This window comes from Salinarimonas chemoclinalis (assembly GCF_041514305.1).
GTDB lineage: Bacteria > Pseudomonadota > Alphaproteobacteria > Rhizobiales > Beijerinckiaceae > Salinarimonas > Salinarimonas chemoclinalis.
Map to the genome: position 1 here is coordinate 1 of NZ_JBGMWH010000014.1, position 52891 is coordinate 52891.

Below are 52891 nucleotides of genomic sequence, written 5' to 3' on the forward strand. Positions count from 1 at the left end.
CTCGAGAGAGCATGAGGACGCGGCCGCGATCGTCGCGGCCGCGTTTCTGGTCCCGCGGCGGCAGAGCCGCCGGCGGGTCGGGTGAGGAAGACGGGGCAACCCATGAACGGTCAGAATATCCGCATTCGCCTCAAGGCGTTCGATCACCGCGTGCTCGACGCGTCGACCCGCGAGATCGTGTCGACCGCCAAGCGCACGGGCGCGCAGGTTCGTGGGCCCATCCCGCTGCCGACGCGCCTGGAGCGGTTCACGGTGTTGCGCTCGCCGCACATCGACAAGAAGTCGCGCGAGCAGTTCGAGATGCGCACGCACAAGCGTGTCCTCGACATCGTGGACCCCACCCCGCAGACGGTCGACGCGCTCATGAAGCTCGACCTCGCCGCGGGCGTGGACGTGGAGATCAAGCTCTGAGGCCCTCCGGGCTCTCAGGGACAGGCATCAACGCCGAGAGGGAACGCACATGCGCTCAGGCGTCATCGCGCAAAAGATCGGCATGACCCGCGTCTTCACGGACGCCGGAGAGCATGTCCCGGTCACCGTCCTCAAGCTCGACCAGTGCCAGGTCGTGGCTCATCGGACGAAGGACAAGAACGGCTACGTCGCGCTGCAGGTCGGCGCCGGACTCGCCAAGGTTAAGAACGTCTCGAAGGCCGAGCGTGGCCGCTTCGCGGTCGCCAAGGTCGAGCCGAAGCGCAAGCTCGCCGAGTTCCGCGTGTCCGAGGACGCGCTGATCCCGGTCGGCGCCGAGATCACGGCGGACCACTTCGTCCCCGGGCAGTTCGTCGACGTGACGGGCACCTCGAAGGGCAAGGGCTTCGCCGGCGGCATGAAGCGCTGGAACTTCGCGGGCCTGCGCGCCTCGCACGGCGTGTCGGTGTCGCATCGCTCGATCGGGTCGACCGGTGGCCGCCAGGACCCCGGCAAGACGTTCAAGGGCAAGAAGATGCCCGGCCATCTCGGCGTGGAGCGCGTCACGACGCAGAACCTGCGCGTGGTGCAGACCGATCCGGAGCGCGGCCTGATCCTCGTCGAGGGCGCGGTCCCCGGCGGCGACGGCGGCTGGATCTTCGTGCGGGACGCCGTCAAGCGCGCGCTCCCGGCCGACGTGCCGATGCCGGGCAAGTACCGTGAGAACGGGGCCGGCGAGGCGCCGGCCGAGGCCGGCGCCGCACCCGAGGCCCCCGTGGCCCAGACCGAGGAGAACGCGTGATGAAGCTCGCGATCACCACCCTGGACGGCGCCAGCGCCGGCGAGGTCGAGCTCGACGACGCGATCTTCGGTCTCGAGCCCCGCGCCGACATCCTGCAGCGCATGGTCCGCTGGCAGCTCGCCAAGCGCCAGGCGGGGACCCACAAGGTCAAGAACCGCGGCGAGATCGCCCGCACGACCAAGAAGGTCTACCGCCAGAAGGGCACCGGCAACGCCCGCCACGGCTCGGCCCGCGTGGGCCAGTTCCGCGGCGGCGGACGCGCCTTCGGGCCGCTCGTGCGCTCGCACGCCCACGACCTGCCCAAGAAGGTCCGCGCGCTGGCCCTGCGCCACGCGCTGTCCTCGAAGGCGCGCACGGACGCGCTCATCGTCGTCGACGAGATCGTCGCGGCCGAGCCCAAGACGAAGGCGCTCGTCGCGCGCTTCGCCAAGCTCGACCTGACGAACGCGCTGATCATCGGCGGCACGGAGCTCGACGCGAACTTCAAGCTCGCCTCGCGCGCCATCCCCAACATCGACGTTCTGCCGATCCAGGGCATCAACGTCTACGACATCCTGCGCCGCGAGAAGCTCGTGCTGACCAAGGCGGCCGTCTACGCGCTGGAGGAGCGGTTCAAATGAGCATGGATCCACGCCATTACGACGTGATCATCGCTCCCGTGATCACGGAGAAGTCGACCAACCTGTCCGAGCTCAACAAGGTCGTCTTCAAGGTCGCCATGGACGCGACCAAGCCGCAGATCAAGACGGCCGTCGAGAAGCTCTTCGACGTCAAGGTCAAGGCCGTGAACACCTCGGTGCTCAAGGGCAAGACCAAGGTCTTCCGCGGCATCCGCGGCCGCCGCTCGGACGTCAAGAAGGCGATCGTGACCCTCGAGGAGGGGCACTCCATCGACGTCACCACGGGCCTGTGAGGAAGGGATCTCCACAATGGCTTTGAAGCATTTCAAGCCCATCACGCCCGGCCTCCGGCAGCTCGTCATCGTCGACCGGAAGGGCCTCTACAAGGGCAAGCCGGTCAAGGCGCTCACCGAGGGCCTGTCGCAGAAGGGTGGGCGCAACAACACCGGCCGGATCACCGTCCGCTTCCGCGGCGGTGGCCACAAGCGCACGTACCGCGTCGTCGACTTCAAGCGCCGCGCGCGGCTCGGCGAGACGGCCACGGTGGAGCGGATCGAGTACGATCCCAACCGCTCGGCCTACATCGCGCTGATCCGCTACGAGGACGGGACCCAGTCCTACATCCTCGCGCCGCAGCGCCTCTCGGCGGGCGACACGGTCACCGCCGGCGAGAAGGCCGACATCAAGCCGGGCAACGCCCTGCCGCTCGCGTCGATCCCGGTCGGCACGATCGTGCACAACATCGAGCTGAAGATCGGCAAGGGCGGCGCGATGGCGCGCTCGGCGGGCTCCTATGGGCAGATCGTCGGCCGCGACCAGGGCTACGTCTCGATCCGCCTGACCTCGGGCGAGCAGCGTCTCGTTCACGGCCAGTGCTTCGCGACGGTGGGTGCGGTGTCGAACCCGGACCACATGAACACGTCGATGGGCAAGGCCGGCCGCAACCGCTGGCTCGGCCGTCGGCCGCACAACCGCGGCGTCTCGATGAACCCGATCGACCACCCGCACGGCGGCGGCGAAGGCCGCACCTCGGGCGGCCGTCACCCGGTCACCCCGTGGGGCAAGCCCACCAAGGGCCGCAAGACGCGGTCCAACAAGCGGACGGACAAGTTCATCGTCTCGAGCCGCCACGCCCGCAAGAAGAGGTGAGGACAGAGCCATGGCGCGTTCCATCTGGAAGGGCCCGTTCATCGACGGCTACCTTCTCAAGAAGGCCGAGGCGGCCCGCTCGTCCGGCCGAAGCGAGGTGATCAAGATCTGGAGCCGTCGCTCCACGATCCTGCCTCAGTTCGTCGGCCTCACCTTCGGGGTCTACAACGGTCAGAAGCACATTCCCGTCTACGTGACGGAGGAGATGGTGGGCCACAAGTTCGGCGAGTTCTCGCCGACGCGCACCTTCTCCGGCCACGCGGCGGACAAGAAGGCGAGGAGGCGCTGACATGGGCAAGCCCGCTCAAACCCGCTCGCTGCCCGAGAACGAGGCGAAGGCCGTGCTGCGCATGGTCCGCATCAGCCCTCAGAAGCTGAACCTCGTCGCGCAGCTCATCCGGGGCAAGAAGGTCGGCGTCGCGCTCGCGGATCTGGAATTCTCCAAGAAGCGCATCGCGCGCGACGTGAAGAAGTGCCTCGAGAGCGCCATCGCCAACGCCGAGAACAACCACGACCTCGACGTCGACGATCTCGTCGTCAAGGAGGCGTTCGTCGGCAAGGCGCTGGTGATGAAGCGCTTCCACGCCCGCGCCCGCGGCCGTGGCGCGCGCATCATGAAGCCCTTCTCGAACCTGACGATCGTGGTTCGCGAAGACACGGCGCAGGCCTGAGGAGGATACGATGGGTCACAAGGTCAACCCGATCGGGCTGCGTCTGGGCATCAACCGCACCTGGGACAGCCGCTGGTTCGCCGGCAAGGGCGAGTACGCCAAGCTGCTGCACGAGGACATCGCGATCCGCGACGCCCTGATGAAGCAGCTCAAGCAGGCCGCCGTCTCGCGCATCGTCATCGAGCGCCCGCACCGCAAGTGCCGCGTCACCATCCATTCCGCCCGTCCGGGCGTGGTGATCGGCAAGAAGGGCGCGGACATCGAGAAGCTGCGCAAGCTCGTCGGCAAGATGACCAAGGCCGAGGTGACGATCAACATCGTCGAGGTGCGCAAGCCGGAGACGGACGCGACGCTCATCGCCGATTCGATCGCGCAGCAGCTCGAGCGCCGCGTGGCGTTCCGCCGCGCCATGAAGCGCGCCGTGCAGTCGGCCATGCGGCTCGGCGCCGAGGGCATCCGCATCAACTGCGCCGGCCGTCTCGGCGGCGCCGAGATCGCGCGCCTGGAGTGGTACCGCGAGGGCCGCGTCCCGCTGCACACGCTGCGCGCCGACGTCGACTACGGCATCGGCACGGCGTTCACCACCTACGGCACGTGCGGCATCAAGGTCTGGGTGTTCAAGGGCGAGATCCTCGAGCACGACCCGATGGCGCAGGAGCGCCGGATGACCGAGGAAGGCGGCCGCTCCGGCGGCGACCGTGATCGCGATCGTGACCGCGGCCCGCGCCGCGACCGTGACCGTGACCGCGAGCGCGAGAGCGCCTGAGGCGAAGGCAGTTCTGGAGGCACGCCATGTTGCAACCCAAGAAGACCAAGTTCCGCAAGCAGTTCAAGGGGCGCATCCACGGCGTCGCCAAGGGCGGCACGGAGCTGAACTTCGGCCAGTACGGCCTCAAGGCCGTGGAGCCGGAGCGCATCACCGCGCGCCAGATCGAGGCCGCCCGCCGCGCCATCACCCGTCAGATGAAGCGCCAGGGCCGCGTCTGGATCCGCGTGTTCCCGGACGTCCCGGTCACGGCCAAGCCCACCGAGGTGCGCATGGGCAAGGGCAAGGGCTCGCCGGAATACTGGGCGGCCCGGGTCAAGCCCGGCCGCATCATGTTCGAGATCGACGGCGTGCCGGAGGACATCGCGCGCGAGGCCATGCGCCTCGCCGCGGCCAAGCTGCCGATCCGTACGCGCTTCGTCCAGCGCATCGCCGATTGAGGAGGGACGAGATGAAGTCGAGCCAGCGTCTGTCCGACCTGAAGGCGATGACCGGAGATCAGCTGCAGGACGAGCTCCTGAAGCTGAAGAAGGAGCAGTTCAACCTGCGCTTCCAGAAGGCCACGGGACAGCTCGAGAACACCGCGCGCGTGGCGCAGGTCCGCAGGGACATCGCCCGGGTCAAGACGATCCAGCGCCACAAGCAGGCCGCCGCGGCCACCGCCTGAGGATACCAGATCATGCCGAAGCGCGTTTTGCAGGGCGTCGTCGTCAGCGACAAGCAGGACAAGACCATCGTCGTGAAGGTCGAGCGACGCTTCACGCACCCGCTGCTGAAGAAGACCGTCCGCCGCACGAAGAACTACCACGCCCACGACGAGAACAACGTCGCCAAGGTCGGCGACGTGGTCCAGATCGAGGAGACGCGGCCGCTGTCGCGGCTGAAGTGCTGGGCGCTGGTGTCCGAGGGCGCCCAGGGCGAGGCCTCGCAGGGCTGAGTCCCTCTCTTCGAGGCTTGTGCGAGACGGGCGCTTCCTGTATGGGAGCGCCCTTCTCGCGATCATGAGCAGGGGGCGCGAGACCCCCGTCAGAAGTAGTCCGTCCGGGCAATCCCGCCCGTGCCGGAAACCTTTTGAGACAAGGAAAGGATCAAGGCCATGATCCAGATGCAGACGAACCTCGACGTCGCCGACAATTCCGGCGCCCGTCGCGTGATGTGCATCAAGGTCCTGGGCGGCTCGAAGCGGAAGTACGCCTCCGTGGGCGACATCATCGTCGTCTCGGTGAAGGAGGCGATCCCGCGCGGGCGCGTCAAGAAGGGCGACGTGATGAAGGCGGTCGTGGTGCGCACCGCCAAGGACATCCGCCGCGCCGACGGCTCGGTCATCCGCTTCGACAAGAACGCGGCCGTGCTCGTCAACAACAACAAGGAGCCGGTCGGCACGCGCATCTTCGGACCGGTGCCGCGCGAGCTGCGCGCGAAGAACCACATGAAGATCATCTCCCTGGCTCCGGAGGTGCTGTGATGGCGGCGAAGATCAAGAAGGGCGACCAGGTGATCGTTCTCACCGGTCGCGACAAGGGCAAGAGCGGCGAGGTCGTGCGCGTCATGCCCAAGGAGACGCGGGCGCTCGTGCGCGGCATCAATCTCGTCAAGCGCCACCAGCGCCAGACGGCGAGCCAGGAAGGCGGCATCGTCACCAAGGAGGCGCCGCTCCACCTGTCGAACATCGCGGTCAAGGACCCGAAGGACGGCAAGCCCACGCGCGTCGGCTTCAAGTTTCTGGACGACGGGCGCAAGGTCCGCTTCGCCAAGCGCTCGGGAGATCTGATCGATGGCTGAGATGAACGGCTACACGCCCCGGATGAAGGCGCACTACGAAGAGGTGGTGCGCCCGGGCATGATCGAGAAGTTCGGCTACAAGAACCCCATGGAAGTGCCGAGGATCGAGAAGATCGTCATCAACATGGGCGTGGGCGAGTCGACCGCCGATTCGAAGAAGGCGACCACCGCCGCGGCGGACCTCGCGATGATCGCCGGCCAGGCGCCGGTCATCACCCGCGCCCGCAAGGCGATCGCGAGCTTCAAGGTCCGCGAGAACATGCCGCTGGGCTGCAAGGTCACCCTGCGCAAGACGCGGATGTACGAGTTCCTCGACCGCATGGTCACGATCGCGCTGCCGCGCGTGCGCGACTTCCGCGGCCTGAACCCGAAGTCGTTCGACGGCAACGGCAACTTCGCGATGGGCATCAAGGAGCACATCGTGTTCCCCGAGATCAACTACGACCGTGTCGAGCAGATCTGGGGCATGGACGTCATCGTCACGACGACGGCCAAGACCGACGAGGAAGCGCGCGAGCTGCTGCGTTTCTTCAATTTCCCGTTCCGGCAGTGAGGCTGCAGGGCCTCAGACGCGGAAACCGGAGAGGAATTCATGGCTAAGAAGTCCCATATCGAGAAGAACAAGCGCCGCCAGCGGATGGTCAAGCAGTGGGCCGGCCGCCGCGAGCGCCTGAAGGCGATCGCCAACGACGAGTCGGTGTCGATGGAGGAGCGCTTCGAGGCGCGCCTCAAGCTCGCCGAGATCCCCCGCAACGCCAACCCGACGCGCGTCCGCAATCGGTGCGAGGTCACCGGTCGGCCGCGGGCCTACTACCGCAAGCTGGGCATGTCGCGCATCGCGCTCCGCGAGCTCGGCTCGCGGGGCCTGATCCCCGGCCTGGTCAAGTCGAGCTGGTAAGGAGGACGCATCATGGCGATCAACGATCCGCTCGGCGACATGCTGACCCGCATCCGCAATGCGCAGCTGCGCCGGCGTCCCACCGTGGGCACCCCCGGCTCGAAGCTGCGCGCGCGGGTTCTCGACGTGCTCAAGTCCGAGGGCTACATCCGCGACTACTCGGTGGCGGAGTTCGGCAACGGCCGGACCGAGTTCTCGATCGAGCTCAAGTATTACGACGGCGCGCCGGTCATCAAGACCATCGAGCGCGTGTCGAAGCCCGGCCGCCGGGTGTACATGTCCATCGACACGATGCCGCGCTACGCCGACGGCCTCGGGACGGTGATCCTGTCCACCTCGCGCGGCGTGATGGCCGACCACGAGGCCCGCGAGGCCAACGTGGGCGGCGAAGTGCTCTGCCGCGTCTTCTGACGCGCGGGCGATCTCGGAACCGAAGGAGAGCGACATGTCTCGCGTAGGCAAGAAGCCGGTCCCGGTCCCGCAGGGCGTCACCGCGTCCGTGGACGGTCAGACCGTGAAGATGAAGGGGTCGAAGGGCGAGCTCGCCTTCGTCGTCCCCGAGGAAGTGTCGGTCGCGATGCAGGACGGCTCGGTCGCCGTCCAGCCCCGCGACACGACGAAGGACGCGCGCTCCAAGTGGGGTCTCTCGCGCGCCATGATCGCGAACATCGCGACGGGCGTGTCGAAGGGCTTCGAGCGCAAGCTCGAGATCAACGGCGTCGGCTACCGTGCCGCGGTGCAGGGCAAGACGCTCAAGCTCGCGCTCGGCTACAGCCACGACGTCGATTTCGACATCCCGGCCGACATCACCATCGTGACGCCCAAGCCCACCGAGATCGTGATCTCGGGGATCGACAAGCAGCGCGTCGGCCAGGTGGCGGCGGTCATTCGCGGCTATCGCGGCCCCGAGCCCTACAAGGGCAAGGGCGTGAAGTACGCCGACGAGACGATCTTCCGCAAGGAAGGCAAGAAGAAGTAAGGACGCGAGCCATGGCGAAGAACCTCGATGCCGTCGCGCGCCGCAAGGCCCGCGTCCGCAAGGCCATCAAGTCGGTGGCCAACGGGCGTCCGCGCCTGTCGGTCTTCCGCTCGTCGAAGCAGATCTACGCTCAGATCATCGACGATGCGAAGGGCCACACGCTGGCGTCCGCGTCCTCCCTCGAGAAGGACATGCGCGAGAAGCTGAAGACCGGCGCGGACCGCGCCGCGGCGGCGGAGATCGGCAAGCTCGTCGCCGAGCGCGCCAAGGCGGCCGGCGTGACCAAGGTCGTCTTCGACCGCTCGGGCTACATCTACCACGGCCGGGTCAAGGCGCTGGCGGACGCCGCGCGCGAGGGCGGGCTGGAATTCTGATCGCGATGGGCGTATAGCCCGGCGATCGATCGAGACGGCGCGCGCGGGAGGGCCTCCGGCCCGGCCCGCGCGGAGCCATGACGGCGGCAAGCAACAAGGGGAGGGGGCGCGTGCGCGCTCCCGGGCGGGCGGGTATCCTCCCGGCGCCGATCCCCGGCAGCGAGCGGGAGCCGCCGCCCGCGTCAGTGAGAGAGACATGGCGAGAGAGAGAGACAGGCAGGATCGCGAGGAGCGCGACAGCGAGTTCGTCGACCGCCTCGTGCACATCAACCGCGTCGCCAAGGTGGTGAAGGGCGGCCGGCGCTTCGGCTTCGCCGCCCTCGTCGTCGTCGGCGACCAGAAGGGCCGCGTCGGCTTCGGCCACGGCAAGGCCCGCGAGGTGCCGGAGGCGATCCGCAAGGCGACCGAGGCCGCCAAGCGCGGGCTCGTGCGCGTGCCGCTGCGCGAGGGCCGCACGCTCCACCACGACGTCGCGGGCCGCCACGGCGCCGGCAAGGTCGTGATGCGCGCGGCGCCCGCGGGTACCGGCATCATCGCCGGCGGCCCGATGCGCGCGGTGTTCGAGGCGCTCGGCGTCCAGGACGTGGTGTCGAAGTCGCTGGGGTCGTCGAACCCCTACAACCTCGTGCGCGCGACCTTCGACGCGCTCAAGTCCGAGGACAGCCCGCGCTCCGTCGCGGCGCGCCGCGGAATCAAGGTCTCGGCCCTGCAGGCCCGCCGTCCCGGCGGCGGCGCCGACGTCGGCGCCGAAGGCTGAGGGAGGGCGACATGGCTGACAAGACCATCACCGTCGAGCAGATCGGCTCGCCCATCCGCCGCGAGGCCCGCCAGCGCCAGACGCTGATCGGGCTCGGGCTCAACAAGCTGCACCGGAAGCGCACCCTTCCCGACACCCCCGAGGTCCAGGGGATGATCACGAAGGTCAAGCATCTCGTGCGCGTCGTCGACGAGACCTGAGGAGGCGCGCGTCATGAAGCTGAACGAACTTCGCGACAATCCGGGAGCGGTCAAGGAGCGCATGCGCGTCGGCCGCGGCATCGGGTCGGGCAAGGGCAAGACCGCCGGGCGCGGCGTCAAGGGCCAGAAGGCCCGCTCCGGCGTCCGCATCAAGGGCTTCGAGGGCGGCCAGATGCCGATCTATCGGCGCCTGCCCAAGCGGGGCTTCAACAACCCCAACGCCCGCGACCTGAACGAGGTCAACCTCGGTCGCATCCAGCAGGCCGTCGACGCGGGCAGGCTCGCGACCGACGCGCCCGTGACGGTCGAGGCGCTCGTCGCCGCGGGCGTCTGCTCGCGGGTGCGCGACGGTGTGAAGATCCTCGGCGTCGGCGATCTCACCGCCAAGCTCGCCTTCGAGGTGACCGGCGCGTCCAAGTCGGCGCGCGAGGCCATCGAGAAGGCCGGCGGCAGCGTGAAGATCCTCGACGAGGCCGTTGCGCAGGCATGAGCCTGATCCCATCTTGACGACTGCGAGCGGCGGCCCGTGCGCGCGAGCGTGCGTGGCCGCCGTTTCGTCTCGACCAACCGAAGACGACGACCGACGGCGCGCCTCGAGGAGGGGACGATGGCCTCAGCAGCCGAGCAGCTTGCTGCGAATTTGAATTTCGGGGCGCTGGCGCGCGCCGAGGAACTGAAGAAGCGTATCTGGTTCACGCTGGGCGCGCTGATCATCTATCGGCTGGGCACCTACATCCCCCTGCCGGGCATCGACCCGGAAGCGCTGGCGCAGTCCTTCGAGGCGGCGGCCGGCGGCGTCTTGGGCATGTTCAACATGTTCGCGGGCGGCGCGGTGGAGCGCATGGCGATCTTCGCGCTCAACATCATGCCCTACATCTCGGCCTCGATCATCATCCAGCTGCTCACCGCGGTGAGCCCGACGCTGGAGGCCCTCAAGAAGGAGGGCGAGAGCGGCCGCAAGGTCATCAACCAGTACACGCGCTACCTCACCCTCGTCCTCGCCGTGTTCCAGTCCTGGGGCATCGCCGTCGGGCTTTCGGCGTCGGGGGGCATCGTGGTGAATCCCGGGCCGTTCTTCATCGTCACGACGGTGATCACGCTCACCGGCGGCACCATGTTCCTGATGTGGCTGGGCGAGCAGATCACCTCGCGCGGCATCGGCAACGGCATCTCGCTGATCATCTTCGCGGGCATCGTCGCGCACCTGCCGCAGGCGACCGCGGGGCTGCTCGAGCTCGGGCGCCAGGGGGCGATCTCGACCGCCTTCATCATCGGCGTCATCGTCATGGCGGCGGGCATCATCTACTTCGTCGTGTTCATGGAGCGCGCCCAGCGCCGGCTGCTGATCAGCTACCCGAAGCGCCAGGTCGGCAACCGGATGTACGACGGGCAGACCTCGTTCCTGCCGCTCAAGCTCAACACCGCCGGCGTGATCCCGCCGATCTTCGCCTCCTCGCTGCTGCTCCTGCCGACCACGGTGGCGAGCTTCTCGGCGGCGCAGGGCGGGGACGGGATCCTCAACACGATCGCGATCTATCTCGGTCACGGCCGCCCGGCCTTCATGATCCTCTACGCCTCGCTGATCATCTTCTTCGCCTTCTTCTACACGGCCATCGTGTTCAACCCGGCGGAGACGGCGGACAATCTCAAGAAGCACGGCGGCTTCATCCCCGGCATCCGCCCGGGCGAGCGGACGGCGGACCATATCGACTACGTGCTCACCCGGATCACCGTGATCGGGGCGCTCTACCTCACCGTGGTTTGCCTGATACCCGAATTTCTCATTTCCTACGCGGCGTTGCCGTTCTATCTCGGTGGAACGTCGCTGCTCATCGTGGTGACGGTGACGATGGATACGGTCGCGCAGGTGCACGGGCATCTGCTCGCCCACCAATACGAAGGCCTCGTCAAGAAGGCGAAGCTCAAGGGCGCGCGGCGCGGCCGCTGAGGCCGCACGGCCAGCGCGCACGGTGCCGGCCACGGCGCCGCGGATCGAGGGAACGCGGAGGGGGACAGGGATGAGGCTGATCTTCTTGGGACCGCCGGGCGCCGGCAAGGGCACGCAGGCCGCACGCGTCTCCGAGCGTTGGGGCATCCCCCAGCTCTCGACGGGCGACATGCTGCGCGCCGCGGTCGCGGCGGGCACGCCCGTGGGGCGCGAGGCCAAGGCGATCATGGATTCGGGCGCCCTCGTCCCCGACGCGGTCGTGGTCGGCATCGTCGCCGATCGGATCGAGGAGCCCGACGCCCGCAACGGCTTCATCCTCGACGGCTTCCCGCGCACGGTGGCGCAGGCCGACGCGCTCGACGCGATGCTCGCCTCCAAGGGCATGGCGCTCGACACCGTGGTCGAGTTCGTGGTCGACGAGGCGATCCTCGTCGAGCGCATCGCCACCCGCGCCCGGGAGACCGAGGCGCGCGGCGAGCCGGTGCGCAAGGACGACAATCCCGAGGTCTTCAAGACGCGGCTCGAGGCCTACCGCCAGCAGACGGCGCCGCTCTCGGCGCACTACGCGGGCAAGGGCATGCTCGACCGCATCGACGGCATGCAGCCGATCGACGCGGTGGCCGAGCAGCTCGTGGCGCTGCTGAGGACGTACGAGAGCTGATTTCGCGAGGGACGCCTTGACGCGCCGCACGCGGCCGTGTATGCGCGCCTCTTCCCAGGTCGACGGGCGGTCCCGGCGGGCTTCGCGAGAAGCCGTCCGGGGCTTTGCGCGCTTCGACCGTCGGCCCGCGAGGGCCCACACCGCGCAGGGGCCGGACTCCACCGGACGCGCGACACGACAACCCGCCGCCGCCCTCCCGGGCGCGCGGCCGACATGGAGACGAGACGTGGCCCGTATCGCAGGCGTCAACATTCCGACCAACAAGCGCGTCGTCATCGCGCTGCAGTACATTCACGGCATCGGGGCCAAGAAGGCTCAGGAGATCTGCGACAAGGTCTCGATCCCGGCCGAGCGCCGCGTGAACGAGCTCACCGACGCGGAGGTCCTCCAGGTCCGCGAGGCCATCGACCGCGACTACGTGGTCGAGGGCGACCTGCGCCGCGAGGTGTCGATGAACATCAAGCGCCTGATGGATCTGGGCGTCTATCGCGGCCTGCGCCATCGCCGGAACCTGCCGGTCCGCGGCCAGCGCACGCACACCAACGCCCGCACCCGCAAGGGCAAGTCGAAGCCGATCGCCGGCAAGAAGAAGTGATCTCGGGCGGCGCCCGTCGCCGCCCCCATCCCGAGCGCCTGGCATTACGGGCGCGCCAGAAGGACACGATAAGAGATGGCAAAGGACACCACCCGCGTTCGTCGCCGCGAGCGCAAGAACATCGTCTCGGGCGTCGCGCACGTGAACGCGTCGTTCAACAACACGATGATCACCATCACCGACGCGCAGGGCAACACGATCTCGTGGTCGTCGGCGGGCATGATGGGCTTCAAGGGCTCGCGCAAGTCGACCCCCTACGCGGCCCAGGTCGCCGCCGAGGATGCCGCCCGCAAGGCCGCCGAGCACGGCATGCGCACCCTCGAGGTCGAGGTTTCCGGCCCCGGCTCGGGCCGCGAGTCGGCGCTGCGCGCCCTCCAGGCGGCGGGCTTCACCGTCACCTCCATCCGCGACGTCACGCCGATCCCGCACAACGGCTGCCGTCCGCGCAAGCGTCGCCGCGTCTGACGCCGCACCGCCCGCGCGCCGCGCGTGCCACGCCCCGCTCGCGGGCCGGCGCGGCGCGCATCGATCGGTTCGGCGCGCCGCGCGCCTTTCCGCCATGCCCGTCTCACGAGAGGTGAGGTCGTGATCCAGAAGAATTGGCAAGAGCTGATCAAGCCGAACAAGCTGCAGGTCAGTGCCGGCGACGATCCCAAGCGCGTCGCCACCGTCGTCGCCGAGCCCCTCGAGCGCGGCTTCGGCACCACCTTCGGCAACGCGCTGCGGCGCGTGCTCCTGTCCTCGCTCCAGGGCGCCGCGGTCACCGCCGTCCAGATCGACGGCGTGCTGCACGAGTTCTCGTCGATCCCGGGCGTCCGCGAGGACGTGACGGACATCGTCCTGAACATCAAGGCGATCGCCATCCGCATGCAGGGCGACGGCCCCAAGCGCATGACGCTGCGCAAGACGGGCCCCGGCCTCGTCACCGCGGGCGACATCAACACGGTGGGCGACGTCGAGATCCTCAACCCGGACCTCGTCCTGTGCACCCTCGACGAGGGCGCCGAGATCCGGATGGAGTTCACGGTCAACACCGGCAAGGGCTACGTCTCCGCGGACCGCAACCGTCCCGAGGACGCGCCGATCGGCCTCATCCCGGTCGATGCGCTGTACTCGCCGGTGCGCAAGGTCTCCTATCGCGTCGAGAACACCCGCGAGGGCCAGATCCTCGACTACGACAAGCTCACGATGACGGTCGAGACCGACGGCTCGCTGACTCCGGACGACGCGCTCGCCTATGCGGCGCGCATCATCCAGGACCAGCTCGCCATCTTCGTGAACTTCGAGGAGCCGCGCAAGGACGAGCCTGCCTCCGTCTCGCCGCAGCTGCCCTTCCCGCCGGGCCTGCTCAAGAAGGTGGACGAGCTCGAGCTCTCGGTGCGCTCGGCGAACTGCCTGAAGAACGACAACATCGTGTACATCGGCGATCTGATCCAGAAGACGGAAGCCGAGATGCTGCGCACGCCGAACTTCGGCCGCAAGTCCTTGAACGAGATCAAGGAAGTGCTCGCCGGCATGGGCCTGCACCTGGGCATGGAAGTGCCGGGCTGGCCGCCGGAGAACATCGACGATCTCGCCAAGCGCTTCGAGGAGCACTACTGAGATCGCCGCCTGAGAGACCCGTGCTCCCGCCGGCCGGCGGGGGCGCCTTCACGAACGAACACGATCGGCCGTTCCTTGGCACGGCGGCCGGCAACGAAGGAGAGCCACCATGCGTCACGGATTCCGCGGTCGTCGCTTCAACCGCACCCCCGAGCATCGCAAGGCGATGTTCAAGAACCTCGCCCAGGCCCTGATCAAGCACGAGCAGATCGTCACGACGCTGCCGAAGGCGAAGGACCTGCGTCCCGTCGTCGAGAAGCTGATCACGCTCGGCAAGCGCGGCGACCTGCACGCCCGCCGCCAGGCGATCGCCCGCATCCAGGACGAGACGCTCGTCAAGAAGCTCTTCGACGTGCTCGGGCCCCGCTACAAGGACCGCCAGGGCGGCTACACCCGCGTCCTCAAGGCCGGCTTCCGTTACGGCGACAACGCCCCGATGGCGGTGATCGAGTTCGTCGATCGCGATCCGGACGCGAAGGGCAAGGATTCGGGTCCCTCCGCCGAGGCGGACGAGGCCGAGGCCGCCTGAGGCCGATCCGGCGCCGTATTCGGCGCCACTCCATCGAATCGCGAAAGGGCGGTCCCAGCGGGGCCGCCCTTTCGCATGTCCGGCCGCGATGCGCGGGCGGCAACGTCCGTGGCGCGGATATGAGACTGCTGTCCGGGTCGACCCGGACAGCGGTCCTCGCACGCCGCGACGAGACACTCCAGCCGGCCGTGCCGTCGATCGCGGCGCACTCCTTCGCCGGGTCGGGCTCGCGCGCGCCGTGGGCGCCTCGTCAAGGGACCGGATGGTAGAAGCACGGCCGCGCGCGGGCCTGCCAGGTCGTGCCGCCGCGGGCGGTCGGCACCACGGACTTGTCGGCGGCGCCGGCCCAGATCGACCAGTTCGCGCCGTGGACGGCGCTCACCTGGCTCGCCCAGACCGCCTGCGCGGCGGCGGCGCTCGGGCCCTGCGCCGTCATGGGAGCGGTCTTGCAGGTGCCGGGCTGAGTGGCGGGGGCGCGCAGCTGGAGCTGCGCGTCGGACGGGCTCGTGCCGATGCCCACGAGGGCACCGAGCGAGAGGGCGGCGAGGGCGGCGATGACGAAGGTCTTGCGCATGGTCGTAGGTCTCCCGTGTGTCGAGGCCGAGCCGCGCTCTCGCGGCCGGCGGGGCGCCGATCGCGCCCTTGCACGAGGTTCGTCGCGGGAGGCGCGCGAGAGGTTCGATGGAAGCGGGAGGTTTCTGCACGAGCCGGCTCGCCGTGCCGGCGGGCTCCGAGCGCGGTCGGACGCGGACGAATCCGGACGGGGGTGCGCAGGCGATCGCCACCAGTCTGATCGTGAAGCAAGTCGCGTGATCTGCGCGGCAAGACATACGTAGTAAAACATATTAATCGGTTCAATCTTGGATGTAAATTTTGAATTAGCTCCGAATTCATGCAGTTTAAGCATCTGTCAACAGGCCTGCCGCAGCATCATTCGACAACGAGAATTTGGGTTCTGGTAGCGCGGAGAAGAATGATGCTCGGACGTATTTCGGTAGGCGCAAAGATCGCGCTCGTGATCACATCGATGGCAGCCGCGACGATCTGTATCGCCACGGTCGCTTACACCAGCCTGGAATCCGTGGCGCGTGCGACGGCGCGCCTCGAGGCGACGACCCAGCAGATCAAGCTCGTCGCGGGCATCAACCAGGATGCCCTCGACATCTCGCGCAGCGAGTACAGGATCCTGGCGGAGCCGTCGAAGCTGGACGCCTCCCGCGCCGACATCGTCGAGCGGCGCCGCAGCTTCGAGGACCGCATGGTCCAGCTCGAGGCGCAGATCGACGATGGTGAGCGCCGTGCGATGCTGCGCGACATCGCGCGCCTGTCGCAGACGTTCTTCGCCGACCTCGACCTGGTCATCGCCGAAGGCGAGCGGCAGCGGGGGCGGGCAGTCGACGCGGCCCAGGCCCAGCTCGCCGACCTCGTCGCCAAGAGCCGCGAGGACGTCGAGCACCTGACGGCGACGCTCGACCGCTTGACGGAGGCGAGCGAAGCGCTGGCCGTCCAGGTCGCGACCGACGCGCGAGAGATGGCGCGCAGCAGCGAGATCCTGCTGATCACCATAGCAACCCTCGGCACCCTCGTCGGCATCGCGCTGGGTTTCGCGGTCTCCCGGTTCGGCGTCACCGGCCCGCTGCAGGGAATCGTCGCCTGCATTCGAGCGCTCGCCGGCGGCAATCTGGCCGTCGAGGTGACGGGCGCATCCCGTCGGGACGAGATCGGTACCCTCGCCACCGCCGCGATCGACCTGCGCGAGAGCCTGCGCCGCGGCGTCGAGGCGGAGCGCGAGGCGGCGGAGCAGAAGGCGGCCGCCGAGCGGGCGAGCCGCGAGGCCATGCTGCGCCTCGCCGACGAGTTCGAGCAGGCGGTCTCGGGCGTCGTGACGGAGGTGGGCTCCGCCGCCGAGCAGCTGCGCACCAACGCGACCGCGCTCTCCTCCGTCGCGGAGGAGACCGAGAGCCAGGTCCTCACCGTCTCGGCCGCGGCCGAGCAGGCGAGCGCCAACGTCGGCGCCGTCGCGGCGGCGAGCGAGGAGCTCTCCGCGGCGATCGCGGACGTCGTGCGCTCCATCACCGGCGCCGCGAACGGCGCGAGTGCCGCCAACGACGAGGCCGGTCGCACGACGGCCTCTGTGGCCGCCCTGCGTGACGTGGTCGGGCGCGTCGCCGCCATGACGACCCTCATCCGCGAGGTCGCCGAGAAGACCAACCTGCTGGCGCTCAACGCCACGATCGAGGCGGCGCGGGCCGGCGAGGCGGGCCGCGGCTTCGCCGTCGTCGCCGCCGAGGTGAAGCAGCTCGCCGAGCAGACGACGAAGACGACCGAGAAGATCGACGCCGAGATGGCCGACATGCAGTCGGCCACGGGCGTCACGATCGATGCCGTCGAGCGCATCGGCCGGATGATCGGCGAGATCCGCGAGGGCGCTTCCCTCGTCGCCTCGGCGGCCGAGGAGCAGGGCGCGACGACGAACGAGATCGCCCGCAACGTCAACGAGGCGGCCAAGGGCACGAGCGCCGTCTCCGAATCGATGTCGGCGATGACGCAGGCCGCGGCCGAGACCGGGCGCATGTCCGGCGAGGTGCGGGTCTCGGCGGAATCGCTGAGCGGGTCGGCGGACACGCTGAAGACGCGGGTCTCGGACTTCCTCGGACGTGTGCGCGCCGCCTGAGCGGCGTCTCGGAAGCGGGCGGGGTCAGAGCCCCGCCTGCGCCTCCACCACCGCGACCGCCGTCATGTTGACGATGCCCCGCGCCGTCACCGACGGCGTCACCACGTGGGCGGGCTTGGCCGGGCCGATCAGGATCGGCCCCACCGGCAGCGCGTCCGCCATCACCTTGGTGAGCTGGTAGGCGATGTTGGCGGCGTCGAGGTTGGGCATGATCAGCACATTGGCCTCGCCCGTGAGCCGCGAGTGCGGCAGCACCCGGTCGCGGGTGGCCTGGAGGAGGGCGGTGTCCGCCTGCATCTCGCCGTCGACCTCGAGCGCGGGCGCGCGCTCGCGGATCAGCTCCAGGGCCTGGCGCATCTTCCGCGCCGAGGGCGAATCGATCGCGCCGAAGTCCGAGTGCGACACGAGCGCGATCTTCGGCTCGAGCCCGAAGCGGGCGACGTGGCTCGCGCAGGCGCAGGCGACGTCGGCGATCTCCTCCGCCGTCGGGTCGGGCCGCACGTGCGTGTCCGCCAGGAAGTAGGCGCCCCTGCGGGTGATCATCAGCGAGAGCGCCGCGAAGTCCCGCGCGCCCGGTGCGAGGCCGATGATGGTGCGCAGGTGACGCAGGTTCGACTGGAAGCGCCCCTCCAGCCCGCAGATCAGCGCGTCCGCGTCGCCCCGTCGCACGGCGAGCGCCGCGATGACGGTGGCGTTGGTGCGCACCAGGGTGCGGGCCGCGTCCGGCGTGATGCCCTGGCGCCCGGCGATCTCGAGATAGGTCGCGACGTAGTCGCGGTAGCGCGGGTCGTCCTCCGGGTTGATCAGGTCGACGTCGCGGCCGATCTCGAGGGAGAGGCCGAAGCGCTCGAGCCGCGCCTGCACCACCGCGGGGCGCCCGATCAGGATCGGGCGGGCGATGCCCTCCTCGATGACGACCTGGGCCGCGCGCAGCACCCGCTCATCCTCGCCCTCGGCGTAGATCACGCGTCGTGGCGCCGCCTTCGCGGCGGCGAAGAGCGGCTTCATCAGGAAGCCCGAGCGGAAGACGAAGCCGCCGAGCGAGTCCTCGTAGGCCTTCAGGTCCGGCAGCGGTCGGGCGGCCACGCCCGAGTCCATCGCCGCCTTCGCCACCGCGGGGGCGATGCGCAGGATCAGCCGCGGGTCGAACGGGCTCGGGATCAGCGATTCCTTGCCGAAGGGCCGCGCCTCGCCGCCATAGGCGCGCGCCACCACCTCGGAGGGCGCCTCGCGGGCGAGCGCCGCGATCGCCTTCACCGCGGCCGCCTTCATCTCCTCGTTGATCGTCGTCGCGCCGACGTCGAGCGCGCCGCGGAAGATGTAGGGGAAGCACAGGACGTTGTTGACCTGGTTGGGGAAGTCCGAGCGCCCGGTACAGATCATGGCGTCCGGGCGCACCGCCTGCGCGAGTTCGGGCATGATCTCGGGCGTCGGGTTGGCGAGCGCGAGGATCAGCGGCAGCGGCGCCATGTGCTCGAGGTACTCGGGCTTGAGGACCCCCGCCGCGGAGAGGCCGAGGAAAACGTCCGCGCCCGCGATCACATCGGCGAGGGTCCGCGCCTCGGTCCTCTGCGCGTAGGCCGCCTTCCAGCGGTCCATCAGGCTCTCGCGGCCCTCGAAGACGACGCCCTCGATGTCCGTGACGAAGACGTTCTCGCGCCTGACCCCGAGCGTCAGCAGCAGGTTGAGGCAGGCGAGGGCCGCCGCGCCCGCGCCGGAGGTGACGACCTTGATCTCGTCGATCTTCTTGCCGGACAGCGCCAGCGCGTTCGTCACCGCCGCCCCGACGATGATCGCCGTGCCGTGCTGGTCGTCGTGGAAGACGGGGATGCCCATGCGGGCCTTGAGCCGCTCCTCCACCTCGAAGCATTCGGGCGCCTTGATGTCCTCGAGGTTGATGCCGCCGAAGGTCGGCTCCAGCGCCGCGACCGTCTCGACGAGCGCGTCGACGTCGGTCTGCGCCACCTCGATGTCGAACACGTCGATGCCGGCGAACTTCTTGAACAGGACCGCCTTGCCCTCCATCACGGGCTTGGACGCCAGCGGGCCGATGTTGCCGAGGCCGAGCACGGCGGTGCCGTTCGAGACGACCGCGACGAGGTTCTGGCGCGCCGTCAGCGTCGCCGCCTCGCCGGGATCGTCGACGATCGCCTCGCAGGCGGCCGCGACGCCCGGCGAGTAGGCCAGCGCGAGGTCGCGCTGGTTGCCGAGCGGCTTCGTCGGCTGGATCTCGAGCTTACCGGGGCGGGGATGACGATGGTAGAAGAGGGCGCTGGACTTGAGGTCCTCGGAAATGCTCTTCGTCACGCGCGCCCCCTCTTCCTTCCAGGAGGGCGTTTGTATACGCCGCTTCCGCCGCCGCGCAACTCGCCCCGCGGGATGGGAGCGTTCCGTAGGGGAAAGAGCTCCGCCCGCTCCGGCGCGTCCGGCAGGCTAGAACAGGAAATACCGCTGCGCCAGCGGCAGGCTCGTCGCCGGCTCGCAGACGAGCAGCTCGCCGTCGGCGGTGACCGCATATGTCTCCGGGTCGACCGTGATCGCGGGGCAGGCGGAGTTGTGGATCATGTCGGCCTTGGAGATGCCGCCGCGTACGTTCTCGACGGCGATCGTCTGCTTGGCGAGCCCGAGCCGCCCGCGCACGTCGCGCTCCATCGCCGCCTTCGACACGAAGGTGACGGAGGTCGCCGCCAGCGCCTTGCCGAAGGCGGCGAACATGGGGCGGTAGTGGACCGGCTGCGGCGTCGGGATCGAGGCGTTGGGGTCGCCCATGGCAGCGGCGACGATGGTGCCGCCCTTGAGCACGAGATGCGGCTTCACGCCGAAGAAGGCGGGATCCCAGAGCACGAGATCCGCCATCTTGCCGACCTCGATGGAGCCGATATGGCGCGAGATGCCGTGGGCGATGGCCGGGTTGATCGTGTATTTCGCAATGTAGCGCTTCACGCGGAAATTGTCCGCGCCCGATCCCTGGTCCTCCGGGAGCGCTCCGCGCTGCGTCTTCATCTTGTGCGCGGTCTGCCAGGTGCGGGTGATCACCTCGCCGACGCGGCCCATGGCCTGGCTGTCCGACGCGATCATCGAGAGCGCGCCGATGTCGTGCAGGATGTCCTCGGCCGCGATCGTCTCCTTGCGGATGCGGCTCTCGGCGAAGGCGAGGTCCTCCGGGATCGAGGGGTCGAGGTGGTGGCAGACCATGAGCATGTCGAGATGCTCGTCGATCGTGTTCACCGTGAAGGGCCGGGTCGGGTTCGTGGAGGAGGGCAGCACGTTGGGAAGCCCCGCCACCTTGATGATGTCCGGCGCGTGCCCGCCGCCGGCGCCCTCGGTGTGGAAGGCGTGGATGGTGCGGTTCTTGAAGGCGCGCACCGTGTCCTCGACGAAGCCCGACTCGTTCAACGTGTCGGTGTGGATCATCACCTGGATGTCGTATTCGTCCGCGACCGAGAGGCAATTGTCGATCGCCTGCGGCGTCGTCCCCCAGTCCTCGTGGAGCTTGAGCGCGCAGGCGCCGGCCTCGATCATCTCGACGAGCGCCCCGGGCAGCGCCGCGTTACCCTTCCCCGAGAAGGCCAGGTTCATCGGAAGGCCGTCGGCGGCCTCGAGCATGCGGGCCATGTGGAAGGGGCCGGGCGTGCACGTGGTGGCGTTGGTGCCGTCGGCGGGGCCGGTGCCGCCGCCGAGCATCGTGGTGACGCCCGACATCAGCGCATCCTCGATCTGCTGGGGACAGATGAAGTGGATGTGGCTGTCGAACCCGCCGGCGGTGAGGATCCTGCCCTCGCCCGCGATCGCCTCCGTCCCCGGCCCGACGACGATGTCGACGCCCGGCTGGATGTCCGGGTTGCCCGCCTTGCCGATCGCGACGATGCGCCCGTTCACGAGCCCCACGTCCGCCTTCACGATCCCCCAATGGTCGACGATGAGCGCGTTGGTGATGACGGTGTCGACCGCGCCCTGGGCGTTGGTGACCTGGCTCTGCCCCATCCCGTCACGGATCACCTTGCCGCCGCCGAACTTCACCTCCTCGCCGTAGACCGTGAAGTCGCGCTCCACCCGGATCGTCAGGTCCGTGTCGGCGAGGCGCACCAGGTCCCCGACGGTGGGCCCGAACATGTCGGCGTAGGCGGCGCGGGAGATGCGGTAGGGCATGGTGCGGGGCCTTTCTGGCGGGTGGGGCTAGACGGCGGATTGGCAGCCGGGTTCGCGAGCGGCGATCTGGTCGAACGTGACGAAGGGGGATGCGTCGTGCCGGCGTCCTATCGCGGCGGCCAAGTAGTCGGTGAAATCGGCGCGTCCCACCCGGAAGTCGCCGAGCGCCGCCTCGACCAGCTGCGCGTCTTCGACGGCCAGGTTTTCGTGATCGAGTATGGAGGCGAGCACGGCGGCGAGTTCGCCGCGCGTGACCTCGAAGGTGCGGCGCGCCACCCACGCGAACTCGGCCACGATCACATGGCTGACGAAGCCGGGCGACGACGGCGAGCAACGCTCGTCGATGATCGCCGAGGACGGTGTGTGATGTGGGTCGCCGCTGTCGAAGAAGTACCGGACGAGCACATTCGTATCGAGCGCGATCACGACGGGGATTTCTCCTTCGTCGGCTGCGAGAGCGTTCTCGAATAGCGCGCCTCGACCTCCTGCCCGATCCCCTCGTCGATGTCTTCCTCTGTGATCGGCCGGTCGACCTTGAACATGCCGCGGCCGGCGAAGGGGCGCGGCCGACGCACGCGCACGCCGAGAGACCCGTCGGCGTGCTTGAAGAAGACGAGCTCGTCTCCTTGCTCGATGCCGAACGCTCTGCGTATCTCCGCCGGGAGGGTGATCTGCCCCTTCGAGGTGACGACGGCGCCCATAGTCGGCTCCTTACGATTTCGATTTCGCCTTACTTTATATTGGATCCCCGGTGGTTAAAGCACAAGGACGGACGATGCCGCTTCATAGGATGCGTCGAGCGCCTTCCGGCAGACGCGCTACGGCACGAGCGCGAGGGGCGGATGGCGGGCGGCCTTGCGGTCGAAGGTGAAGGTCTGCGAGGCGCCGTGCGCCTCGTTGACGCGGGCGATGAGGCGGTCGGAGAAGTCGCCGAAGCCCGCGTCGTAGTCCGCGAGGGCCAGGCGGACCGCACGCGCGTCCGAGAGGACGATCGAGGGATCGTCGACGAGCTCGCGCAGACGGCGGGCGATCTCGGAGTTGCTCTCTTTCCGCGTGCGGAGCGTCCAGTAAACCTCGGCCAGCACGACCAAGCTGACGACGAATGCGTCGGGTCGCGAGCGGCTCGTCACGAAGTCCGCCGCGCGCCGCGTCTGATCGGGATCGTCGGCGAGAATCATGCGCAGCAGCACGTTCGTATCGAGACCGATGCGGTTCATTCGCGCCCCTTCCGAAGAATCGCCTCGCCGATCAGCCGCCGCCGTTCCTCGGGTGAAACCGGTGGACCTTCCGTCTTGAAGGCGCCGATGAGACCCAGAAGACCGGCGCCGGGGACGCCCGTGCGCGCAGGTTCCGGAGTACGGCGAAGGACGACTTCTCCGGCTGCTCCGATGGTGGCCTCCAGATCGTCGCCCTCGTGCAGGTCGAGCGCTTGCAGGACGTCCTCGGGTAGGGTCACCTGACCGTCCTTGCCGATTTTCGTGCGAACGTTCATGGCTCGTCCTCCGCGATCGATGCCCGATCCTACCACACCCCCCTCACAGCGCCCCCATCACCTTCCCCTGGAACCCGTAGACCTTCCGCTCGCCCGACAGCGCCACCAGCGTCACCTCCCGCGTCTGGCCCGGCTCGAAGCGCACGGCGGTGCCGGCGGGGATGTCGAGGCGCATGCCGCGGGCCTGCGCGCGGTCGAAGGCGAGCGCGTTGTTGGTCTCGGCGAAATGGTAGTGCGAGCCCACCTGGATCGGCCTATCGCCGGTGTTCGAAACCTCGAGCGTGAGCGTCTCGCGCCCCTCGTTCAGCACGATCTCGCCCTCCATCGGGCACACCGCGCCGGGGATGAATTCGCCGGTCGCGCCGCGGATCGGCTCGTGCACGGTGACGAGCTTCGTCCCGTCGGGGAAGGTCGCCTCGACCTGGACGTCGTGGATCATCTCGGCGACGCCGGGCATCACCTGCTCGGCGGTCAGCACGTGGGCGCCCGCCTCCATCAGCTCGGCGACGGTGCGGCCGTCGCGGGCGCCCTCGACCACATAGTCCGTGATCAGCGCGATCGCCTCGGGGTAGTTCAGCCTCACGCCGCGCTCGAGCCGCCGGCGTGCCACCATCGCCGCCATGGCGACGAGGAGCTTGTCCTTCTCGCGGGGGGAGAGCTTCATCGGGACACCTCAGGTGGACCAGGAGCGGGGGAGGGGGCGGCCGGAGAGCCGCGCGAGGAATCGGGCGAGACCGGCCCGCAGCCGCTGCGGATCGGGCGAGAGGAAGCGGGCGACCAGCATGCCGCCGACGCCGCCGGCGGCGCATTCGACCCGCGCCTCCGCCAGCGCCGCGCGCGCCTCCTCGACGCGCGCCTCCGCATCCGCCGACACGAGTAGCACGGTCGCGAGCGCCCGTGCGCCACCGCCGCAGGCCGGCCGTGCGAGGATGTCGGCGACGCCGCCTTCGAGCCGCAGATCCTCGGCGAAGACGAGGTGCCCGCCGCGGCGGATGCGCCAGCGATCCCGCAACGTGCCGGTCTCCACGGTCTCGCCCATGGCCAGGCGGCCGAAGACCGCGCTCTCGACGAGGAGCAGGCGCGCGTCCGCGGCCATGGCGACGTCGATGCGGCGGTGGAGCCGCGCGCCGTCGAACAGGATCTGCTCCTGCGGCAGCCAGTCGAGCGCCGCGCCCGGCCCGAGATCGAGCGCGACACGCATCGTCGTGGCGTCGCCCTGCGCGCGGTAGACCTTTTCGGCGGCCTGGGTGGTGAGCGTCGCCGCCGCGCCGGGCGCGAGCGAGACGTCGAGCGCGAGGTCGTCGCCACCCGCGAGGCCGCCGCCGGTGTTGAGGTAGACGCCCTCGCAGCGCCCGCCCGCGCCGACGAAGCGCACCCGGTAGCCGCCGCGCTCGGCGATGGCCATCGGCGCCGTGCCGCGCGCCGTCGTGCCCAGCGCGATGCGCACGCCCCCGGCTGCGCGGATCCAGCGCGGCGGGGCGGGGTCGGCGGCGGGACGTGGCAGATGCATGGGACGCGGGTCTCGGTACGGCATGGCATCGTCGCGCCCGCGCGATCCCGCATCAAGGCCACGCTCGGCGCTGGCGTGCCCAAAGAAGCGGCAGCGGCCGCTGCGGCGTGTGCAGACGATCGGGTGGCCGAGCACCTTCGTTCTTGATCTTCCACCACGGCGCGGTGAAACATATCGCATTCGGTGCATGCTCGCGGGCGGACCCTGATGGCGGAGTTGCTTCCCCACGATCTCGCGGCCAACCTGGTGCGCACGCTGCTCGGCTTCCTCGCCGGGGTGGCGCTCGGTTTCGCCGCGCGCCGGGGGCGGTTCTGCACGCTGGGTGCCATCGAGGACGCGGTCTATGCCCGTGACACGCGCCGACTGCGCGCCTGGGCGCTCGCCATCGGCGTCGCCATGGCGGGCCTCGTGCTGCTCGCGGGCGCGGCGGATCTCGACCTGTCGCGCACGATCTACGTCGCGCCGCGGCTCGAATGGGCCGGGGCGCTCGTCGGGGGGCTGGCCTTCGGGCTCGGCATGGCGCTGGTGGGCACCTGCGGCTTCGGCATGCTGCTTCGGCTGGGCGGCGGCGATCTCAAGGCGCTGCTCGGCTTCCTCGTGCTGGGCCTCTCCGCGCTGATGGCGATGCGCGGCCTCACCGGCGTCGCGCGCGTCTCGCTGATCGACCCGCTCGCGCTCGACCTCGCCCCGCGCACGGCGCAGACGCTGCCGGTGCTGATCGGTCTCGACCCCGCCGCGGCGGCGGCGCTGGCACTGGCGATCGCCGGCGGCTTCGCGGCGCTCGCGCTCGCGCACGAGGGGACGCGCACTTCCCGCAAGCTCCTCCTCACCGGCGTTGCGATCGGGCTCTCGGTGACGGCGGGCTTCGCCATCACCGGGGTGGTCGGGGTCGACCCGTTCGAGGACGCACGGGTGGAGAGCTTCACCTTCATCGCGCCGCTCGGCGAGACGCTGCTCTGGGCCGCGCTGGCGACGGGGATCGCGATCGACTTCCCCGTCGGCGCGACGCTCGGCGTCCTCGCCGGCGCCTTCCTCGCCGCGCGCACGGGCGGCGAGTTCTTCTGGGAGGCGCCGGACGACGCGCGCGAGACGAAGCGCCACGTGTTCGGCGCCTTCCTGATGGGCACCGGCGGCGTCGCCGCGCTGGGCTGCACGATCGGGCAGGGGGTCGGCGGGGTGGCGACGCTGTCCGTCGGCTCGTTCCTGGCACTCGCGGCGATCTCGGCCGGCGCACGGATCGGGCTGTGGGTTCTGGTGGAACGGTGAGAGGGTGCGCGCCGTGGGACGCGTCGCCCCTCAGCGCTCGGTGAGCTTGAACTCGATGCGCCTGTTGCGCGCGAGGTCCTCGTCCGCCTCGCCCTCGGCGATCGGCTGGAACTCGCCGAACCCCGCCGCGAGCAGGTGCTCGGAGGGCACGCCGGCCTCCTCGAGGTAGTTCACCACCGCGATGGCGCGCGCGGCGGAGAGGTACCAGTTCGAGGGGAACTGCGCCGTGGCGATGGGGCGCGCGTCGGTGTGGCCGTCGACGCGCAGCACCCACTCGATGTCCGGGGGGATCTCCTCGGCGAGTTCGAGGATCGCCTGCGCCATCGATTCGAGCTCCGGCTGCGGCCCGGCGCGCAGCGCGGCCTGGCCCGGCGGGAACAGCACCTCGGACTGGAAGACGAAGCGGTCGCCGACGATGCGGATGTCGGGCCGCGTACCGATGATCTGCCGCAGGCGGCCGAAGAAGTCCGAGCGGAAGCGCGCCAGCTCCTGGACGCGCTGGGCGAGCGCCACGTTGAGCCGCGAGCCGAGATCCGCGATGCGCGCCTGGCTGTCGCGGTCGCGCTGCTCGGAGGCCTCGAGCGCCGCCTCGAGCGCGCCGATCTGGCGGCGCAACGCGGCGAGCTGCTGGTTCAGGAGCGCGACCTGGTCGAGCGCGCGGTCGGTCTCCCGGCGCTCGGCGTCGAGTTCGCGGGCGAGCGCCGATTCGCGCTCGCCGGCGCCGAGCCCGTCGGCGAGCAGCGCCTGGAGACGCGCCTGCTCCTCCTCGGTCGCGACGAGCGTCGACTGCAGCGCGGCGAGCTCGTCCTCGCTCTCGCGGCGCTGGGCGCGCTCCAGTGCGAGGAGGTCGGTCAGCTCGGCGATCTGGCGGTTGAGCCTGTCGAGCGCGGTGTCGCGCCCGGCGATCTCCTGGGTGAGGAAGAACTGCCCGAGCACGAAGATCGACAGGAGGAAGACGATGACGAGCAGCAGCGTGGAGAGCGCGTCGACGTAGCTCGGCCAGTAGTTCAGGCCGCGCTCGCGTCTCGTGCGGCGGGTCGCGAGCGCCATGGTCTCAGGCCTTCTCGCCGGCGATCCGCTCGAGGACCTGCTTGAGCTCCTTCTCGCGCTGGGCCTGCGCCTCCACCCAGTCGCGGATCATCTGCTGCTCGGCACGCATGTGCTGCACGAGGCCCTGGATGCCCTCGGCGAGGTTCGCCATCGCCTGGGAGGTCTGGCGCCCGCCGCCGCCGGCCTCGACCACCTGCGAGAGCCGGGCGATCGCCGCCGCGAGTTCCGGCGGGACACCGGCCGCGCCGGCCTTGGCGAGGCTCGGCGGCGGCGCGTCCTCCACCGCGTGGGCGGAGAGGTGGTCCTCGAGTTCGGTGAAGAAGCGGTTCTGCGCCTGGCCCGCCTGCAGGTCGAGGAAGCTCACGACGAGGGAGGAGCCCAGCCCGAAGAGCGAGGACGAGAAGGCGATGCCGATGCCCGTCAGCGGTGCGGCGAGGCTCGACTTCAGCTCGTCGAACAGCACCGCGGCGTCTCCGCCCGAGCGCAGGGCCGCGATGTTGTCGCCCACCGCGCCCACCGTCTCGATCAGGCCCCAGAAGGTGCCGAGCAGGCCGAGCAGGATGAGGAGGCCCGCGAGGTAGCGCACGATCTCGCGGCTCTCGTCGAGGCGCGCCGCGACCGAATCGAGGAGCGAGCGCAGCGTGGCGACGGGGATGCCGACCGGCCCGCCGCCGGTCGTCCGCGCGTCGACCGCCTGCGCCACCGGCGCGAGCAGGATCGGGCGCTTGGTCGCGATCTGCTCGCCGGTGTCGAGGTCGACCGCGTTGACCCAGCGCGTCTCGCGGAACAGGCGCACGACCTGGCGGACGGCGAGCACGATGCCGATGAGGAGAACGCCGACGATGATGCCGTTGAGCCCGGGGTTCGCGAGGAACGCCTCCCAGATCGGCTGGTAGAGGATGAAGGCGAGGAAGCCCGCCAGCACCAGGAACACGCCCATGCGGATCAGGTAGATCCGCGGGGCGCTCAAGGGGGCGCTCGAAGGTCGCTTGCTCGTCGGATTTCTGGACGCGGCCGCCATCGTGCTCCCACTCACCCCGCTTCACGCATAGGTGACCACCTGCGAAGGCCCCGTCAAGCCGAATGCGCGCGTTCCGGTCGCGCTCAGCCGGCCTTGGAGGCCGCGCGCACGATCCGCAGGAGCTCGCGCTGGACCGTCTCGTTGCCCGCCACGACCGAGCCCTTCGTCATCATCTGCTCGCCGCCGTCGGCGTCGGCGACGTAACCGCCGGCCTCGCGCACCAGGATGAGCCCGGCCGCGATGTCCCAGCTTCGGACGTTGCGCTCCCAGTAGCCGTCGACCCGCCCGGCCGCCACGGCGGCGAGGTCGAGGGCGGCGGAGCCCATCCGGCGCACGCCGGCGACCTTGCCCATGAGGGTGGCGAGCTCGCGCAGGAATTCGGGATGGTTGCCGTGGCCAAGGAAGGGGATGCCGCAGGCGACGAGGCAGTCCGCGAGGTCCGTGCGGGCCGAGACGCGCAGGCGGCGATTGTTGAGGAACGCGCCCTGGCCCTTCTCGGCGACGTAGAGCTCGTCCTTGATCGGATCGTAGATCACCCCGGCGAAGATCTTGCCGTCGCGCTCGAGCCCCACCGAGATGGCGAACTGGGGGATGCCGTGCAGGAAGTTCGTGGTGCCGTCGAGCGGATCGACGTGCCAGACGTTCTGCGTGTCCCCGCCCTCGACCACGCCACCCTCCTCGAGCACGAAGCCGTAGCCCGGGCGCGCCTTCGCCAGCGCCTCGCGCAGGGTGGCCTCGGCCTTGCGGTCGGCCGCGGAGACGAAGTCGCTCGGCCCCTTGCGGGACACCTGCAGGTTCTCGACCTCGCCGAAGTCGCGTCGCAGCGTCTTGGCGGCCTTCATCACGGCGTCGACCATCACGGTCATGAGGGGGGTGCGGATCATGGCGGCTCCAGCGCCTCCCCGGGGACGGAGGCGGTCTTCGGGCGATCAACGCCGGTACGCGTCGCGAGGATGCGCGAGGGCAAACCACGCCGGGGGCCGGTCGTCAAGCGCGGCGGCGGAGCCGGAACGGGACGGGTGGAGCCGCGGGACCCCGCCCCTGATCCGCTTCGCGGATCGTCCCCGCCCCGAGGGGCGGGAGCGATGCGTCACTGGTTGACCGGCGAGGCCGGGTCCATCAGCAGGGCGACGATGTCCTTGATCTGGTCGATCGTCAGGACGCCGTTGGTGCCGAAGCGCGGCATCATCGAGCAGGGCAGCGCCGCGTGCGGGTCGTAGATCTTCTCGTAGGTCGCCTTCACGGCCTCGTCGGAGAAGCCGAGCATCTCGCCGTAGCCCGCGAGGCTCGGGCCGAGCGTGCCGTAGGAGACCTCCTGCGGCGTCAGCTGGTGGCAGGCGTAGCAATTGCCACCGGTCTCCCGCCGCGCCGGGTAGTCGGAGAAGCGCATCCCGTAGCCGGACTGGGCGAGCTTCTCGCCGTTCTCCCACGAGCCCATCAGCACGCCGTCGTCGGGATAGACGATCGTACCGGCGGCGCGGGTGCGGATCTCCTCGAAGACGTCGTCGGGCGGCAGGTTGGCGAACTGGTTGCACTGCTCCATCGTCGCGTCGGGCCGCAGGCGCGCGGCCCAGTCGGCGTCGAGGCCGGGGAAGGCCGCCTCGATCACCGCGTCCACCTCGGACGCCGGCGGCGCCGCGTCCTGCGCGAGGGCCGCCGCGGGCAGCCCGGCGGCGAACGCGAGGGCGAGAGCGGACGCGAGGGCGAAATCGATCGTGCGCATGACAGGCTCCCTCAGCGCTTGATGCCGGGCGCGGCGACGTCGCCGCCGGCGGCCTTGTCGACGAGGTAGGCGATCAGCGCCACGGAGGCCTCCGAGCCCATCTCGAGCTGCGGCATGCGCATCTGCCAATAGCAGTCGTACATGCGGTGCTGCATCGTCATCACGTGGGTCGACGAGACGCGGTAGGCCGGCCATTCGCCCACCGAGACCCGCGCCTCCTCGGGCTGCGAGAGATGCGGCAGCTCCTGGAGCCGGATGCGCTGGCCGGTCGCCGAATGGCAGGTGGCGCAGGAGAAGTCGAACGGGCCCGAGCGGCGGTTGAACAGCGCCTCGCCCATGGCGACCGCCCGCCGCCCGGCCGCGTCGTCGAGCGGCGGCGCGAAGACCTCGCCCTCGGAGCGGTTGGCGATCCAGGTCGCGATCGCGCCGACGTCCTTGACCGGTTGCCCGCCCGACGGATGCGGCTTCGCCACATAGGCGGCCACGTCGACGCCCTGGAGCTCCTGCATGCACCAGAGGATGCGGGTCTCGACGTCCATGACGCGGCCCGCGTCCTCGAACCAGCGCGGCAGCTGCGCGAAGGCGCCGTCGACGACGCCCGGCCCCAGGCCGAGGTCGCAATCCTCGAGCGTGGCGTTGCGCGGGCCCGCCGCCGTCGACCACAGCAGCTCGCCGCGGTCGGCGTCGAGGAGCGCGGGGTTCGACCACGGGTCCTCCCGCAGCATCTGGCGGAAGCGTTCGAGACCGCGCTGGGTCTCCTCCTCGGTCTGCGCGCCGGCCGGCGGCGCGGCCGCGGACAGCGCGATGGCGACCGCCATCGACCCCGCGAGCGCGAGGGTCGTCGACTTCCTGGTCATGAGCGTGTGCAAGGCCGTTTCCTCCCGAGCCTCGTTCTGGTCGTTGTGCGCCCGATGGTTGTTTTCGCGGATCGGCCCGGGGCCCGCCGTCCTTCCTCGCATGTTACATGCAAAAAATGCTATGGGAAGGTCCGATCTGGAAAGATTCCGATTGACGCATCGGCTCGCATCGGACAGCATCTCAAAAAATGAATGTGTTCGCCGGTCCAGGCTTCGAGCGAGGTCGATGGGCGAGGCGAGCCGGGGAGGGAGCCGAGGGCGTTCGCACGCTCGTGACGAGCGAGCCGCTTTTCGATCCCGCGACATGGACGTATCCTGGCGTGCATCCGTGCGCGCCGGGCGCGCGAGGCCACACGCACCGTCGGCGAGCCGGCGGGCGCGACGAGGGAGAGACATCCGATGAACCTGGTCCTCAACCGCAGGCAGGCGCTCCTCGCGGGCGTCGGAGCGGTCGCGGCGGCGAGCGGCATGGCGGGCGCCTCCGCCCCCGCGCTGGCCGCGGCGGACGACGCGAGCGCCGCCATCCTCGAGTTCACCGGCGGCGCCGAGCCGACGATGGGGCGTGTCATGCTCGACGTTCCCGAGATCGCCGAGAACGGCAACACGGTGCCGATGAACGTCTTCGTCGACAGCCCGATGACCGACGGCGACTACGTCGCCGAGGTGCTGATCGTCGCCGACGGCAACCCCCGCCCGGGCGTCGCGACGTTCCACTTCTCGCCGATGTCGGGCCGCGCCCAGGCGAACACGCGCATCCGCCTCGCGGGCACGCAGAACGTCATCGCGGTCGCCAAGATGAGCGACGGCTCGGTGTTCATGGACAAGAAGGAGGTGAAGGTCACGATCGGCGGCTGCGGCGGCTGACGCCCGCGCCCGATCCCACCGCCTTCACGCATCCGCATACGAGGACAATCAGGCCATGGCGACCCCGCGTCCCCGCATCCGTCTCGACCGCAACGAGATCTCGGCCGGCGAGACCATCGAGGTGAAGACCCTCGTCTCGCACATCATGGAATCCGGCCAGCGCCGCGACGGCGACGGCAACGTGATCCCGCGCAAGATCATCAACACCTTCAAGTGCGAGTTCGACGGGCAGGTGGTCTTCTCCTGCGACATCGAGCCCGCGGTCTCGGCGAACCCGTACTTCCAGTTCGTCGTCGCGCCGCCCCGCTCGGGCACGCTGACCTTCACCTGGATCGACGACGACGGCAGCGAGATCACGGCGACCGAGGACGTCGTCGTCAACTGACGCCCGCGAGCACGGGGCCGGCGGCGCCGCCGCCTCCCCGACGCACGACGATCGCCGCCCGCCGGGTCCCCGGCGCGCGAACGGCGACGCGTGCGCGAACCCATCGCCCGGACGAGGTGAGCGCCCATGCCCACGAGACGCGACTTCCTGCAGACGGCGGCGGCCACGGCGGCGATCCTGCCCGCCGCGCACTGGTCGCGCGCCTTCGCGCAGCAGAGCCTGACGCAGGAGGGGCTCGTCGCCATGGAGCCGGTGGGGCGGCTCTCGATCGTCCACGTCACGGACATCCACGCCCAGCTCGTGCCGATCCACTTCCGCGAGCCCTCGATCAACCTGGGCGTCGGCGAGGTGAAGGGCCTCGTGCCGCACGTCGGCGGGCGCGCGCTGCTCGACCTGTACGGCATCGCGCCGGGCTCGCCGATGGCGCACGCGCTCACGCACGAGGACTTCACCGCCCTGGCGCGGGCCTACGGTCGCATGGGCGGCCTCGACCGGGTCGCCACCGTCGTGAACGCCATTCGCGCCGAGCGCGGGGCGGAGAACACGCTCCTCCTCGACGGCGGCGACACCTGGCAGAACTCCTGGACCTCGCTGCAGACCCGCGGCGAGGACATGGTCGACTGCATGGCGCTGCTGCGCCCCGACGCCATGGTCGGCCACTGGGAGTTCACGCTCAGCGAGGAGCGGGTGAACGAACTCGTCTCCCGGCTCGGCTTCCCGTTCCTCGCCGGCAACATCCGCGACACCGACTGGGAGGAGCCGGTCTTCGACGCGATGACCATGGTCGAGCGCGCGGGCGTGAAGGTCGCCGTGATCGGACAGGCCTTCCCCTACACCCCCATCGCCAACCCGCGCTGGATGATCCCGTCCTGGTCCTTCGGCATCCGCGAGGCGGAGATCGCCGCCAACGTGGAGGAGGCCCGGGCGCAGGGCGCGGACGTGGTGGTGCTGCTCTCCCACAACGGCTTCGATGTCGACCGCAAGCTCGCCTCGCGCGTGCCCGGCATCGACGTCGTGCTCACCGCCCACACCCACGACGCGCTGCCCGAGCCCGTGCTCGTCGGCAAGACGCTCGTGATCGCGTCGGGCTCGCACGGCAAGTTCGTCTCGCGGCTCGATCTCGACGTGTCGGGCGGCGAGGTGAAGGCGTGGGGCTACAAGCTCATTCCGGTCTTCGCGGACGCGATCGCGCCCGATCCGGCGATGGCGGCGAAGATCGCCGAGATTCGCGCGCCCTACGAGGCGACGCTCTCCGAGCCGCTCGGCCGCACGGAGGGGCTGCTCTACCGGCGGGGCAACTTCAACGGCACGTTCGACGACGTGATCTGCGAGGCGATGCTCGCGCGGCGCGACGCGGAGATCGCGCTCTCGCCGGGCTTCCGCTGGGGCGCGTCCGTCCTGCCCGGCGAGACGATCACCATGGAGGACGTCACCAACGCCACCGCCATGACGTACCCCGAGACCTATCGCACGACGATGACCGGGGCGCGGCTCAGGGAGGTGCTGGAGGACGTCGCCGACAACCTGTTCAACCCCGACCCCTACTACCAGCAGGGCGGCGACATGGTGCGCGTCGGCGGCATCGCCTACGCGATCGACGTCTCCGCACCGATGGGCCGGCGCATCTCCGACCTGACGCTCCTGCGCACCGGCGAGCCGCTGGAGGCCGAGCGCGAGTACGCGGTCGCCGGATGGGCGAGCGTGAACGAGGGCACCGAGGGGCCGCCGATCTGGGATCTCGTCGCCGCGCACATCCGCGAGGCGGGCACCATCGCGCCGCAGGAGACCGAGACGGTGCGAGTGACGGGGACCTGACCCGCCACGAGACGACGATCATCACCGAGGGAACGAGACCGATGTCGAAGGACGAAGCCGGCAGGAACGGGCGAGCGGGGCCGGGAGCCTCGCGCCGGACCTTCCTGCGCGCGGGGCTCGCCGCCGGCGGCGCAGCGCTGGTGGGCGGGCGCGCCGCCGCCGAGACCGCCCACGTGATCGCCCCAGGGGCCGTCGCGGGCGATCCCGCCAACCTCCCGCCCAACGTGGCCGACTGGTCGCGCTACCTCGGCGACGGCGTCGCCGTGCGCGCCTACGGCCGGCCCTCCGAACACGAGAGCCACGTCGTGCGCCGCGACGTCGAATGGCTCACCGCCTCGCGCGAATCGTCGGTGAGCTTCACGCCGCTGCACGAGCTCGACGGGCCGATCACCCCCAACGGCCTGTGCTTCGAGCGCCATCACGGCGGCATCGCCGAGATACCCCCGCAGGACTACCGCCTGATCCTGCACGGGCTCGTCGACCGGGAGCTGATCTTCACCCTCGACGACATCAAGCGCATGCCCCGCGTCAACCGCGCCTACTTCGCCGAGTGCGCGGCGAACTCGGGCATGGAATGGCGCGGCGCGCAGCTCAACGGCTGCCAGTTCACGCACGGCATGATCCATTGCGTGATGTATACGGGCGTGCCGCTGCGCGTGCTCCTGGCCGAGGCCGGGGTGAAGCCGACGGGCAGGTGGCTGCTGCTCGAGGGCGCCGACGCGTCCGGCATGACGCGCTCGCTGCCCATGGAGAAGGCGCTCGACGACTGCCTCGTCGCCTACCGCATGAACGGCGAGATGCTGCGCCCGGAGAACGGCTACCCCGTGCGCATGGTCGTCCCCGGCTGGGAGGCGAACATGTGGGTGAAGTGGCTGCGCCGCATCGAGGTCGGCGACGCGCCCTGGTACCACCGCGAGGAGACGTCGAAGTACACCGACCTGCTCGAGGACGGCACGGCCCGCAAGTTCACCTTCGTGATGGACGCCAAGTCCGTGATCACGAGCCCGAGCCCGCAGGCGCCGGTGAACCACGCCCGCGGCTTCACGGTGATCTCGGGCCTCGCGTGGTCGGGCCGCGGCGCGATCTCGGCCGTGGACGTCTCGCTCGACGGCGGGCGCAACTGGTCCCGCGCGCGTCTCGACGGGCCGGTCTGGGGCAAGGCGCTGACGCGCTTCTACTACGAGTTCGACTGGGACGGCTCGCCGCTGCTGCTGCAGTCGCGCGCGGTCGACGAGACCGGCTACGTCCAGCCGACGAAGAACGAGTTGCGCGCCGTGCGCGGCCTCAACTCGATCTATCACAACAACGGGATCCAGACCTGGCACGTGATGGCCGGCGGGGAGGTCGAGAATGTCGAGGTTTCGTGACACGGCGTCCCGGGTGCGGGGCCTCGTCCTCGCCGCTCTGCTCGCCGGTGGCGCCGTCCTCGCGGGCGGGGCGCTCCTGCCGGCGCCGACGCGCGCGACCGAGACCACGGGCTCGGTCGGCGACGGCGCCTTCCCCGAGCTGCCGACCGGCCTCGGGCTCGGCCGCGCGGCGACGCCGGAGGAGATCGCGGGCTGGGACATCGACGTGCGCCCGGACGGGCTCGGCCTGCCGGAGGGCCGCGGCACCGCGCTCGAGGGCGAGGAGATCTACATCGTCCAATGCGCCGTGTGCCACGGCGACTTCGGCGAGAGCGCGGGGCGCTGGCCGATGCTGGCGGGCGGCGCCGGCACGCTCGCCTCGCACGATCCCGTCAAGACGATCGGCTCCTACTGGCCCTACGCCTCGACGCTGATCGACTACATCTACCGTGCCATGCCCTACGGCAACGCACAGTCGCTCGCGCCCGACGAGCTCTACGCGGTGACCGCCTACGTGCTCTGGCTCAACGACGTGATCCTCGACGAGGAATTCGAGCTCGACCAGGAGAACTACGCCGACATCCGCCTGGAGAACGTCGCGAGTTTCTTCCCCGACGACCGGGAGACGGCGGAGGCGCATTTCTGGCGGGAGCCGTGCATGACGGATTGCCTTTCGGGCACCGCCGAGATCACGATGCGGGCCCGGGCGCTCGACGTGACGCCCGAGCCGGGCCAGGGGCCGACCGTCGATTGAGGCGCGCGCGATCTCCCGCCGTCCGGATCGGCGCTACGGTCTTGCTCCGCAATCCGAGATGATGGAAACTGTCCTCATGCGTTTCTCGATCCCCCGTCTCCTCCCGCCGGTCGCGGCCCTCGCCGCGGCCGGCGTGCTCGTGCTCTCGCACGGCGCGCGGGCGCAGGGCCTCGCCGGCGACGCCGAGTACGGCGCCTTCCTCGCGGGGGAGTGCGTCACCTGCCACCAGGAGAGCGGCGACTTCGACGGCATCCCGCCCATCGTGGGGTGGCCGGTCGAGAGCTTCGTCCACGCCATGGAACTCTACAAGGACGGCACGCGCGAGAACCAGGTCATGCGCACCATCGCGGCCCGGTACGGGGACGAGGAACTCGCCGCGCTGGCCGCGTATTTCGCGGCGCTCGGCCCTGGTAAAGCGGAAAATCCACGATAAGATGGAAAATTCGTGATAAACACGCTATATACTGTGAAATGAGGCCCGCGGGCCGTGCTGGGAGGATCCGTCATGTCGTTCACCCGTCGAGACGTCGTCAAGGCCGGAGCCGTCGCGGCCGCCGCGGCGGCGCTGCCGTTCGGTCTCGCCGCCCCCGCCATCGCCCAGGGCGCGCGTCCGCGCCTCGTCGTGATCGGTGGCGGGCCCGGCGGCGCCACGCTCGCCAAGTACGTCGCGCGCGATTCGCAGGGCGCGGTCGACGTCACGCTGGTCGAGCCCAAGGAGCGCTTCGCCACCTGCTTCCACTCGAACCTCTATCTCGGCGACTTCAAGGGCTGGGACGAGATCGAGCACGGCTACGAGCGGCTCACCCAGGGCTACGGCGTCGTGCACGCGCGGCAAGCGGCGACGGCGATCGATCGCGCGGCGAAGACCGTGCGCCTCGGCGACGGCTCGGATCTTCCCTACGACCACCTCGTCGTCGCCCCGGGCATCGACATCATCTACGATTCCGTCGAGGGCTACTCCGAGGAGGTCGCGGAGACGCTGCCCCACGCCTGGCTCGCCGGGCCGCAGACGCAGCTGCTCAAGGCGCAGCTCGACGCGCTGGAGGACGGCGCGCAGATCCTGATGATCGCGCCGCCCAACCCCTATCGCTGCCCGCCCGGCCCCTACGAGCGCGTCTCGATGATGGCGCACGTGCTCAAGGCCAAGGGCCACACCCGCTCGCGCATCGTCATCCTCGACCCCAAGCCCAGCTTCTCCAAGCAGGCGCTCTTCGCGGCGGGCTGGCAGCGCTACTACACCGGCATGGTCGAGTGGCAGGACCCGAGCATCCACGGCGGCATCGGTGCGGTCGACGCAGCCTCGATGACGGTCGAGACCGGCTTCGGCCCCTACGAGGCCGATCTCATCAACGTCATCCCCGCCCAGCGCGCGGGCGCGATCGCCGTGCAGGCGGGGCTCGCCGACGAGACCGGCTTCTGCCCGATCCTGCCCGAGAGCATGCGCTCGGCGGTGGACGAGAACGTCACCGTGCTCGGCGACGCGACGATCGCCGGCGACATGCCGAAGTCCGGCTTCTCGGCGAACAGCCAGGCCAAGGTCGCCGCGAACGCCATCCGCGCCACGCTCACCGGCTCGCGGCAGTTCCCGGCGCGCTACGCCAACACCTGCTGGAGCCTGATCGCGGACGACGACGCGGTGAAGGTCGGCGGGCGCTACGAGCCGGCCGACGGCAAGATCACCGCGACCGAGACCTTCGTCTCGCAGCTCGACGAGGACGACGACCTGCGTCGCCAGACCCAGGCCGAGAACATGGGCTGGTACGAGGGCATCATCGCGGACATCTTCGCATGAGCACACGCCGCACGGCCGCGTCCGGCGGGGCCACCCGCCGGGCGCTCCTCGGGGCGGCCCCCCTCGCGGGCGCCGCCGCGCTCGGCCTCGCGGGCGGGCTCTCGGGCATGCCGGGCGGCGTGCGCCTCGCCCGCGCCCGGGCGAGCGACACGCTCGCGATCGGCGACATCCGCGTGCGGGTCGTCTCGGACGGGACGGTGGCGCTGCCCGTCTCCTTCACGCTGCCGGAGACCGACGGCGCCGACCTCGACGCGCTCTTCCGCGAGAACGGCATGGAGCCGCCGCGGGAGTTCGTGAATCAGACCAACGTCGTCCTCGTCGAGGCCGGCGCGCGGCGCATCCTCGTCGACGCGGGCTCCGGCCCGACCTTCCAGGCGACCGCCGGGCGGCTGACGGACGCGCTCCTCGAGATCGGCGTCGCGCCCGAGGACGTGACCGACGTCGTCTTCACCCACGGCCACGCGGATCATCTCTGGGGCGCGGTGGACGATTTCGAGGAGGGGCCGCGATTCGCGAACGCCCGCCACGTGATGGGCGAGACGGAGCACGCCTTCTGGACCGATCCCTCGACGCCCGACACCGCGCCGGATTGGCTGAAGGGCCTCGCGCTGGGCGCCGCTCGGGTGATCGACACGCTCGCCGATTCGCTCGAGCCGGCCGGTGACGAGGCCGAGATCGCGCCCGGCGTGCGTTATGTCGCCACACCGGGCCATACGCCCGGCCACGCCTCGGTGCTCGTCGAGAGCGCGGCGAGCCAGCTCCTGATCGGCGGGGACGCGCTCACCAACGTGCTGATCTCCTTCCAGAAGCCGGATTGGCCGCTCGGTACCGACCTCGACCGCGAGCGGGCGATCGCGACGCGTCTCGCGCTGCTCGACCGGCTGGCGACGGAACGCATCGGGCTCGTGGGCTTTCACCTTCCGTTCCCGGGAATCGGCTCCGTCGAAAGACGAAATGGCGCATTCATCTTCGCTTCAGGATGAGGCGCGCTATAAAGGCTGAGCTGGATCAGCTCCAAGCTCGACCCACATGCCCGAAGAGAGAGGAAACCAGCCCATGCGTAAGATCGCCCTCGTCGCCGCGTCGTTCGTGATGCTCGGCGGTATCGGATCCGCCCAGGCCCAGGACGCGGCCGCCGGTGAGCGAGTGTTCCGTCTGTGCAGCGCCTGCCACATGGTCGGCGAGAACGCCCAGAACCGCGTCGGCCCGCAGCTCAACGGCCTGTTCGGCCGCGAGGCGGGCTCCGTGGAAGGCTTCCGCTACTCCCCGGCCTACGAGAACCTCGACAAGGTGTGGGACCACGAGAACTTCGCGGTCTACATCAAGGACCCCCGCGGGGTGACGCCGGGTACCCGGATGGCCTTCGCCGGCCTGCGCAACGATCAGCAGGTCGCCGACCTGATCGCCTACCTCGATCAGTTCAACGAGGACGGCACGACCAAGTGAGGCCGCGGCGGCGCCGAAAGGCGCCGCTACGAACGCTCTCGCGAGACACGGAACGGCGGCGGGCCCCACGGGTCCGCCGCCGTTTCCTATTCCGCCGCCTGTGAGCGCCGGTCCTGCGCGTCGGAGAACTGCAGCCGGGCGAGGCGGGCGTAGAGGCCGCCGCGGGCGACCAGCCCCTCGTGATCGCCTTCCTCGACGATGCGGCCGGCGTCCATCACCAGGATGCGGTCGGCGGAGCGCACGGTCGCGAGGCGGTGGGCGATGACGAGCGTGGTGCGGCCCTCCATCAGCCGGTCGAGCGCCTCCTGCACCGCGTGCTCGCTCTCGGCGTCGAGCGCGCTCGTCGCCTCGTCGAGGAGCAGGATCGGCGCGTCCTTCAGGATGGCGCGGGCGATCGCGATCCGCTGACGCTGGCCGCCGGACAGGGTGACGCCGCGCTCGCCGACGAGGGTGGCGTAACCCTCGGGAAGCGCCTCGACGAAGGTGTCGGCGCTCGCGAGCCGCGCCGCCTCGCGCACCTGCGCCTCGGTCGCGTCCGGGCGGCCGTAGCGGATGTTGTCGAGGACGCTCACCCCGAAGATCGTGGGCTCCTGCGGTACGAGCGCGAGGCGCCGGCGCAGGGCCACGGGATCGGCCTCGGTGACCGGCACGCCGTCGACGCTCACGCGCCCGGCTTCCGGGTCGTAGAAGCGCAGGATCAGCTGGAGAACGGTCGACTTGCCCGAGCCCGACGGGCCGACGAGCGCCACCCGCTCCCCGGGTCGCAGGGCGAAGGACACGCCCTCGAGCGCCGGCGCCTCCGTGCGGGTCGGATAGTGGAAGCGCACGTCCTCGAAGGCGACGGAGCCGACGGGCGGGGCGGGGAGCGCGCGCGGGTGCGCCGGCGCGCTGACCCCGGGGAGCGCCTCGAGGATCTCGCCGAGCCGTTCCGCCGACCCGGCGGCCTGCGCGAGCTCGCCGTAGACCTCCGAGAGCTGACCCATCGCGGATGCCGCGAAGACGGCGTAGAGCACGAACTGGCCGAGCGTTCCGCCCGTCATCGTGCCCGCCAGCACCGCCTGCGCGCCGTACCAGAGCACGCCCACCACGCTCGCGGAGACGAGGAAGATCGCCGCCCCCGTGAGCATGGCGCGGGCGCGCACCGAGATCCGCGCCGCGTCGTAGGCCTCCTCCGCCGCGTGCGCGAAGCGACGGGCGGTCTCGCGCTCCATGCCGAAGGCCTGCATGGTGCGGACCGCGCCCACGGCCTCCGCCGCGAAGGCGGAGGCGTCGGCCAGCTTGTCCTGCGCGATGCGCGAGCGCCGGCGCACCTTGCGGCCCGAGACGATGATCGGCACGACGATGAGCGGCAGCGCCACGAGGACGAGGGCGGAGAGCTTCGGGCTCGTCCAGATCATCAGCGCGACCGCGCCGACGAGCAGCACGGCGTTGCGCAGCGCGATCGAGATCGAGGCGCCGAAGGCGGCCTTCACCTGCGTCGTGTCGGCGGTCAGCCGCGAGACCAGCTCCCCCGCCCGGCTCGCGTCGAAGAAGGCGGGGTCGAGCGTGGTCAGCCGCTCGAACACGGCGGCGCGCACGTCCGCCACCACCCGCTCGCCGAGGGTGATCACGAAGTAGTAGCGCAGCGCCGAGCCCAGTGCGAGGAAGCCGACGACGACGACGAGCATGCCGAAATAGGCGCTGATCAGGTCGCCCTGCGCGTCCGAGAAGCCGTGGTCGATGACGCGGCGCACGGCGAGCGGCACGGCGAGCGTCGCCACCGAGGCGACGACGAGGGCGGTCAGCGCCGCGGCGATCCGCCCCTTGTAGCGGGCGGCGAAGCCGACGAGGGGCCTGAGCGCGCTCAGGTCGGCGCGCCCGCTCTTCCCCTTCTCCGGCTTGCCCCCGGCGCCCCCGTTCTCGTCCGCCATGATGATCCCGTTCCTCGGCGCTCAGGCCTCGCTTGAACTCGTCCCGCCGCTGGGGTATAGCCCCGCGATCCCAGTCACTGGCTCGACATAACGTCGCAAGCCGTCGTCGTCACGCGGGACGCGCAGGCGACGGTGCGAGGAGGTTCAATCTATGCCCAAGGCCGCGACCAACCATCCGGATTACCACTTCATCACCGTCCAGATGACCGACGGAACGACGTACCAGACGCGTTCCACCTACGGCAAGGACGGCGACACGCTCGCCCTCGACATCGACCCGAAGACGCATCCGGCCTGGACCGGCGCGTCTCAGGCGCTGCTCGACCGCGGCGGCCGCGTCTCGCGCTTCAACAACCGCTTCGCCGGGATGAACTTCGGCCGCAAGTGAGCCGACGGGGCCTTCGGCGTCGCCGCGGCCCTCGCATCCCCCGAGATCGCCCGCGTCTCCGTTCACGCGTGCGCGCCCCGGCCGCCCCGCGGTCGGGGTCTTTCGCATCGTCGGACGTGTACGCGGCGCCCGCGCTTGCGCGCCCTCGTGCCGGCTGCTAACGCTGGCGCGCGCCGCCCAAGGCCTCCGGCCCGCCGCGCATGCCGGCTTAGCTCAGCTGGTAGAGCAACCGCCTTGTAAGCGGTAGGTCGTCGGTTCGATTCCGACAGCCGGCACCAGCGTTTTCAGGTACTTTGCGTGTCCGCGGCCCTTCCGTACGGACCACCCCGGCGGACGCGGTCGGACCGGGGGCGTTCTCGCGCAGGGCGCCGGCGTTCCGGGTCCGAGTTTCCGTCTCGGCCGCGAACGGCATGGCGGTCTCGCCCGATCGCCTATCGGCGAGCCGGCGTCGCGCGCGGGGGGGACGTCCGGGGGGCTCGACATGCGGCGCTGGTGGTACACCGCGATGGCGACGTTCGTCTGCGCCATGATCGCGACGGTCTGCGTCGGCCCGTCCCAGGCGACGGCGCTCGGCGCGCCGGGGCGCGGGTTCGTGGCCGAGGCGATCACCCTCGGCTCGTTTCTCGGACCGCTCGTTCTCGTCGTCGCCCTGGTCACTGCGGGGATCACGACGGCGCTTCGGCTCGTTGTCTCCAGTGCGGGCTCGCGTGCCGTCGAGATGCCGGCTGTGCGCTTTCTCCTCGGCCTCCTGCCGGTCGGGGTGCTCGTCGCCGTTCCAGCGAACGATTTCGGGGACATTCTCGGGCTGGCGGGAGCCTGGCTCGTCTCCGGCGGGGTCGGTGGCCTGGCCGTCGGGACGTCGGAGGAGGGGCGGGCGACGATCTCCTGGCGGGTCGTCCTGCTCGGCGGCGCCGTCGCCGTCTGCGCGGGATTCGCCATGGTATTCGTACAATCTAGTATCAATGCTCCATGACCTCTCCGCCCCGAGGATGCCGGAGAACATCTCCTTCGACGCCGCGTTCGACCGGCGGCTGCTTGTTGAAAACATTTTCCTATTCCGCTATGGAAGGTTCGTGTCGGTCGATCTCCTCGGGAGCCGGTCATGCGTTCGGCGCGGGCTGTGGGACTGTGCGGACTCGCTCTTCTCGCGTTCTCTGCCTCCGGGTGTGCGACGCGGGAGGAGTGCCGCGCCGAGGATTGGTCCAGCATCGGCCAGCGTGACGGAGCCGAGGGTCATGCGCCCTCGCGCCTCGAGCCGGCAGAGCTGGCCGCGTCGGCCTTCTTCGACCGGCTCGGTGCGCGCCGATGAGCGGCCGATCGTCTCCGCCGTGCGCGATCGTGCTGCGCGCCGCCGTGTCGTCCGCGGCGATCGCCCTGACGGTCGCGGTGTCCCACGCAGAGACGCGGCCGGCGCCGTTCTGCCCCGCCTCCCTCGGCGACGGCGCGGGCCTGCGATCCTTCGCGGTGTTCGAGGTCGTCGGCGGAGAGCGTTTCGAACTCGCGCCGGAGATCGACGGGGCGACGCTCGGATGGAGCATTCCCGCCGGCGCCGCGGACGCGACCGCTCTCTCGTGCGCGTACGAGGACGGCGCGACCGTCGAAATCACGCTCCCGCCGGGACGCGGCCTCGCGTGCACGGCCGTGTGGGACGAGGCGGCGGCGCGCTACGCGGACGCGCCGCGCTGCGCCGTTTCGCCCGCCCGGTGAAGCGGCGCTCGGCTCGCGCCGACGCCGCTCTCAGTGCCGCAGCCCCCGCTCCTTCGCCAACGCCGCGCGCAGCACGCGCCGCGCCGTGGCCGGCCCGAGCCGCTCGAAGGTGGCGCGGGCGTCCTCGGCGAGGACGTCGGGCAGTGCGCGGCCGAGCTTGGCGTGAATGAGGTGGTGCACCGTCTTCCAGCGGAAGTCGCAGGCCCGCGCGATCACGAGGATCGGCGCGTAGGTGGAGGCGTGGAAGGCGCGTGCCACGAATTCCACGGGCACGCCCTGGAGGATGGCGATGGCGCACAGGGCCTCCGCCGGCCGGCCGTCGAGGAGGGCGCCGAGCGCGTCGATCTCCGCGAGCCCGGTCTCGGCCGCGCGCGCCTGCATCGCCGCCATCGGCTCGGAGAACTGGCCGAGCAGCGTGCGCTTGTCGCCCCTCTCCGCGATCTCGGCCCCCACGCGAGAGACCAGCGCCTCGATCAGCTCGGGGTCGGCGCCCGTTTCCCGGGACAACGTGTCGCGCACGCGGGCGCGCGCCCTGGCGACGAGCGCGGCGATGCGCCCGGCGAAGGCGTCGTCGCGGGCCGCGAGCGCCCGCACCAGCGCGTCGTCGCTCTGCGCCCGCGCGACGAGGATCGCGGCTCCGTCCGCGGAGAAGGCCGCGCCCGGATTGCCGGCCGCGGTCGCGACGACCCGCCGCCCGCCGCGGTCGAGCAGGACGTCGGTCACGGCGTCGGGGACGGTCGCGCGCTTGGCGATGGCGGTGAGGTGCTCCTGCCCCTTGACGCGCGCGATGGCGAGGAGCGCGTCGAGGTCGAGGCGCGAGGAGCGCTCCAGCACCGGCCCGGCGACGCGGATCTCGTCGTCGCTCCCGAGGGCGAAGACGACCTTGCGCGGGGCGTTGGGGCAATCGGCGAAGCGCTCGGAGAGCGCCACGCGGGCGCGGAAGGTGATGTCGCCGACGAGCTTCTCCAGCACGTCGTCGAACAGCGCGACGTGGTCCTCCGACAGGCTCGGCGCGCGGGAGAGGAACAGCTCGGCCACGCGCTCCGCCGCGCGCCCCCGTTCCGCCGCGTCGCGGGCGGCGAGGACGCCGTCGAGATCGGCGAGGGTCGAGCGGTCGACGGTCATGGGTTTGGCGGCTCCATCGCGCCATGACCGTAGGGCACGATGGTTAACGTTTCGCGACCGCGGTCTTACGCTCCCGGTGTTCTCTCGTCGTCTCAGGCACTTGCGGTGGCGCCGGTCGCCGGCGACCGCCGTCCTCCGCTGGGATCACGCCCCCTGCAGGAGGGTCCGCACCTCCGGTGGCAGTGCGAAGGCACCGACGTGCACGTCCGGCGCGTAGTAGCGGGTCTCGAGTCGCGCCGCGGCGAAGCGTTCCCGCAGGAGCGGGAGATCGCCCGGGACGAGGTCGGCGTCCGAGGCGAAGCCGAGCGCGATCGGCCCGCCGGTGTAGGTCGGTACGGCCGCGAGGTAGACGGTCGCGTGCGCGAACAGCCGCGCGCGGAGGCGGTGCGCCTGCGCGACCTGCGCGCCCTGGAAGAACGGCACGCCGGCCTGCGTTACCAGCACGCCGCCCGGCGTCAGCCGGCGCGCGCAATCGCGGTAGAAGCTCTCGCCGAACAGCGCCGCCGCCGGGCCGACGGGATCGGTCGAATCCACCACGATCACGTCGAACCGGCGCTCCGTGTCGCGCACGTAGGCGAGCCCGTCGCCGATGACGATCTCGGCGCGGGGGTGGTCGAACGCGTCGGCGCCGACGAAGGGCAGGTGAGCGCGCGCGGTCTCGATCACCCGCGCGTCGATCTCCACGAGCGTGGCGCGCAGGGCCTCGTGCCGCAGGACCTCCCGCAGCACGCCCCCGTCGCCTCCGCCGATCACGAGCACGTCGCGCACGGCGCCGTGCGCGAGGACGGGCACGTGCGCGATCATCTCGTGGTAGACGTGGTGGTCGTGTTGCGTGAGCTGGACGATCCCGTCGAGCGCGAGCACCCGGCCGAAGCAGGCGTTGTCGAAGACGACGAGCTCCTGGTGCTCCGTCTTCTCGTAGTGCACCAGCCGATCGACCCGGAACGTCTGGCCGAAGCCGTCGTGGATCGCCTCCGCGAAGGTCAACACGGGATCATCCCGCGCTTGTGCTCCGCGAGCTGGATGCGCGCCGGCGCGAACGCCTCGCGCAGCACCGCGATCGCCGCGTGCGGGCGCGCGTCGCCGCACATGAAGATGTCGATCGCGGCGTAGGCCCGCTCGGGCCAGGTGTGGATGGAGATATGGCTCTCCGCCAGCACCGCGACCCCCGAGATCCCGCCGTTGGGCGTGAAATGGTGGAGGTCGATGGCGAGGAGCGTCGCCCCCGCGGCCTCGGCGGCGCGCCTGAGCGCGTCGTCCACCGCCGGCAGGTCGTCGAGACGCGATGCCTCCCACAGATCGACGATGAGGTGCGTGCCCGCGAAGCGCAGGCCGTCCTTCTCGACGAAATGATCGAGGCTCTCGTCGTGCCGTGTCGCGTCCGGCTCGGCTGCGACCGCCGTGGCGATCGGTGGATCGGCGATCTCGCTCCGCTGCGCGGCGGAAGTCCGATCGGTGCTCACCTCGTTGGTTCGAACGCCTGCGTCATGCAGGGTGAAGTCCATCCCCAATTCGGCGAGGCGGGTGTCTTCGCGCATCCCGTGCCCCTCCAAGACCAGCAGATGAACCCAGCCAGCTGTCGTGTCGCTTTCGGGTTAGGAGGGGGGTTGTGGCGACTTCGGACGGGGAGCGCAAGGGTGAGCGGCCGTTTTTTCGTGGTGGAGGGTAGGGCTGTGACGTGGCCCGGCCCCGGCATCCGACGCCCCGGCGATCATGGAATCAGCCGATGCGGAACACCAGCTCGGAGCCCGACCGTGCGGCATGGTGCCTTCCGCAGAGCTTCCGACGCCTTCGCCGCCGCGTTCGTGCCGGTCTCCGCCATCGAGGCGCTCCTGGACCTGCGACCGGACGCGTCGGCATCGCCGCGCGGCTCCGCGCCGGAGCCCTGCGAGGTCGCGCTCTTCGGCGAGGCGGGGCGCACGGTGCTCGGCACCGACGTCGGCAGCGAGCGCGCGGGGCGCGCCGACCCGGCCGCCATCGGGGCTCCTCCCGATTCCGGCGCGCGACGGCTCTGCTAGGCTTCTCGCCGTATGTCGTCGCTCGCCCCCGGAGCCCCGCCGTGGCCGCCTTCGTGCTCGCCCTCGTCCTGCCCTTCGCCGCGCTCGTGATGCGCGGGCGCTATCTCGCCGCCTGCGGCGCGCTGATCCTGCAGGCGACCATCCTCGGCTGGCCCATCGCGACCGTCTGGGCGCTCGTCGCCCAGCGTGCCGGGGACGAGGCCCCGCGCCGCCCGTCCGAGCCCTGACCGAAGCGCGCGACGCCCGCCGGACGGTCGGTCCGGCGGGCGTCGTCTCGACCGCGGCTCGGCGAGCGGCGTGTCGATCAGCCGTTGTCCTCGGCCTGGAGGCGGATCGCCTCGTGGGCGGACCAGAAGGGCGTCGCGCCGGAGACGCCGATCGGGGCGGGGGCGGTGAGGGAGCCGGTGACGTTCACGTCGGGCGTCACGCCGCGCTGCGCCTGGAAGAAGGCGTCCTTCTGCTGGGGCGCGTCGTAGAGGGTGACCTCGGTGGCGGCGGCGAAGGCGGGGCCGGCGAGCGTGACGGCGAAGGCGGCGAGGGTCAGGGTGCGGAGCGTCTTCATCTGGGTTTCTCCTGTCGAGGGTGCGGATCGTCCGGGTTCGGCGGAGCGGCGTGGCGCCGCCCCGTGGAGCGCTGCGGCGGGGCCGCGGCGGCTCAGTTGCTGTCCTGGGCCTGGAGGCGGATCGCCTCGTGGGCGGACCAGAAGGGCGTCGCGCCGGAGACGCCGATCGGGGCGGGGGCGGCGAGGGAGCCGGTGACGTTCACGTCGGGCGTCACGCCGCGCTGCGCCTGGAAGAAGGCGTCCTTCTGCTGGGGCGCGTCGTAGAGGGTGACCTCGGAGGCGGCGGCGAAGGCGGGGCCGGCGAGCGTGACGGCGAAGGCGGCGAGGGTCAGGGTGCGGAGCGTCTTCATGATCGTGTTTCCTTTGGTCTGGTTCGGGGGGCGGGAGCGATCGAGCGTCCCGTCCGATGCACCTGATTTCGGTGCGACGGCGCGAATTGCTACGGCTTCGTTCGCACGCACCGACTTGCACTCATGCAAGTAACGAACGGCTCCTGTGAGGCGCAGCGTGTGCGGGCGACGAGGCATGAATGGCGCTAGAATTCAGAATTATAAAGCGTTTCTACCACTCAAGCACGCCGACGGCATTTGGTTCCAGCTCGATAGCCTCCTCACAGGTCGCTCACGAATCCGTGTTCATGCAAGATATGGGCACCGACCGGGACGACCGGACCGTCCGCCCGTCGACTTGGATGTTCGGGCGCGCCCGCCATCCGGTTTCGGCCGGCGGCGGGAAAGCCGGGCGCGAACGCGATCGAGCGGCGGGAGGCCCCGCCGCTCGTCCGGAAAGCTCCGCGATGAGAGAGACTTGCGCCCGCCTCGCGGGCCGCTTCACGTCCGCGTGAGGATCACGCCGCCCGCAGCCGTGCGAGGAAATCGGCGACTCGCCCCGCGAGACCGTCCGCCTGCGCGCGCATCCGCTCGGTCGCCTCGCGGGCCCTGCGGGCGGCGCCGCCCGCCTCGCTCGCGAGCCGCGAGAGGTCCGAGACGTCCTGGGCGATGCCGTCCGTGCGCGCCGCCGCCGCCGAGATGCGCTCGGCGATCTCCGTCGTCGCCCCCGCCTGCTGGTCGACGGCGCCGGCGATGGTGCCGGAGATCGTGTCGATCTCGCGCACCACGCCTCCGATCTCGTCGACGGCGGCGACGGCACGCTTCGTCGTCTCCTGCATGGCGGCGATCTGGGCGGAGATCTCCTCGGTCGCGCGCCCGGTCTGGCCGGCGAGCTCCTTGACCTCCGCCGCGACGACGGCGAAGCCGCGGCCCGCCTCGCCCGCGCGGGCGGCCTCGATCGTGGCGTTGAGCGCGAGCAGGTTCGTCTGCTCCGCGATCGCGGCGATCAGCTTCGTCACACCCTCGATGCGACTGGCGGCGGCGGACAGCTCTGCGACCGTCGCGCCGGTGCGCGCGGCGCTGCGCGCGGCCTCGGTCGAGACCTCGGCCGCCCGGCGCACGCGCTCCGTGACGTCGCCGAGCGAGGCGGTGAGCTCCTCGGTCGCCGCGGCGACGCCGGTCATGACGCTGCGGCTCTCGCCGGTGTGGTGCGCCGCCGAGGTCGAGCGCTCGGCGGTCGTCGCGACGGCCGCGGCGAGCGCCCCGCTCGCGGCCTCCGCCTCGCCCGCGGCGGCGACGAGGCTCGCGGCGGCGGCGTCGATCGTCTCCTCGAGCGTGGCGGCGATGTCCTCCAGCGCCAGGCGCCGCTCGGCTTCCGCCTTCGCCCGCTCGGCCTCCTGCGCCGTGCGCAGGTGCTCCATCTCGCGCGCGTTGGTCTTGAAGACCTCGAGCGCATCGGCGAGGCGGCCGATCTCGTCGCGGCCGGAATAGCGCGCGGCGTCCACCGAATGGTCGCCCGCGGCGACGCGCTGGAGGAGGACGGTCATGGCATCGAGGCGTCGCGAGACCCGCAGCAGGATGAACCAGGAGAGCACCGCGAGGGCCACGAGTCCGAGCCCGAGCCCGACGCCCGCGAGCGTCGCGTCCCGCCGCGCCTCGTCCGCGAGCGCGCGGGCGGCTTCGACCGCGCGGGTGGCACCCGCCTCCGAGAGCGCGAGCGCCGGTGCGAGATGCGCGTCCGCCTGCGCGGCGAAGGTGTCGGCATCGAGCGGAAAGTTGCCGGTGCCGGCCTCCGCCAGCATCAGTCCTCGCAGCTCGGAATAGCCGCCGAGCCCGTCCGCGACCGCCGCCGTCGAGGTGCGCAGCGCCTGGGTGATCTCGGGGTGGCGGGCGAGGAGCCCGATCGCCGAGACGGCCTGCTCGGCGCGCTCGAAGGATTGCTGCGACTGCTCCACGGTCAGCCGGTCGAGCGGCCACTTGGCGATCGCGCCGATGAGCAGCATCGTGCGGTCGCGGCTGGCGAAGGCCTGCGCCTCCCAGCCGAGCCGCTGCATCGAGAGGCCGTGGGCGACGACGGACGGGATCTGCGCGCCCGCCGGCTCGGCCAGCGCGCCGATGTCGAAGAAGGTGCGCATCAGGTCGTCGTAGCCCGGCACGACGCCGTCCGCCGCGGGGGAGCGGCGGAAGGCCTTGAGGGCGGCCTCCTCGTCGAGCGTGGCGCGCAGGCCGACGAGCCGCTCCTCGGCGTGGCCGATCGCCGCCGCGAGGTCGTCGCGGCCCGCGATGCGCGAGACGCGATCCACGGTGGCGGCGAGATCGGCGAGCGCGGCGTCGACCCGGGGGCGCACGTCGCGGATCTGCGCGGCTTGCGCGGGCTCGAGCGGCTCGCGCAGCGTCAGCGCCAGCTGCGCGAGGCCGCGCTCGCTGGACACCGCGGCGCTCGCGGCGCCGAGCTGCGCCTTGACGGCGGCGACCTCCTCGATCTGCCGGGAGGCCTCGATCGCGCGCAGGTTCCCGTGCAGCACGAGCCCGAGCGACACGGTGAGCAGAACGGAGACCGCGAGACACACGGCCAGGCCGAGAGCACGGATGGACATCGGCAACCCCTCCTTCGTGACGACGGGAGGGGACCATGGATTGTCCTAAGGTTTTGCTTATCTATGCGTGCTCCGGCGCGCCTAACGTAACGTAAGAGTCGTCATCTGCGACGCCGCGTCGCGGAGCGTCAGGCGGCGCGCAGCCGCCCGACGAAGTCCGCGACGCGCCCGGCGAGGCCGTCGGCCTGGGCGCGCATCGTCGCCGCCGCCTCGCGCGCGGCGTGCGCCGCCCCGCCGGCCTCCTCGGCGACGCGGGAGAGGTCGGAGACGTCCCGCGCAACGCCGTCGGTGCGCGCGGCCGCGGCGGCGATGCGCTCGGCGATCTCGGACGTGGCGCCCGCCTGCTGGTCGACCGCGCCGGCGATCGCCGCCGAGATCGCATCGATCTCGCGCACCACGCCGCCGATCTCGTCGACGGCGGCGACCGCGCGCCCGGTCGTCTCCTGCATGGCCGCGATCTGCGCGGAGATCTCCTCGGTCGCCCGCGCCGTCTGGCCCGCGAGCGTCTTCACCTCGGCGGCGACGACGGCGAAGCCGCGCCCCGCCTCGCCGGCGCGGGCGGCCTCGATGGTGGCGTTGAGCGCCAGCAGGTTCGTCTGCTCGGCGATCTCGGCGATCAGCCGCAGAACGCCCTCGATGCGCCCGGCGGCGGCGGAGAGTTCGGCCACGGTGGCGCCGGTCCGCTCGGCGCTGCGGGCGGCCTCGCTCGAGACCGCCGCCGCGCGGCGCACCCGCGTGGTCACCTCGCCCAGGGAGGCGGTGAGCTCCTCCGTCGCGGCGGCCACGCCGGCCATGACGCCGCGGCTCTCGCCGGTCTGCCGGGCGGCCGAGCCCGAGCGCTCGGCGGTGACGCCGACGGAGGCGGCGAGCGCCCCGCTCGCCGTCTCGGCCTCCTGCGCCGCCGCCACGAGGCCCGCCGCCGCCGCGTCGACCGTCTCCTCCAGCATCGCGGCGATGTCCTCGAGCGTGCGCCGGCGCGCGGCCTCGGACGCCGCGCGCTCCGCCTCCTGCGCGGCACGCAGGCCCTCCATCTCCTGCGCGTTGGTGCGGAACACCTCGAGCGCGGAGGCGAGGCCACCGATCTCGTCGCGTCCGGCGAAGCGCCGCGCGTCCACGGCGAGGTCGCCCGCCGCGAGGCGCTGGAGCAGGTCGCTGATGGCGACGAGCCGGCCCGAGACGCGCAGCAGCATGAACCACATCAGCACGGCGAGCGCGACGAGGCCGACGCCGAGGCCGATGCCGGCGAGAACCGCGTGGAGACGCGCCTCGGCGGCGAGCGCGCGCGCCGCCGCGAGGGCGCCCTCCGCGCCCGCGTCCGACAGCGCCTTCGCCGGCCCGAGCAGGGCGTCCGAGCGGGCGAGGAAGTCCTCCGCCGAGAGCGGAAAAGCGCCGCTCGTCGCCTCCACCAGCATCCGAGCACGCAACTCGCCGTAGGCACCGAGGAGGCTGCTCGCCACGTCCTCGGCGGCGGCGCGCTGGGCGGGAGTGGTCTCGGGATGGAGCGCGAGCCGCGCCACCGCGGCGGCGGTCTGCGCGGCCCGGTCGAACTGCATCTGCGAGCCCTGCACGGTGACCGCGTCGAGGGGCCAGCGGGCCATCGCGCCGATCAGCAGGACCGTACGGTCGCGGTCGGCGTACTCGCGCATCTCCCAGCCGAGCCGCTGCAGGGTCAGGCCGTGGGCGACGACGGATGGGATGCGGGCGCCGGTCGGCTCCGCCAGCGCGCCGATGTCGAACACGTCGCGGGTCAGGGCGTCGAGGGCGGGCACGACCGTGTGCGCGGCGTTCGAGCGCCGGAAGGCGGTCTGGCCCGCCTCGGTGTCGAGCGCCTCGCGCAGGGCCGCGAGCCTCGCGGGCACGGCGTCGATCTCGCCGGCGAGGCCGGCGCGGGCGGGGAGCGTCTCGAGGCCGGCGACCGTCTCGCGCAGCGCGGCGAGCGCGGCGTCGACCCGTGGACGGACGGCGGCGACGTCGCCGGCGAGCGCCTCGTCGATCGGCGTGCGCAGGGTGAGCGCGATCTGGGCCAGCCCGCGCTCCGCCGACAACGCCGTGCTCACCGCGCCGAGCTGCGCCTTGACGGCGGCGACCTCCTCGATCTGGCGCGCGTCGTCGATGGCGCGCAGGTTGACGTGGAGAACGAGACCGAGCGCGAGCGCGAGCAGAGCGGAAACGGCGAGGCAGACGGCCAAGCCCAGGGACCGAATCGACATGTACCGACCCTCCTGACGGTTCGCCGTAGAGAAGAGCCGACAGTCCTGAATTTACGCTCACGGGATCGTCGCGATCCGACGAATTCGCATCACCGGACCGACGCGACACGCCGGACCGCGGGGCCGACGAAGCCCCCGGTCGTCACCGTCGGGCGACCCGGGCGGAAGCCCTGCGCGATGCCCGCCGCGGGGATGGCGACGAGGCCCGAGGGCGCCGCCTCGGAGACGCGCGCGGAGGCGACACGCACCGGTGCGGTGGCGGCAGCGGCGGGTGCCAGGCTGCGACCGGTGAACAGCGAGCGCAGCGCGCTGCGCTCGCGCTCCGGCAGCGCCGCGACCGTGTCCGCCGCGGGCGCGGCGCCGGGAGACGGCGCCCTCGCGGCGCTCGCGGTCGTGGTGGGCGCGGGCGGGGCGGCGATCGCGGCGAAGGCGTCGGCGCCGCCGCGCAGCGGCGGGATCGGCGCGAAGGCGCTCGCCACGACGGGTGGCGTGGCGGGCGGGGAGGCGGGGGTGGCCGGCGCGGCGCTCGCCGGCTGCCGATCGAAGCGCGGCGGCGGAACGGGTGCGAGGGCGATCTGGACGGGCTCCTCCGCCGGTGCGGCTTCCGCCGCTGGCACGCCCTGCGCTCCGGTCTGCCAGACGAGGCGCGGACCCGCATCCGCCGAGGCCGAGGCGGCCGCGGCGGACGGTGTCGCGGCGACGGTGCCGGCGCCGCCGAAGGCGGCCGGGCGGGGTGCCGGGATCGCGGCGAGGACGGTGGACGCCGCGGCGGCGGCGGCGAAGGTCGGCGCGGTATCGGTGCGCGCGGCCTCCTCGGCGAGGGCGGCGATCCGCGTGCGCTCCTCCGGCGCGACCGGTGCGAGGTCGGGCAGCGCCGGCCGGGCCGGCGGCAGCACGCTCGGGGCGGTGGTGAGGATCGGCGCGATCGGCACGGGCGCCGAGGGAAGCGAGGAGGAGGGAACCGGCGCGGATGGAACGGGTGCGGCGGCGACCGGCGGGTTGGGCGAGGCCGCGGCGACGCGGGTCGGCGCGGGCTCCGGCTCCGGATCGGGTGCGCGTGGCGCGGGCGCGGCGGGCTGGGCGCGGATCAGCGCGTAGCGCTGGTCGATCTCGGAGACGGCGGCGGGCAGGGCCGCGTAGGCCTCGTCGCCGCTCGCCTC

66 protein-coding genes and 1 tRNA gene (1 of these 67 cut by a window edge) are annotated in these 52891 nt (G+C 71.1%); 44 read left to right on the forward strand and 23 right to left on the reverse strand.

The annotated features are described in order from the left end of the window. Nucleotides 1–102 precede the first annotated feature (102 nt). From rpsJ to rplQ, 27 genes are all read left to right on the forward strand, one after another. A complete protein-coding gene (gene rpsJ / locus AB9M23_RS17520) occupies nucleotides 103–411 on the forward strand; it encodes a 30S ribosomal protein S10 (protein ID WP_029031924.1) in 309 nt (102 codons plus the stop codon). Between the two features lie 49 nt (nucleotides 412–460). Further along, nucleotides 461–1210, forward strand: coding sequence for a 50S ribosomal protein L3 (rplC, locus tag AB9M23_RS17525; protein ID WP_372425869.1), 750 nt, complete (start codon nucleotides 461–463; stop codon nucleotides 1208–1210). After that, nucleotides 1210–1830, forward strand: a complete 621-nt coding sequence (gene rplD, locus AB9M23_RS17530; protein WP_372425870.1) for a 50S ribosomal protein L4 — start codon at nucleotides 1210–1212, stop codon at nucleotides 1828–1830. The genes rplC and rplD overlap by 1 nt, the downstream gene beginning before the upstream one ends. Beyond that, nucleotides 1827–2123 (forward strand): 50S ribosomal protein L23, encoded by a 297-nt coding sequence (locus AB9M23_RS17535; RefSeq protein WP_372425871.1) that lies wholly within the window; start codon nucleotides 1827–1829, stop codon nucleotides 2121–2123. Before rplD ends, AB9M23_RS17535 begins: the two co-directional genes overlap by 4 nt. Before the next feature lie 16 nt (nucleotides 2124–2139). Next, complete coding sequence (gene rplB / locus AB9M23_RS17540) at nucleotides 2140–2979, forward strand: 50S ribosomal protein L2 (protein ID WP_372425872.1); 840 nt, start codon at nucleotides 2140–2142, stop codon at nucleotides 2977–2979. A 10-nt stretch (nucleotides 2980–2989) separates the two neighbouring features. After that, entirely contained in the window at nucleotides 2990–3268 is a 279-nt protein-coding gene (gene rpsS, locus AB9M23_RS17545) for a 30S ribosomal protein S19 (protein WP_029031929.1), read from the forward strand. Between the two features lies 1 nt (nucleotide 3269). After that, nucleotides 3270–3650, forward strand: a complete 381-nt coding sequence (gene rplV, locus AB9M23_RS17550) for a 50S ribosomal protein L22 (protein ID WP_372425873.1) — start codon at nucleotides 3270–3272, stop codon at nucleotides 3648–3650. A 10-nt stretch (nucleotides 3651–3660) separates the two neighbouring features. Beyond that, nucleotides 3661–4416 (forward strand): 30S ribosomal protein S3, encoded by a 756-nt coding sequence (rpsC, locus tag AB9M23_RS17555; RefSeq protein WP_372425874.1) that lies wholly within the window; start codon nucleotides 3661–3663, stop codon nucleotides 4414–4416. Between the two features lie 26 nt (nucleotides 4417–4442). Continuing rightward, nucleotides 4443–4856 (forward strand): 50S ribosomal protein L16, encoded by a 414-nt coding sequence (gene rplP, locus AB9M23_RS17560; protein ID WP_372425875.1) that lies wholly within the window; start codon nucleotides 4443–4445, stop codon nucleotides 4854–4856. An 11-nt stretch (nucleotides 4857–4867) separates the two neighbouring features. After that, a complete protein-coding gene (gene rpmC, locus AB9M23_RS17565; RefSeq protein WP_029031933.1) occupies nucleotides 4868–5083 on the forward strand; it encodes a 50S ribosomal protein L29 in 216 nt (71 codons plus the stop codon). 12 nt (nucleotides 5084–5095) lie between these two features. Beyond that, a complete protein-coding gene (gene rpsQ, locus AB9M23_RS17570) occupies nucleotides 5096–5353 on the forward strand; it encodes a 30S ribosomal protein S17 (protein WP_372425876.1) in 258 nt (85 codons plus the stop codon). A 159-nt stretch (nucleotides 5354–5512) separates the two neighbouring features. Next, nucleotides 5513–5881 carry a 50S ribosomal protein L14 gene (rplN, locus tag AB9M23_RS17575; RefSeq protein WP_029031935.1) on the forward strand — a complete coding sequence of 123 codons (369 nt, stop codon included), beginning with the start codon at nucleotides 5513–5515 and terminating at the stop codon, nucleotides 5879–5881. Then, a complete protein-coding gene (gene rplX / locus AB9M23_RS17580) occupies nucleotides 5881–6198 on the forward strand; it encodes a 50S ribosomal protein L24 (protein WP_372425877.1) in 318 nt (105 codons plus the stop codon). Before rplN ends, rplX begins: the two co-directional genes overlap by 1 nt. Further along, on the forward strand, nucleotides 6191–6751 hold the full coding sequence (rplE, locus tag AB9M23_RS17585; protein ID WP_372425878.1) for a 50S ribosomal protein L5: 561 nt from the start codon (nucleotides 6191–6193) through the stop codon (nucleotides 6749–6751). Before rplX ends, rplE begins: the two co-directional genes overlap by 8 nt. A gap of 39 nt (nucleotides 6752–6790) precedes the next feature. Then, nucleotides 6791–7096, forward strand: coding sequence for a 30S ribosomal protein S14 (gene rpsN, locus AB9M23_RS17590; RefSeq protein WP_372425879.1), 306 nt, complete (start codon nucleotides 6791–6793; stop codon nucleotides 7094–7096). 12 nt (nucleotides 7097–7108) lie between these two features. Next, a complete protein-coding gene (rpsH, locus tag AB9M23_RS17595; protein ID WP_372425881.1) occupies nucleotides 7109–7507 on the forward strand; it encodes a 30S ribosomal protein S8 in 399 nt (132 codons plus the stop codon). A gap of 34 nt (nucleotides 7508–7541) precedes the next feature. Further along, nucleotides 7542–8075, forward strand: coding sequence for a 50S ribosomal protein L6 (gene rplF, locus AB9M23_RS17600; protein ID WP_372425882.1), 534 nt, complete (start codon nucleotides 7542–7544; stop codon nucleotides 8073–8075). 11 nt (nucleotides 8076–8086) lie between these two features. Next, nucleotides 8087–8449, forward strand: a complete 363-nt coding sequence (gene rplR / locus AB9M23_RS17605; RefSeq protein WP_372425883.1) for a 50S ribosomal protein L18 — start codon at nucleotides 8087–8089, stop codon at nucleotides 8447–8449. A 196-nt stretch (nucleotides 8450–8645) separates the two neighbouring features. Then, nucleotides 8646–9206, forward strand: a complete 561-nt coding sequence (gene rpsE, locus AB9M23_RS17610) for a 30S ribosomal protein S5 (protein ID WP_372425884.1) — start codon at nucleotides 8646–8648, stop codon at nucleotides 9204–9206. 11 nt (nucleotides 9207–9217) lie between these two features. After that, the gene (rpmD, locus tag AB9M23_RS17615) at nucleotides 9218–9406 is read left to right on the forward strand and encodes a 50S ribosomal protein L30 (protein ID WP_029031943.1); all 189 of its coding nucleotides are present in this window, start codon (nucleotides 9218–9220) and stop codon (nucleotides 9404–9406) included. Between the two features lie 13 nt (nucleotides 9407–9419). Next, the gene (gene rplO, locus AB9M23_RS17620; RefSeq protein ID WP_372425885.1) at nucleotides 9420–9896 is read left to right on the forward strand and encodes a 50S ribosomal protein L15; all 477 of its coding nucleotides are present in this window, start codon (nucleotides 9420–9422) and stop codon (nucleotides 9894–9896) included. A 117-nt stretch (nucleotides 9897–10013) separates the two neighbouring features. Next, nucleotides 10014–11354, forward strand: coding sequence for a preprotein translocase subunit SecY (secY, locus tag AB9M23_RS17625; protein WP_372425886.1), 1341 nt, complete (start codon nucleotides 10014–10016; stop codon nucleotides 11352–11354). Nucleotides 11355–11424: 70 nt separating this feature from the next. Further along, a complete protein-coding gene (locus tag AB9M23_RS17630; RefSeq protein WP_372425888.1) occupies nucleotides 11425–12015 on the forward strand; it encodes an adenylate kinase in 591 nt (196 codons plus the stop codon). Nucleotides 12016–12241: 226 nt separating this feature from the next. Next, nucleotides 12242–12610 (forward strand): 30S ribosomal protein S13, encoded by a 369-nt coding sequence (gene rpsM / locus AB9M23_RS17635; protein ID WP_372425889.1) that lies wholly within the window; start codon nucleotides 12242–12244, stop codon nucleotides 12608–12610. 75 nt (nucleotides 12611–12685) lie between these two features. Then, entirely contained in the window at nucleotides 12686–13075 is a 390-nt protein-coding gene (gene rpsK, locus AB9M23_RS17640; protein ID WP_029031948.1) for a 30S ribosomal protein S11, read from the forward strand. Between the two features lie 120 nt (nucleotides 13076–13195). Next, on the forward strand, nucleotides 13196–14212 hold the full coding sequence (locus AB9M23_RS17645; RefSeq protein ID WP_372425890.1) for a DNA-directed RNA polymerase subunit alpha: 1017 nt from the start codon (nucleotides 13196–13198) through the stop codon (nucleotides 14210–14212). 109 nt (nucleotides 14213–14321) lie between these two features. Further along, nucleotides 14322–14741, forward strand: coding sequence for a 50S ribosomal protein L17 (gene rplQ, locus AB9M23_RS17650; RefSeq protein ID WP_372425891.1), 420 nt, complete (start codon nucleotides 14322–14324; stop codon nucleotides 14739–14741). Between the two features lie 250 nt (nucleotides 14742–14991). Here rplQ and AB9M23_RS17655 read toward each other — a convergent pair whose 3' ends face one another. Continuing rightward, nucleotides 14992–15315 carry a hypothetical protein gene (locus tag AB9M23_RS17655; RefSeq protein WP_372425892.1) on the reverse strand — a complete coding sequence of 108 codons (324 nt, stop codon included), beginning with the start codon at nucleotides 15313–15315 and terminating at the stop codon, nucleotides 14992–14994. Nucleotides 15316–15717: 402 nt separating this feature from the next. Between AB9M23_RS17655 and AB9M23_RS17660 the strand changes: the two genes are divergently transcribed. Further along, on the forward strand, nucleotides 15718–17415 hold the full coding sequence (locus AB9M23_RS17660) for a methyl-accepting chemotaxis protein (protein ID WP_372425893.1): 1698 nt from the start codon (nucleotides 15718–15720) through the stop codon (nucleotides 17413–17415). A 24-nt stretch (nucleotides 17416–17439) separates the two neighbouring features. Here AB9M23_RS17660 and AB9M23_RS17665 read toward each other — a convergent pair whose 3' ends face one another. The 8 genes from AB9M23_RS17665 to AB9M23_RS17700 all read right to left on the reverse strand — a co-directional run bounded on the left by AB9M23_RS17665 (nucleotide 17440) and on the right by AB9M23_RS17700 (nucleotide 24566). Then, on the reverse strand, nucleotides 17440–19722 hold the full coding sequence (locus tag AB9M23_RS17665; protein WP_372425894.1) for an NADP-dependent malic enzyme: 2283 nt from the start codon (nucleotides 19720–19722) through the stop codon (nucleotides 17440–17442). 126 nt (nucleotides 19723–19848) lie between these two features. Then, entirely contained in the window at nucleotides 19849–21564 is a 1716-nt protein-coding gene (gene ureC, locus AB9M23_RS17670) for an urease subunit alpha (RefSeq protein WP_372425895.1), read from the reverse strand. A 27-nt stretch (nucleotides 21565–21591) separates the two neighbouring features. Further along, on the reverse strand, nucleotides 21592–21990 hold the full coding sequence (locus AB9M23_RS17675) for a type II toxin-antitoxin system VapC family toxin (RefSeq protein ID WP_372425896.1): 399 nt from the start codon (nucleotides 21988–21990) through the stop codon (nucleotides 21592–21594). Next, a complete protein-coding gene (locus tag AB9M23_RS17680; RefSeq protein ID WP_372425897.1) occupies nucleotides 21987–22265 on the reverse strand; it encodes an AbrB/MazE/SpoVT family DNA-binding domain-containing protein in 279 nt (92 codons plus the stop codon). Before AB9M23_RS17680 ends, AB9M23_RS17675 begins: the two co-directional genes overlap by 4 nt. A 117-nt stretch (nucleotides 22266–22382) precedes the next feature. Continuing rightward, nucleotides 22383–22781, reverse strand: coding sequence for a type II toxin-antitoxin system VapC family toxin (locus tag AB9M23_RS17685; RefSeq protein ID WP_372425898.1), 399 nt, complete (start codon nucleotides 22779–22781; stop codon nucleotides 22383–22385). Further along, nucleotides 22778–23056: an AbrB/MazE/SpoVT family DNA-binding domain-containing protein gene (locus AB9M23_RS17690; RefSeq protein ID WP_372425899.1), complete on the reverse strand. Its 279-nt coding sequence runs from the start codon at nucleotides 23054–23056 to the stop codon at nucleotides 22778–22780. The genes AB9M23_RS17685 and AB9M23_RS17690 overlap by 4 nt, the downstream gene beginning before the upstream one ends. 43 nt (nucleotides 23057–23099) lie before the next feature. After that, complete coding sequence (locus AB9M23_RS17695) at nucleotides 23100–23720, reverse strand: urease subunit gamma (protein WP_372425900.1); 621 nt, start codon at nucleotides 23718–23720, stop codon at nucleotides 23100–23102. 9 nt (nucleotides 23721–23729) lie between these two features. Beyond that, entirely contained in the window at nucleotides 23730–24566 is an 837-nt protein-coding gene (locus AB9M23_RS17700; RefSeq protein WP_372425901.1) for an urease accessory protein UreD, read from the reverse strand. A 207-nt stretch (nucleotides 24567–24773) separates the two neighbouring features. On the opposite strand from AB9M23_RS17700, the gene AB9M23_RS17705 reads away from it, so the two are divergent. After that, nucleotides 24774–25832: a YeeE/YedE family protein gene (locus AB9M23_RS17705; protein ID WP_372425902.1), complete on the forward strand. Its 1059-nt coding sequence runs from the start codon at nucleotides 24774–24776 to the stop codon at nucleotides 25830–25832. Nucleotides 25833–25862: 30 nt separating this feature from the next. Here the strand turns inward: AB9M23_RS17705 and AB9M23_RS17710 are convergent, their stop codons facing one another. From AB9M23_RS17710 to soxA, 5 genes are all read right to left on the reverse strand, one after another. Further along, nucleotides 25863–26882: a peptidoglycan -binding protein gene (locus tag AB9M23_RS17710; protein ID WP_372425903.1), complete on the reverse strand. Its 1020-nt coding sequence runs from the start codon at nucleotides 26880–26882 to the stop codon at nucleotides 25863–25865. A gap of 4 nt (nucleotides 26883–26886) precedes the next feature. Next, nucleotides 26887–27903 carry a MotA/TolQ/ExbB proton channel family protein gene (locus tag AB9M23_RS17715; protein ID WP_372425904.1) on the reverse strand — a complete coding sequence of 339 codons (1017 nt, stop codon included), beginning with the start codon at nucleotides 27901–27903 and terminating at the stop codon, nucleotides 26887–26889. 83 nt (nucleotides 27904–27986) lie between these two features. Further along, on the reverse strand, nucleotides 27987–28787 hold the full coding sequence (locus AB9M23_RS17720) for an inositol monophosphatase family protein (protein ID WP_372425905.1): 801 nt from the start codon (nucleotides 28785–28787) through the stop codon (nucleotides 27987–27989). 206 nt (nucleotides 28788–28993) lie between these two features. Beyond that, nucleotides 28994–29626, reverse strand: a complete 633-nt coding sequence (gene soxX, locus AB9M23_RS17725; protein ID WP_372425906.1) for a sulfur oxidation c-type cytochrome SoxX — start codon at nucleotides 29624–29626, stop codon at nucleotides 28994–28996. An 11-nt stretch (nucleotides 29627–29637) separates the two neighbouring features. Continuing rightward, nucleotides 29638–30495 (reverse strand): sulfur oxidation c-type cytochrome SoxA, encoded by an 858-nt coding sequence (gene soxA / locus AB9M23_RS17730; protein WP_372425907.1) that lies wholly within the window; start codon nucleotides 30493–30495, stop codon nucleotides 29638–29640. 387 nt (nucleotides 30496–30882) lie between these two features. On the opposite strand from soxA, the gene soxY reads away from it, so the two are divergent. From soxY to AB9M23_RS17775, 9 genes are all read left to right on the forward strand, one after another. Next, nucleotides 30883–31347 (forward strand): thiosulfate oxidation carrier protein SoxY, encoded by a 465-nt coding sequence (soxY, locus tag AB9M23_RS17735; RefSeq protein ID WP_372425908.1) that lies wholly within the window; start codon nucleotides 30883–30885, stop codon nucleotides 31345–31347. Between the two features lie 55 nt (nucleotides 31348–31402). Next, nucleotides 31403–31732 (forward strand): thiosulfate oxidation carrier complex protein SoxZ, encoded by a 330-nt coding sequence (gene soxZ / locus AB9M23_RS17740; protein WP_372425909.1) that lies wholly within the window; start codon nucleotides 31403–31405, stop codon nucleotides 31730–31732. Nucleotides 31733–31858: 126 nt separating this feature from the next. Continuing rightward, entirely contained in the window at nucleotides 31859–33547 is a 1689-nt protein-coding gene (soxB, locus tag AB9M23_RS17745) for a thiosulfohydrolase SoxB (RefSeq protein ID WP_372425910.1), read from the forward strand. A gap of 41 nt (nucleotides 33548–33588) precedes the next feature. Next, a complete protein-coding gene (soxC, locus tag AB9M23_RS17750; RefSeq protein WP_372425911.1) occupies nucleotides 33589–34914 on the forward strand; it encodes a sulfite dehydrogenase in 1326 nt (441 codons plus the stop codon). Then, on the forward strand, nucleotides 34898–35647 hold the full coding sequence (locus AB9M23_RS17755) for a c-type cytochrome (RefSeq protein ID WP_372425912.1): 750 nt from the start codon (nucleotides 34898–34900) through the stop codon (nucleotides 35645–35647). Before soxC ends, AB9M23_RS17755 begins: the two co-directional genes overlap by 17 nt. A gap of 76 nt (nucleotides 35648–35723) precedes the next feature. Continuing rightward, complete coding sequence (locus AB9M23_RS17760; RefSeq protein ID WP_372425913.1) at nucleotides 35724–36080, forward strand: c-type cytochrome; 357 nt, start codon at nucleotides 35724–35726, stop codon at nucleotides 36078–36080. 72 nt (nucleotides 36081–36152) lie between these two features. Further along, on the forward strand, nucleotides 36153–37439 hold the full coding sequence (locus tag AB9M23_RS17765) for an FCSD flavin-binding domain-containing protein (protein WP_372425914.1): 1287 nt from the start codon (nucleotides 36153–36155) through the stop codon (nucleotides 37437–37439). Beyond that, nucleotides 37436–38422: an MBL fold metallo-hydrolase gene (locus AB9M23_RS17770; RefSeq protein ID WP_372425915.1), complete on the forward strand. Its 987-nt coding sequence runs from the start codon at nucleotides 37436–37438 to the stop codon at nucleotides 38420–38422. The genes AB9M23_RS17765 and AB9M23_RS17770 overlap by 4 nt, the downstream gene beginning before the upstream one ends. 73 nt (nucleotides 38423–38495) lie before the next feature. Then, on the forward strand, nucleotides 38496–38885 hold the full coding sequence (locus AB9M23_RS17775) for a c-type cytochrome (RefSeq protein ID WP_372425916.1): 390 nt from the start codon (nucleotides 38496–38498) through the stop codon (nucleotides 38883–38885). Nucleotides 38886–38971: 86 nt separating this feature from the next. Here the strand turns inward: AB9M23_RS17775 and AB9M23_RS17780 are convergent, their stop codons facing one another. Beyond that, a complete protein-coding gene (locus tag AB9M23_RS17780; RefSeq protein ID WP_372425918.1) occupies nucleotides 38972–40795 on the reverse strand; it encodes an ABC transporter transmembrane domain-containing protein in 1824 nt (607 codons plus the stop codon). Between the two features lie 151 nt (nucleotides 40796–40946). Here AB9M23_RS17780 and rpmE point away from each other — a divergent pair, with 151 nt between their 5' ends. The 4 genes from rpmE to AB9M23_RS17800 all read left to right on the forward strand — a co-directional run bounded on the left by rpmE (nucleotide 40947) and on the right by AB9M23_RS17800 (nucleotide 42890). Then, complete coding sequence (gene rpmE / locus AB9M23_RS17785; protein ID WP_372425920.1) at nucleotides 40947–41183, forward strand: 50S ribosomal protein L31; 237 nt, start codon at nucleotides 40947–40949, stop codon at nucleotides 41181–41183. Nucleotides 41184–41385: 202 nt separating this feature from the next. Beyond that, a tRNA-Thr gene (locus AB9M23_RS17790) sits at nucleotides 41386–41461 on the forward strand. Between the two features lie 203 nt (nucleotides 41462–41664). Further along, the gene (locus AB9M23_RS17795; protein WP_372425921.1) at nucleotides 41665–42156 is read left to right on the forward strand and encodes a hypothetical protein; all 492 of its coding nucleotides are present in this window, start codon (nucleotides 41665–41667) and stop codon (nucleotides 42154–42156) included. A 332-nt stretch (nucleotides 42157–42488) separates the two neighbouring features. Next, complete coding sequence (locus tag AB9M23_RS17800; RefSeq protein WP_372425923.1) at nucleotides 42489–42890, forward strand: hypothetical protein; 402 nt, start codon at nucleotides 42489–42491, stop codon at nucleotides 42888–42890. 30 nt (nucleotides 42891–42920) lie between these two features. Here AB9M23_RS17800 and AB9M23_RS17805 read toward each other — a convergent pair whose 3' ends face one another. The 3 genes from AB9M23_RS17805 to speD form a co-directional block, all read right to left on the reverse strand. Continuing rightward, the gene (locus tag AB9M23_RS17805; RefSeq protein WP_372425924.1) at nucleotides 42921–44015 is read right to left on the reverse strand and encodes a DUF2336 domain-containing protein; all 1095 of its coding nucleotides are present in this window, start codon (nucleotides 44013–44015) and stop codon (nucleotides 42921–42923) included. A gap of 144 nt (nucleotides 44016–44159) precedes the next feature. Then, a complete protein-coding gene (speE, locus tag AB9M23_RS17810) occupies nucleotides 44160–45005 on the reverse strand; it encodes a polyamine aminopropyltransferase (protein WP_372425926.1) in 846 nt (281 codons plus the stop codon). Continuing rightward, nucleotides 44999–45553, reverse strand: a complete 555-nt coding sequence (gene speD / locus AB9M23_RS17815; protein WP_372425927.1) for an adenosylmethionine decarboxylase — start codon at nucleotides 45551–45553, stop codon at nucleotides 44999–45001. The genes speE and speD overlap by 7 nt, the downstream gene beginning before the upstream one ends. Nucleotides 45554–45769: 216 nt before the next feature. Between speD and AB9M23_RS17820 the strand changes: the two genes are divergently transcribed. Together AB9M23_RS17820 and AB9M23_RS17825 are read left to right on the forward strand one after the other, a co-directional pair. Further along, complete coding sequence (locus AB9M23_RS17820) at nucleotides 45770–46033, forward strand: hypothetical protein (protein WP_372425928.1); 264 nt, start codon at nucleotides 45770–45772, stop codon at nucleotides 46031–46033. 41 nt (nucleotides 46034–46074) lie between these two features. Continuing rightward, a complete protein-coding gene (locus AB9M23_RS17825) occupies nucleotides 46075–46260 on the forward strand; it encodes a hypothetical protein (protein WP_372425929.1) in 186 nt (61 codons plus the stop codon). Nucleotides 46261–46337: 77 nt separating this feature from the next. Here the strand turns inward: AB9M23_RS17825 and AB9M23_RS17830 are convergent, their stop codons facing one another. From AB9M23_RS17830 to AB9M23_RS17850, 5 genes are all read right to left on the reverse strand, one after another. Continuing rightward, complete coding sequence (locus AB9M23_RS17830) at nucleotides 46338–46595, reverse strand: hypothetical protein (RefSeq protein WP_372425930.1); 258 nt, start codon at nucleotides 46593–46595, stop codon at nucleotides 46338–46340. Nucleotides 46596–46687: 92 nt separating this feature from the next. Next, nucleotides 46688–46945 carry a hypothetical protein gene (locus tag AB9M23_RS17835; RefSeq protein WP_372425931.1) on the reverse strand — a complete coding sequence of 86 codons (258 nt, stop codon included), beginning with the start codon at nucleotides 46943–46945 and terminating at the stop codon, nucleotides 46688–46690. A 497-nt stretch (nucleotides 46946–47442) separates the two neighbouring features. After that, a complete protein-coding gene (locus tag AB9M23_RS17840) occupies nucleotides 47443–49521 on the reverse strand; it encodes a methyl-accepting chemotaxis protein (protein WP_372425932.1) in 2079 nt (692 codons plus the stop codon). 128 nt (nucleotides 49522–49649) lie between these two features. Further along, nucleotides 49650–51731 carry a methyl-accepting chemotaxis protein gene (locus AB9M23_RS17845; protein ID WP_372425933.1) on the reverse strand — a complete coding sequence of 694 codons (2082 nt, stop codon included), beginning with the start codon at nucleotides 51729–51731 and terminating at the stop codon, nucleotides 49650–49652. Between the two features lie 89 nt (nucleotides 51732–51820). Continuing rightward, on the reverse strand, nucleotides 51821–52891 hold the 3' portion of the coding sequence (locus tag AB9M23_RS17850; RefSeq protein ID WP_372425934.1) for a peptidoglycan L,D-endopeptidase MepK. Its footprint extends 798 nt past the window's final position; the window shows 1071 of its 1869 coding nt (coding positions 799–1869); its start codon lies beyond the right edge, outside the window; it ends in the stop codon at nucleotides 51821–51823.

Excerpts from the sequence above, each read along its gene's own strand:
- rplX (WP_372425877.1), top strand. The coding sequence starts at position 5,881 with ATGGCGGCGAAGATCAAGAAGGGCGACCAGGTGATCGTTCTCACCGGT.
- rpmC (WP_029031933.1), top strand. The coding sequence starts at position 4,868 with ATGAAGTCGAGCCAGCGTCTGTCCGACCTGAAGGCGATGACCGGAGAT.
- soxC (WP_372425911.1), top strand. The coding sequence starts at position 33,589 with ATGTCGAAGGACGAAGCCGGCAGGAACGGGCGAGCGGGGCCGGGAGCC.
- AB9M23_RS17800 (WP_372425923.1), top strand. The coding sequence starts at position 42,489 with ATGAGCGGCCGATCGTCTCCGCCGTGCGCGATCGTGCTGCGCGCCGCC.
- rplP (WP_372425875.1), top strand. The coding sequence starts at position 4,443 with ATGTTGCAACCCAAGAAGACCAAGTTCCGCAAGCAGTTCAAGGGGCGC.
- AB9M23_RS17710 (WP_372425903.1), bottom strand. The coding sequence starts at position 26,882 with ATGGCGCTCGCGACCCGCCGCACGAGACGCGAGCGCGGCCTGAACTAC.
- AB9M23_RS17795 (WP_372425921.1), top strand. The coding sequence starts at position 41,665 with ATGCGGCGCTGGTGGTACACCGCGATGGCGACGTTCGTCTGCGCCATG.
- rplB (WP_372425872.1), top strand. The coding sequence starts at position 2,140 with ATGGCTTTGAAGCATTTCAAGCCCATCACGCCCGGCCTCCGGCAGCTC.
- AB9M23_RS17685 (WP_372425898.1), bottom strand. The coding sequence starts at position 22,781 with ATGAACCGCATCGGTCTCGATACGAACGTGCTGCTGCGCATGATTCTC.
- rplO (WP_372425885.1), top strand. The coding sequence starts at position 9,420 with ATGAAGCTGAACGAACTTCGCGACAATCCGGGAGCGGTCAAGGAGCGC.
- AB9M23_RS17835 (WP_372425931.1), bottom strand. The coding sequence starts at position 46,945 with ATGAAGACGCTCCGCACCCTGACCCTCGCCGCCTTCGCCGTCACGCTC.
- rpsE (WP_372425884.1), top strand. The coding sequence starts at position 8,646 with ATGGCGAGAGAGAGAGACAGGCAGGATCGCGAGGAGCGCGACAGCGAG.
- AB9M23_RS17535 (WP_372425871.1), top strand. The coding sequence starts at position 1,827 with ATGAGCATGGATCCACGCCATTACGACGTGATCATCGCTCCCGTGATC.
- rplR (WP_372425883.1), top strand. The coding sequence starts at position 8,087 with ATGGCGAAGAACCTCGATGCCGTCGCGCGCCGCAAGGCCCGCGTCCGC.
- ureC (WP_372425895.1), bottom strand. The coding sequence starts at position 21,564 with ATGCCCTACCGCATCTCCCGCGCCGCCTACGCCGACATGTTCGGGCCC.
- secY (WP_372425886.1), top strand. The coding sequence starts at position 10,014 with ATGGCCTCAGCAGCCGAGCAGCTTGCTGCGAATTTGAATTTCGGGGCG.
- AB9M23_RS17680 (WP_372425897.1), bottom strand. The coding sequence starts at position 22,265 with ATGGGCGCCGTCGTCACCTCGAAGGGGCAGATCACCCTCCCGGCGGAG.
- rplV (WP_372425873.1), top strand. The coding sequence starts at position 3,270 with ATGGGCAAGCCCGCTCAAACCCGCTCGCTGCCCGAGAACGAGGCGAAG.
- AB9M23_RS17655 (WP_372425892.1), bottom strand. The coding sequence starts at position 15,315 with ATGCGCAAGACCTTCGTCATCGCCGCCCTCGCCGCCCTCTCGCTCGGT.
- AB9M23_RS17705 (WP_372425902.1), top strand. The coding sequence starts at position 24,774 with ATGGCGGAGTTGCTTCCCCACGATCTCGCGGCCAACCTGGTGCGCACG.
- AB9M23_RS17660 (WP_372425893.1), top strand. The coding sequence starts at position 15,718 with ATGCTCGGACGTATTTCGGTAGGCGCAAAGATCGCGCTCGTGATCACA.
- AB9M23_RS17690 (WP_372425899.1), bottom strand. The coding sequence starts at position 23,056 with ATGAACGTTCGCACGAAAATCGGCAAGGACGGTCAGGTGACCCTACCC.
- AB9M23_RS17695 (WP_372425900.1), bottom strand. The coding sequence starts at position 23,720 with ATGAAGCTCTCCCCCCGCGAGAAGGACAAGCTCCTCGTCGCCATGGCG.
- rpsH (WP_372425881.1), top strand. The coding sequence starts at position 7,109 with ATGGCGATCAACGATCCGCTCGGCGACATGCTGACCCGCATCCGCAAT.
- rplC (WP_372425869.1), top strand. The coding sequence starts at position 461 with ATGCGCTCAGGCGTCATCGCGCAAAAGATCGGCATGACCCGCGTCTTC.
- rplE (WP_372425878.1), top strand. The coding sequence starts at position 6,191 with ATGGCTGAGATGAACGGCTACACGCCCCGGATGAAGGCGCACTACGAA.
- AB9M23_RS17765 (WP_372425914.1), top strand. The coding sequence starts at position 36,153 with ATGTCGTTCACCCGTCGAGACGTCGTCAAGGCCGGAGCCGTCGCGGCC.
- rplF (WP_372425882.1), top strand. The coding sequence starts at position 7,542 with ATGTCTCGCGTAGGCAAGAAGCCGGTCCCGGTCCCGCAGGGCGTCACC.
- soxZ (WP_372425909.1), top strand. The coding sequence starts at position 31,403 with ATGGCGACCCCGCGTCCCCGCATCCGTCTCGACCGCAACGAGATCTCG.
- AB9M23_RS17775 (WP_372425916.1), top strand. The coding sequence starts at position 38,496 with ATGCGTAAGATCGCCCTCGTCGCCGCGTCGTTCGTGATGCTCGGCGGT.
- AB9M23_RS17845 (WP_372425933.1), bottom strand. The coding sequence starts at position 51,731 with ATGTCGATTCGGTCCCTGGGCTTGGCCGTCTGCCTCGCCGTTTCCGCT.
- rpsN (WP_372425879.1), top strand. The coding sequence starts at position 6,791 with ATGGCTAAGAAGTCCCATATCGAGAAGAACAAGCGCCGCCAGCGGATG.
- AB9M23_RS17780 (WP_372425918.1), bottom strand. The coding sequence starts at position 40,795 with ATGGCGGACGAGAACGGGGGCGCCGGGGGCAAGCCGGAGAAGGGGAAG.
- AB9M23_RS17770 (WP_372425915.1), top strand. The coding sequence starts at position 37,436 with ATGAGCACACGCCGCACGGCCGCGTCCGGCGGGGCCACCCGCCGGGCG.
- AB9M23_RS17720 (WP_372425905.1), bottom strand. The coding sequence starts at position 28,787 with ATGATCCGCACCCCCCTCATGACCGTGATGGTCGACGCCGTGATGAAG.
- soxY (WP_372425908.1), top strand. The coding sequence starts at position 30,883 with ATGAACCTGGTCCTCAACCGCAGGCAGGCGCTCCTCGCGGGCGTCGGA.
- AB9M23_RS17700 (WP_372425901.1), bottom strand. The coding sequence starts at position 24,566 with ATGCATCTGCCACGTCCCGCCGCCGACCCCGCCCCGCCGCGCTGGATC.
- rpsQ (WP_372425876.1), top strand. The coding sequence starts at position 5,096 with ATGCCGAAGCGCGTTTTGCAGGGCGTCGTCGTCAGCGACAAGCAGGAC.
- rpsJ (WP_029031924.1), top strand. The coding sequence starts at position 103 with ATGAACGGTCAGAATATCCGCATTCGCCTCAAGGCGTTCGATCACCGC.
- AB9M23_RS17755 (WP_372425912.1), top strand. The coding sequence starts at position 34,898 with ATGTCGAGGTTTCGTGACACGGCGTCCCGGGTGCGGGGCCTCGTCCTC.
- rpmD (WP_029031943.1), top strand. The coding sequence starts at position 9,218 with ATGGCTGACAAGACCATCACCGTCGAGCAGATCGGCTCGCCCATCCGC.
- AB9M23_RS17630 (WP_372425888.1), top strand. The coding sequence starts at position 11,425 with ATGAGGCTGATCTTCTTGGGACCGCCGGGCGCCGGCAAGGGCACGCAG.
- rpsS (WP_029031929.1), top strand. The coding sequence starts at position 2,990 with ATGGCGCGTTCCATCTGGAAGGGCCCGTTCATCGACGGCTACCTTCTC.
- AB9M23_RS17840 (WP_372425932.1), bottom strand. The coding sequence starts at position 49,521 with ATGTCCATCCGTGCTCTCGGCCTGGCCGTGTGTCTCGCGGTCTCCGTT.
- soxX (WP_372425906.1), bottom strand. The coding sequence starts at position 29,626 with ATGCGCACGATCGATTTCGCCCTCGCGTCCGCTCTCGCCCTCGCGTTC.
- rplN (WP_029031935.1), top strand. The coding sequence starts at position 5,513 with ATGATCCAGATGCAGACGAACCTCGACGTCGCCGACAATTCCGGCGCC.
- speD (WP_372425927.1), bottom strand. The coding sequence starts at position 45,553 with ATGCGCGAAGACACCCGCCTCGCCGAATTGGGGATGGACTTCACCCTG.
- rpsK (WP_029031948.1), top strand. The coding sequence starts at position 12,686 with ATGGCAAAGGACACCACCCGCGTTCGTCGCCGCGAGCGCAAGAACATC.
- rplD (WP_372425870.1), top strand. The coding sequence starts at position 1,210 with ATGAAGCTCGCGATCACCACCCTGGACGGCGCCAGCGCCGGCGAGGTC.
- rplQ (WP_372425891.1), top strand. The coding sequence starts at position 14,322 with ATGCGTCACGGATTCCGCGGTCGTCGCTTCAACCGCACCCCCGAGCAT.
- AB9M23_RS17760 (WP_372425913.1), top strand. The coding sequence starts at position 35,724 with ATGCGTTTCTCGATCCCCCGTCTCCTCCCGCCGGTCGCGGCCCTCGCC.
- AB9M23_RS17715 (WP_372425904.1), bottom strand. The coding sequence starts at position 27,903 with ATGGCGGCCGCGTCCAGAAATCCGACGAGCAAGCGACCTTCGAGCGCC.
- AB9M23_RS17830 (WP_372425930.1), bottom strand. The coding sequence starts at position 46,595 with ATGAAGACGCTCCGCACCCTGACCCTCGCCGCCTTCGCCGTCACGCTC.
- soxB (WP_372425910.1), top strand. The coding sequence starts at position 31,859 with ATGCCCACGAGACGCGACTTCCTGCAGACGGCGGCGGCCACGGCGGCG.
- AB9M23_RS17805 (WP_372425924.1), bottom strand. The coding sequence starts at position 44,015 with ATGACCGTCGACCGCTCGACCCTCGCCGATCTCGACGGCGTCCTCGCC.
- rpmE (WP_372425920.1), top strand. The coding sequence starts at position 40,947 with ATGCCCAAGGCCGCGACCAACCATCCGGATTACCACTTCATCACCGTC.
- rpsC (WP_372425874.1), top strand. The coding sequence starts at position 3,661 with ATGGGTCACAAGGTCAACCCGATCGGGCTGCGTCTGGGCATCAACCGC.